The sequence below is a fragment of the Serratia sp. 121840015-1 genome, from assembly GCF_053627655.1.
On sequence record NZ_JBSEYF010000001.1, the window covers coordinates 2,640,340 to 2,695,553 of the forward strand.

Annotated in this window: 58 protein-coding genes and 1 pseudogene (2 of these 59 only partly in view); 34 read left to right on the forward strand and 25 right to left on the reverse strand. The window is 61.2% G+C overall.

Going from position 1 to position 55,214, the window contains the following annotated elements; genetic code table 11:
• The 4 genes from ACUXAC_RS12820 to ACUXAC_RS12835 form a co-directional block, all read left to right on the forward strand.
• Window positions 1–352, forward strand: partial view of a GNAT family N-acetyltransferase gene (locus tag ACUXAC_RS12820; protein ID WP_089185664.1) — the 3' portion only. Its footprint begins 110 nt before the window's first position; the window shows 352 of its 462 coding nt (coding positions 111–462); its start codon lies beyond the left edge, outside the window; it ends in the stop codon at window positions 350–352.
• Between the two features lie 54 nt (window positions 353–406).
• Complete coding sequence (gene yajD / locus ACUXAC_RS12825; RefSeq protein ID WP_016928619.1) at window positions 407–748, forward strand: HNH nuclease YajD; 342 nt, start codon at window positions 407–409, stop codon at window positions 746–748.
• Between the two features lie 271 nt (window positions 749–1,019).
• Window positions 1,020–1,655, forward strand: coding sequence for an AAA family ATPase (locus tag ACUXAC_RS12830; protein WP_038879975.1), 636 nt, complete (start codon window positions 1,020–1,022; stop codon window positions 1,653–1,655).
• Window positions 1,652–1,954: a hypothetical protein gene (locus ACUXAC_RS12835; protein ID WP_049201052.1), complete on the forward strand. Its 303-nt coding sequence runs from the start codon at window positions 1,652–1,654 to the stop codon at window positions 1,952–1,954. The genes ACUXAC_RS12830 and ACUXAC_RS12835 overlap by 4 nt, the downstream gene beginning before the upstream one ends.
• Before the next feature lie 50 nt (window positions 1,955–2,004).
• On the opposite strand, the gene ACUXAC_RS12840 is transcribed toward ACUXAC_RS12835, so the two are convergent.
• Window positions 2,005–2,760 carry a CDP-diacylglycerol diphosphatase gene (locus tag ACUXAC_RS12840; protein WP_454266686.1) on the reverse strand — a complete coding sequence of 252 codons (756 nt, stop codon included), beginning with the start codon at window positions 2,758–2,760 and terminating at the stop codon, window positions 2,005–2,007.
• 236 nt (window positions 2,761–2,996) lie between these two features.
• Between ACUXAC_RS12840 and ACUXAC_RS12845 the strand changes: the two genes are divergently transcribed.
• Window positions 2,997–3,797, forward strand: coding sequence for an alpha/beta fold hydrolase (locus ACUXAC_RS12845; RefSeq protein WP_308343072.1), 801 nt, complete (start codon window positions 2,997–2,999; stop codon window positions 3,795–3,797).
• Between the two features lie 28 nt (window positions 3,798–3,825).
• Here the strand turns inward: ACUXAC_RS12845 and ACUXAC_RS12850 are convergent, their stop codons facing one another.
• From ACUXAC_RS12850 to ACUXAC_RS12870, 5 genes are all read right to left on the reverse strand, one after another.
• On the reverse strand, window positions 3,826–4,551 hold the full coding sequence (locus ACUXAC_RS12850) for a substrate-binding domain-containing protein (protein WP_454266713.1): 726 nt from the start codon (window positions 4,549–4,551) through the stop codon (window positions 3,826–3,828).
• Window positions 4,544–5,323: an ABC transporter ATP-binding protein gene (locus ACUXAC_RS12855; RefSeq protein ID WP_454266687.1), complete on the reverse strand. Its 780-nt coding sequence runs from the start codon at window positions 5,321–5,323 to the stop codon at window positions 4,544–4,546. The genes ACUXAC_RS12850 and ACUXAC_RS12855 overlap by 8 nt, the downstream gene beginning before the upstream one ends.
• A complete protein-coding gene (locus ACUXAC_RS12860) occupies window positions 5,316–6,317 on the reverse strand; it encodes a FecCD family ABC transporter permease (RefSeq protein ID WP_454266688.1) in 1,002 nt (333 codons plus the stop codon). Before ACUXAC_RS12860 ends, ACUXAC_RS12855 begins: the two co-directional genes overlap by 8 nt.
• Entirely contained in the window at window positions 6,314–7,363 is a 1,050-nt protein-coding gene (locus ACUXAC_RS12865; RefSeq protein ID WP_197783516.1) for an ABC transporter substrate-binding protein, read from the reverse strand. Before ACUXAC_RS12865 ends, ACUXAC_RS12860 begins: the two co-directional genes overlap by 4 nt.
• 186 nt (window positions 7,364–7,549) lie before the next feature.
• Window positions 7,550–7,942 (reverse strand): hypothetical protein, encoded by a 393-nt coding sequence (locus tag ACUXAC_RS12870; RefSeq protein ID WP_060421050.1) that lies wholly within the window; start codon window positions 7,940–7,942, stop codon window positions 7,550–7,552.
• 354 nt (window positions 7,943–8,296) lie between these two features.
• Here ACUXAC_RS12870 and ACUXAC_RS12875 point away from each other — a divergent pair, with 354 nt between their 5' ends.
• Window positions 8,297–9,325, forward strand: coding sequence for a methyltransferase (locus ACUXAC_RS12875; protein WP_060421047.1), 1,029 nt, complete (start codon window positions 8,297–8,299; stop codon window positions 9,323–9,325).
• Here ACUXAC_RS12875 and ACUXAC_RS12880 read toward each other — a convergent pair.
• From ACUXAC_RS12880 to ACUXAC_RS12890, 3 genes are all read right to left on the reverse strand, one after another.
• Window positions 9,322–10,245, reverse strand: coding sequence for a DUF7916 family protein (locus ACUXAC_RS12880; RefSeq protein WP_440489358.1), 924 nt, complete (start codon window positions 10,243–10,245; stop codon window positions 9,322–9,324). The genes ACUXAC_RS12875 and ACUXAC_RS12880 overlap by 4 nt on opposite strands.
• A gap of 71 nt (window positions 10,246–10,316) precedes the next feature.
• Window positions 10,317–12,614 (reverse strand): beta-glucosidase BglX, encoded by a 2,298-nt coding sequence (bglX, locus tag ACUXAC_RS12885; RefSeq protein ID WP_454266689.1) that lies wholly within the window; start codon window positions 12,612–12,614, stop codon window positions 10,317–10,319.
• Between the two features lie 112 nt (window positions 12,615–12,726).
• Window positions 12,727–13,647 (reverse strand): LysR substrate-binding domain-containing protein, encoded by a 921-nt coding sequence (locus ACUXAC_RS12890; protein WP_454266690.1) that lies wholly within the window; start codon window positions 13,645–13,647, stop codon window positions 12,727–12,729.
• 118 nt (window positions 13,648–13,765) lie between these two features.
• Here ACUXAC_RS12890 and ACUXAC_RS12895 point away from each other — a divergent pair, with 118 nt between their 5' ends.
• The gene (locus tag ACUXAC_RS12895; protein ID WP_060421041.1) at window positions 13,766–14,920 is read left to right on the forward strand and encodes a pyridoxal phosphate-dependent aminotransferase; all 1,155 of its coding nucleotides are present in this window, start codon (window positions 13,766–13,768) and stop codon (window positions 14,918–14,920) included.
• Window positions 14,921–14,954: 34 nt separating this feature from the next.
• The gene (locus ACUXAC_RS12900; protein WP_060421038.1) at window positions 14,955–15,734 is read left to right on the forward strand and encodes an ABC transporter substrate-binding protein; all 780 of its coding nucleotides are present in this window, start codon (window positions 14,955–14,957) and stop codon (window positions 15,732–15,734) included.
• A 34-nt stretch (window positions 15,735–15,768) separates the two neighbouring features.
• Here ACUXAC_RS12900 and ddlA read toward each other — a convergent pair whose 3' ends face one another.
• Window positions 15,769–16,872, reverse strand: coding sequence for a D-alanine--D-alanine ligase (gene ddlA / locus ACUXAC_RS12905; RefSeq protein WP_060387420.1), 1,104 nt, complete (start codon window positions 16,870–16,872; stop codon window positions 15,769–15,771).
• Window positions 16,873–17,040: 168 nt separating this feature from the next.
• On the opposite strand from ddlA, the gene ACUXAC_RS12910 reads away from it, so the two are divergent.
• The 5 genes from ACUXAC_RS12910 (at window position 17,041) to ACUXAC_RS12930 (ending at window position 22,053) form a co-directional block, all read left to right on the forward strand.
• Window positions 17,041–17,244 carry a ParD-like family protein gene (locus ACUXAC_RS12910; protein WP_006324220.1) on the forward strand — a complete coding sequence of 68 codons (204 nt, stop codon included), beginning with the start codon at window positions 17,041–17,043 and terminating at the stop codon, window positions 17,242–17,244.
• Window positions 17,241–18,035, forward strand: coding sequence for a type I methionyl aminopeptidase (map, locus tag ACUXAC_RS12915; RefSeq protein ID WP_084826624.1), 795 nt, complete (start codon window positions 17,241–17,243; stop codon window positions 18,033–18,035). Before ACUXAC_RS12910 ends, map begins: the two co-directional genes overlap by 4 nt.
• A 125-nt stretch (window positions 18,036–18,160) precedes the next feature.
• Window positions 18,161–19,867 (forward strand): D-lactate dehydrogenase, encoded by a 1,707-nt coding sequence (dld, locus tag ACUXAC_RS12920; RefSeq protein ID WP_060421028.1) that lies wholly within the window; start codon window positions 18,161–18,163, stop codon window positions 19,865–19,867.
• A gap of 231 nt (window positions 19,868–20,098) precedes the next feature.
• Entirely contained in the window at window positions 20,099–20,524 is a 426-nt protein-coding gene (locus tag ACUXAC_RS12925; protein ID WP_060421025.1) for a PAS domain-containing protein, read from the forward strand.
• Between the two features lie 5 nt (window positions 20,525–20,529).
• Window positions 20,530–22,053: a flavodoxin domain-containing protein gene (locus ACUXAC_RS12930; RefSeq protein WP_089185653.1), complete on the forward strand. Its 1,524-nt coding sequence runs from the start codon at window positions 20,530–20,532 to the stop codon at window positions 22,051–22,053.
• Between the two features lie 13 nt (window positions 22,054–22,066).
• Here the strand turns inward: ACUXAC_RS12930 and ACUXAC_RS12935 are convergent, their stop codons facing one another.
• The 3 genes from ACUXAC_RS12935 to ACUXAC_RS12945 are packed head-to-tail and all read right to left on the reverse strand — an operon-like array spanning window position 22,067 to window position 24,760.
• On the reverse strand, window positions 22,067–23,074 hold the full coding sequence (locus ACUXAC_RS12935) for a FecCD family ABC transporter permease (protein WP_089185652.1): 1,008 nt from the start codon (window positions 23,072–23,074) through the stop codon (window positions 22,067–22,069).
• Entirely contained in the window at window positions 23,071–24,027 is a 957-nt protein-coding gene (locus ACUXAC_RS12940; RefSeq protein ID WP_060440463.1) for an ABC transporter substrate-binding protein, read from the reverse strand. Before ACUXAC_RS12940 ends, ACUXAC_RS12935 begins: the two co-directional genes overlap by 4 nt.
• A 16-nt stretch (window positions 24,028–24,043) precedes the next feature.
• Window positions 24,044–24,760, reverse strand: a complete 717-nt coding sequence (locus ACUXAC_RS12945) for an ABC transporter ATP-binding protein (RefSeq protein WP_060421015.1) — start codon at window positions 24,758–24,760, stop codon at window positions 24,044–24,046.
• Between the two features lie 565 nt (window positions 24,761–25,325).
• On the opposite strand from ACUXAC_RS12945, the gene ACUXAC_RS12950 reads away from it, so the two are divergent.
• Entirely contained in the window at window positions 25,326–26,177 is an 852-nt protein-coding gene (locus tag ACUXAC_RS12950) for a DMT family transporter (RefSeq protein ID WP_060421010.1), read from the forward strand.
• A gap of 57 nt (window positions 26,178–26,234) precedes the next feature.
• Here ACUXAC_RS12950 and ACUXAC_RS12955 read toward each other — a convergent pair whose 3' ends face one another.
• Window positions 26,235–26,825 (reverse strand): Yip1 family protein, encoded by a 591-nt coding sequence (locus tag ACUXAC_RS12955; protein ID WP_004939641.1) that lies wholly within the window; start codon window positions 26,823–26,825, stop codon window positions 26,235–26,237.
• Between the two features lie 205 nt (window positions 26,826–27,030).
• Between ACUXAC_RS12955 and ACUXAC_RS12960 the strand changes: the two genes are divergently transcribed.
• The 8 genes and pseudogenes from ACUXAC_RS12960 (at window position 27,031) to ACUXAC_RS12995 (ending at window position 31,775) form a co-directional block, all read left to right on the forward strand.
• Window positions 27,031–27,498, forward strand: a complete 468-nt coding sequence (locus ACUXAC_RS12960) for an acyltransferase (protein ID WP_033637546.1) — start codon at window positions 27,031–27,033, stop codon at window positions 27,496–27,498.
• Window positions 27,498–28,040: a GNAT family N-acetyltransferase gene (locus ACUXAC_RS12965; RefSeq protein WP_087762125.1), complete on the forward strand. Its 543-nt coding sequence runs from the start codon at window positions 27,498–27,500 to the stop codon at window positions 28,038–28,040. The genes ACUXAC_RS12960 and ACUXAC_RS12965 overlap by 1 nt, the downstream gene beginning before the upstream one ends.
• Window positions 28,041–28,144: 104 nt before the next feature.
• Entirely contained in the window at window positions 28,145–28,996 is an 852-nt protein-coding gene (locus ACUXAC_RS12970; RefSeq protein WP_049201093.1) for a DUF1460 domain-containing protein, read from the forward strand.
• 130 nt (window positions 28,997–29,126) lie between these two features.
• A complete protein-coding gene (locus tag ACUXAC_RS12975) occupies window positions 29,127–29,939 on the forward strand; it encodes a MetQ/NlpA family lipoprotein (protein ID WP_454266691.1) in 813 nt (270 codons plus the stop codon).
• Between the two features lie 152 nt (window positions 29,940–30,091).
• Window positions 30,092–30,541 (forward strand): type II toxin-antitoxin system PemK/MazF family toxin, encoded by a 450-nt coding sequence (locus ACUXAC_RS12980; RefSeq protein ID WP_060420998.1) that lies wholly within the window; start codon window positions 30,092–30,094, stop codon window positions 30,539–30,541.
• Window positions 30,542–30,801: 260 nt separating this feature from the next.
• Window positions 30,802–30,927, forward strand: a pseudogene (locus ACUXAC_RS12985) (MerR family transcriptional regulator); the annotation flags it as partial.
• Window positions 30,928–31,048: 121 nt separating this feature from the next.
• On the forward strand, window positions 31,049–31,588 hold the full coding sequence (locus tag ACUXAC_RS12990; RefSeq protein WP_087762124.1) for a GNAT family N-acetyltransferase: 540 nt from the start codon (window positions 31,049–31,051) through the stop codon (window positions 31,586–31,588).
• 103 nt (window positions 31,589–31,691) lie between these two features.
• Complete coding sequence (locus ACUXAC_RS12995; protein WP_016928643.1) at window positions 31,692–31,775, forward strand: small membrane protein YohP; 84 nt, start codon at window positions 31,692–31,694, stop codon at window positions 31,773–31,775.
• A gap of 42 nt (window positions 31,776–31,817) precedes the next feature.
• Here ACUXAC_RS12995 and ACUXAC_RS13000 read toward each other — a convergent pair whose 3' ends face one another.
• The 5 genes from ACUXAC_RS13000 to ACUXAC_RS13020 form a co-directional block, all read right to left on the reverse strand.
• Window positions 31,818–32,738, reverse strand: a complete 921-nt coding sequence (locus ACUXAC_RS13000; protein ID WP_033647067.1) for a DUF808 domain-containing protein — start codon at window positions 32,736–32,738, stop codon at window positions 31,818–31,820.
• Between the two features lie 122 nt (window positions 32,739–32,860).
• The gene (locus tag ACUXAC_RS13005; protein ID WP_025301959.1) at window positions 32,861–33,778 is read right to left on the reverse strand and encodes an AEC family transporter; all 918 of its coding nucleotides are present in this window, start codon (window positions 33,776–33,778) and stop codon (window positions 32,861–32,863) included.
• 11 nt (window positions 33,779–33,789) lie between these two features.
• Entirely contained in the window at window positions 33,790–34,794 is a 1,005-nt protein-coding gene (locus ACUXAC_RS13010) for a TauD/TfdA family dioxygenase (RefSeq protein ID WP_070914071.1), read from the reverse strand.
• 169 nt (window positions 34,795–34,963) lie between these two features.
• Entirely contained in the window at window positions 34,964–35,920 is a 957-nt protein-coding gene (locus ACUXAC_RS13015; RefSeq protein WP_454266692.1) for an alpha/beta fold hydrolase, read from the reverse strand.
• A gap of 78 nt (window positions 35,921–35,998) precedes the next feature.
• The gene (locus tag ACUXAC_RS13020) at window positions 35,999–36,403 is read right to left on the reverse strand and encodes a VOC family protein (RefSeq protein WP_047728359.1); all 405 of its coding nucleotides are present in this window, start codon (window positions 36,401–36,403) and stop codon (window positions 35,999–36,001) included.
• A gap of 76 nt (window positions 36,404–36,479) precedes the next feature.
• Between ACUXAC_RS13020 and ACUXAC_RS13025 the strand changes: the two genes are divergently transcribed.
• A complete protein-coding gene (locus tag ACUXAC_RS13025; protein ID WP_033637538.1) occupies window positions 36,480–36,935 on the forward strand; it encodes a GNAT family N-acetyltransferase in 456 nt (151 codons plus the stop codon).
• A gap of 34 nt (window positions 36,936–36,969) precedes the next feature.
• Here the strand turns inward: ACUXAC_RS13025 and pbpG are convergent, their stop codons facing one another.
• The 3 genes from pbpG to ACUXAC_RS13040 form a co-directional block, all read right to left on the reverse strand.
• A complete protein-coding gene (gene pbpG, locus ACUXAC_RS13030; RefSeq protein ID WP_159317767.1) occupies window positions 36,970–37,899 on the reverse strand; it encodes a D-alanyl-D-alanine endopeptidase in 930 nt (309 codons plus the stop codon).
• Between the two features lie 151 nt (window positions 37,900–38,050).
• A complete protein-coding gene (locus ACUXAC_RS13035) occupies window positions 38,051–39,154 on the reverse strand; it encodes an adenosylhomocysteinase (protein WP_079656304.1) in 1,104 nt (367 codons plus the stop codon).
• Window positions 39,155–39,199: 45 nt separating this feature from the next.
• A complete protein-coding gene (locus ACUXAC_RS13040; protein WP_225529577.1) occupies window positions 39,200–40,144 on the reverse strand; it encodes a GlxA family transcriptional regulator in 945 nt (314 codons plus the stop codon).
• A 91-nt stretch (window positions 40,145–40,235) separates the two neighbouring features.
• Here ACUXAC_RS13040 and ACUXAC_RS13045 point away from each other — a divergent pair, with 91 nt between their 5' ends.
• Both ACUXAC_RS13045 and ACUXAC_RS13050 read left to right on the forward strand, forming a co-directional pair.
• Complete coding sequence (locus tag ACUXAC_RS13045; RefSeq protein WP_060420976.1) at window positions 40,236–40,913, forward strand: DJ-1/PfpI family protein; 678 nt, start codon at window positions 40,236–40,238, stop codon at window positions 40,911–40,913.
• Between the two features lie 50 nt (window positions 40,914–40,963).
• Window positions 40,964–41,527, forward strand: coding sequence for a DedA family protein (locus ACUXAC_RS13050; protein WP_060420973.1), 564 nt, complete (start codon window positions 40,964–40,966; stop codon window positions 41,525–41,527).
• A 16-nt stretch (window positions 41,528–41,543) separates the two neighbouring features.
• Here ACUXAC_RS13050 and ACUXAC_RS13055 read toward each other — a convergent pair whose 3' ends face one another.
• Window positions 41,544–42,437, reverse strand: coding sequence for a LysR family transcriptional regulator (locus ACUXAC_RS13055; protein WP_060440473.1), 894 nt, complete (start codon window positions 42,435–42,437; stop codon window positions 41,544–41,546).
• Window positions 42,438–42,549: 112 nt separating this feature from the next.
• Between ACUXAC_RS13055 and ACUXAC_RS13060 the strand changes: the two genes are divergently transcribed.
• Window positions 42,550–42,987, forward strand: a complete 438-nt coding sequence (locus ACUXAC_RS13060; protein ID WP_225529575.1) for a PACE efflux transporter — start codon at window positions 42,550–42,552, stop codon at window positions 42,985–42,987.
• A 436-nt stretch (window positions 42,988–43,423) separates the two neighbouring features.
• Window positions 43,424–44,890 (forward strand): L-asparagine permease, encoded by a 1,467-nt coding sequence (gene ansP / locus ACUXAC_RS13065; protein ID WP_049201110.1) that lies wholly within the window; start codon window positions 43,424–43,426, stop codon window positions 44,888–44,890.
• Window positions 44,891–44,928: 38 nt separating this feature from the next.
• On the opposite strand, the gene ACUXAC_RS13070 is transcribed toward ansP, so the two are convergent.
• The gene (locus ACUXAC_RS13070) at window positions 44,929–45,708 is read right to left on the reverse strand and encodes a HalD/BesD family halogenase (RefSeq protein ID WP_225529574.1); all 780 of its coding nucleotides are present in this window, start codon (window positions 45,706–45,708) and stop codon (window positions 44,929–44,931) included.
• Window positions 45,709–45,824: 116 nt separating this feature from the next.
• Between ACUXAC_RS13070 and ACUXAC_RS13075 the strand changes: the two genes are divergently transcribed.
• Window positions 45,825–46,721, forward strand: a complete 897-nt coding sequence (locus ACUXAC_RS13075) for a LysR substrate-binding domain-containing protein (protein WP_102984111.1) — start codon at window positions 45,825–45,827, stop codon at window positions 46,719–46,721.
• Here ACUXAC_RS13075 and ACUXAC_RS13080 read toward each other — a convergent pair.
• Window positions 46,706–47,458 carry an SDR family NAD(P)-dependent oxidoreductase gene (locus ACUXAC_RS13080; RefSeq protein ID WP_070914076.1) on the reverse strand — a complete coding sequence of 251 codons (753 nt, stop codon included), beginning with the start codon at window positions 47,456–47,458 and terminating at the stop codon, window positions 46,706–46,708. The genes ACUXAC_RS13075 and ACUXAC_RS13080 overlap by 16 nt on opposite strands.
• Before the next feature lie 151 nt (window positions 47,459–47,609).
• Here ACUXAC_RS13080 and ACUXAC_RS13085 point away from each other — a divergent pair, with 151 nt between their 5' ends.
• The 6 genes from ACUXAC_RS13085 to ACUXAC_RS13110 all read left to right on the forward strand — a co-directional run.
• Complete coding sequence (locus ACUXAC_RS13085) at window positions 47,610–48,374, forward strand: arylamine N-acetyltransferase family protein (RefSeq protein WP_060440478.1); 765 nt, start codon at window positions 47,610–47,612, stop codon at window positions 48,372–48,374.
• 123 nt (window positions 48,375–48,497) lie between these two features.
• Complete coding sequence (locus tag ACUXAC_RS13090) at window positions 48,498–49,127, forward strand: response regulator (RefSeq protein WP_454266693.1); 630 nt, start codon at window positions 48,498–48,500, stop codon at window positions 49,125–49,127.
• Window positions 49,127–50,668 (forward strand): MASE1 domain-containing sensor histidine kinase, encoded by a 1,542-nt coding sequence (locus ACUXAC_RS13095; RefSeq protein ID WP_454266694.1) that lies wholly within the window; start codon window positions 49,127–49,129, stop codon window positions 50,666–50,668. Before ACUXAC_RS13090 ends, ACUXAC_RS13095 begins: the two co-directional genes overlap by 1 nt.
• Window positions 50,669–50,728: 60 nt before the next feature.
• On the forward strand, window positions 50,729–52,057 hold the full coding sequence (gene uhpC / locus ACUXAC_RS13100) for an MFS transporter family glucose-6-phosphate receptor UhpC (protein ID WP_308343074.1): 1,329 nt from the start codon (window positions 50,729–50,731) through the stop codon (window positions 52,055–52,057).
• Window positions 52,054–53,085: an ABC transporter substrate-binding protein gene (locus ACUXAC_RS13105; RefSeq protein ID WP_060420945.1), complete on the forward strand. Its 1,032-nt coding sequence runs from the start codon at window positions 52,054–52,056 to the stop codon at window positions 53,083–53,085. The genes uhpC and ACUXAC_RS13105 overlap by 4 nt, the downstream gene beginning before the upstream one ends.
• 67 nt (window positions 53,086–53,152) lie before the next feature.
• Window positions 53,153–55,214, forward strand: the 5' portion of a protein-coding gene (locus ACUXAC_RS13110) for an ABC transporter permease (protein ID WP_049270365.1). Its footprint extends 17 nt past the window's final position; 2,062 of the gene's 2,079 nt are visible here — the first part of the coding sequence; its start codon is at window positions 53,153–53,155; its stop codon lies off the right edge, out of view.

The following is a 55,214-nucleotide window of genomic DNA, read 5'->3' on the forward strand; positions in this document are numbered from 1 at the left end:
CCAGCGTCTGGCCGAACGCTGCGCGCCCGGGCAGCGGGGCGTCGTGCTGTTGGCGCTGTCGCCGCAGCAACAGATTCTCGGTACCGCCAGCCTGACGTTGTATGAACTGGCGGATAAACCGGAGCGCCAATACTGGCTGAGCGAAGTCTTCACTCACCCGCAGCACCGCGGCCAAGGCATTGCCCGTCGCCTGATTGCACGCTGCGTCGAACGTGGCCAGGCCCAGGGCATAGACGAACTCTATTTGTACACGCCCGACCAGCAGGCGCTGTATCAGAAACTCGGCTGGCGCTCGCTGGAGCAACGCCAGATCGCCGGCGAAGCCGTCACGGTGATGAGCCGCACGTTGTAACCGCACGCAGTGTGGTATTATTTGCCGCATAGTGATTCACGACGGACGACCACCATGGCCTATATCCCCAAAAACTATGCGAAGCTGGAAACCGGCTACCGCGAAAAAGCGCTGAAACTGTTCCCCTGGGTATGCGGGCGCTGCTCGCGCGAGTTCGTTTATTCCAACCTGCGCGAACTGACGGTGCACCACATCGATCACGATCACAGCAACAACCCCGAAGACGGCAGCAACTGGGAAATGCTGTGCCTGTATTGCCACGACCACGAGCACTCGAAATACACCGAGGCCGATCAATACGGTTCGACGGTGGTGGCCGGTGAAGACGCGCAGAAAGATGTCGGCGTCGCCACCCACAACCCGTTCGCCAACCTGAAGGCGATGATGAAGAAATAATGTCGACAACAGCTTAATGGGTCACTAACTTATTAAGCTGTTAAATTAACAAAACCCGCCTCCGCATCGCCACTTCCCAGAGAATTCCTACTTACCCATCCTGCCGATTCACCGCAAAATAAGCTGCGCAGTTAACAACATACTGGCTTGGCAAGCCGCCGCAGTTGGTGCATATTGTTCGCGAGTTGTTCTTGTTAACCTGTTTGATTATCAACCTAATAAGCGCATTAACTTAATAAGTTATCAGCTTAATAACTTGAGAGATGGCAGCATGATTGTCCTGATTGGCTCGCAAAAAGGCGGCGTCGGCAAATCGACGAAAGCGGTGAATATCGCCGGGTATCTGATTCTTAAGCAAGGCAAGACGGCGATCATCGTCGATGCCGACGACCAGAAATCGATCATGACCTGGTACAACGACCGCCAGAACGTCGAAGGGCTGCCGCACATTCCGGTGGTGGCCGCGTCGGGCAAAATCAAGGAAACGCTACTGGAGCTGGATCGTCATTACGACTACGTGATCGTCGACACCGCCGGCCGCGACAGCGCCGAGCTGCGCTCCGGGCTGCTGGCCGCCGATCTGTTCCTCTCGCCGCTGCGCCCTTCGCAGATGGATCTCGACACCGTCGGCTATCTGTCGGAGATGTTCTCCACCGCGCAGGAATACAACGAGAAGGTCAAAGGCTACATCGTGCTGAACATGTGCCCGACCAACATCTTCATCAATGAAGCCAACGAAGCGGCGCAGGTGCTGAGCGAATACCCGGAGTTCACCCTGGTGAGCCACCGCCTGTGCGATCGCAAGATTTACCGCGACGCCTGGGGCGAGGCCATCACCGTGCATGAGGCGAACAACGAAAAGGCGCAGAGCGAAATTGAATGCCTGGTGAAAGAGGTGATCCTGTGAAGAAACGCACCCCGACCCACCGCATGTCGGAAGACGAATTCATCAACAGCGCCACCTCGCACACGCTGCCGGTCGCGGCGCCCGCGCCGGAAGCTAAACCGGCCGGCCGCAAGCGCACCTACAAGGCGATCTCCGTCAGCCTGACGGACAACCACATTGAAGCCATCGATGAGGTGATCGTACAGGCGGCGCGCAGCGGCATCGTGCGTATTACCCGCTCCGACATCATCAAGCTGGCCATCGACGGGCTGGCGGAGAAAAGCGAAGCGCAGCTGCTGGAACTGCTGAAGAAGCTTTGAACGCACTACAGCCGCCGGCTAACGCAGCAGCCGGCGGGTTGTCATCACCTTCAGTTCCCCGCCACCGCGCATTGGTAGTCCTGAATTTCGCCGGCTGAGCCCAGGTTCAGGTCGGTCAACTTCAAACGGTTCGCCAACAGCAGCATCTCGCCCAGTGGGCTGACCGCCAGCGCCAGGCCATAATTGCCGATGCTGTCGCCCTGCTCGAGCACATAGTTCTGCAGTAACCGGAAAGGATCTTCCTGGGTTAAATCGGTGCTCGTCAATTTTCTGGCCAGATATTGGTGGCCGACCAATTTCACCGCCAGCGGGCGCCACTGTTGATCTAATTGTTCCGCCTGCTGCCCCAGCGCGTTATAGACATCCTGTCTCAGGCAGGCAACGTGAATATGCAGCTGATTCTGAGAGCGGCCATATTTCGAATTGACCGCCAGAGAAAGCCACGCATCTTTTAACGGTTTACCCAGCTCGCCGGATATATGTTCCCGGTTATTCCAGGCCTGGGCGAAATAAGGCGGCGCGTGCTCCGTCTGCAATGCCGGGCTCTCGATGCCGCTGATCTTTTCGGTTGGCATCACCAGATCGTGATAAGGGCCTTTGCTGTCCTTAAACAGCACATAACCCTCGGTTAAATCAACCTTTAAGCAGGGTGCCGGATCGTTGTTCTGCTGCTGATTGGGCACGCACTGTTGGCTGACGATTTGCCACAGCGCATTCGGATTACCACGCCCGAAGAACCACCACAGCACCGCCGCCAGCAGCAAAATGACAAGCAAAATAATTAATAGTCTGAAAAGTCTTTTCATCGTGACTCCCTGTTTACCTATTCCATCTTGAAAGGAGCGCCAGCATAAACCAAGGCTCTTATCGTCACCAGAATATTATCCTTAGCGTCACCTTTCATTGACGTCTTGTTATCAAGAGAAATTAAAAATAAGGGTTTACCTAAGTAATTTAAGGTAAATTAATACCGCAGGTTGAATATGAGTGTGATATAAGCAGCCGGACTCTCTTTATATAAGGAACCGATAAGATGCCAACGATGGGCAAATCCCTGCATTATCTCGACGTGGGCTCAGGCTTTCCGTTGCTGCTGGGCCACAGCTATCTGTTCGATCTGAACATGTGGGCACCGCAGTTCGAAGCGCTGGCGAAACGCTACCGCCTGATCGTGCCGGATCTCTGGGGCCACGGCGACTCACCGGCGCTGCCGGCCGGGCGAAACAGCCTGTCGGATATCGCCGCCGATCATTTGGCGCTGATGGATCATTTGGATATTGAAGAGTTCGGCATCGTCGGCCTGTCCGTCGGCGGCATGTGGGGCGCCGAACTGGCGGCGCTGGCGCCGGAGCGGGTCAAGGTGCTGGCGCTGATGGACAGCTATCTGGGCGACGAAACGCCGGAGGCGCGGCAGCGCTATATGGGCATGCTGGACGCCGTTGAACAGGCCGGCGCCATCACTTCGCCGCTGCTGGAATACATCGCCGCGCAGTTTTATTCCGACGAAGTACCCGATGCGTTGTCGCAGCCATTGCTGGCCCATCTGCAGAGCCTGCCCGCCGATCGCCTGCGCGAGAGCATCGTCCCGCTGGGCCGGATGATCTTCGGTCGCCCCGACAAGCTGCCGCTGCTGAAAAACATCACCGCCGCCAGCATCGTCATCACCGGCGCGCAGGATAAACCGCGCCCGCCGGCGGAAGGCCAGCGCATGGCCGATCTTCTCGGCTGTCAACATGTGCTGATCCCCAACGCCGGGCATATCAGCAACAAGGAAAATCCGGCGGCGGTCAACGAAACCCTGCTGGCGTTTCTGGCTGAAAACACCACCCCGCTATTCTGGTAAGATTCCCCGGGCCGCCTGGCCCGGCGAGTCATTCCGCGCGCCGCATAAACCCGTGTCGGCTCAGGATTTCCTGCCCTTGTTCGCTCAAGATAAATGCGGCCAACCGCTGTGCGCCGTCATCCAACAGGCATAAACCGTAATCCGCCTCAATGTCCAGCGGCGGCGCCAACGGCCGCACCGCCAACGTCGGGTAGGCGGCTAAAGCCGGAGCATAGCTGGCGTAGCCGAGAAAAATATCCGCCAATCCGCCAGCTATCAGATATTCCGCCGCCAGCCGGCCCGCCGGCACCGGTGCAGAATCTATCCCGCCGACTAACGGTAACGCCCGGCGGCGCAACGCTTCCCCTTGCCCCGGCCAGTATTGCTCACAGCGTTCGAAAAGCCGCTGCGCATAATCGCCGGAAGGATCTGCCCCCGGTGTCGAGGTGGCAAGGCGCCAGTGCGGATCGAACAGCACCTCCGGCAGCGGACATTCGGTTAATGCCGGCACGTTGCGAACCGTCACGCAGAGCCGATTGCGCGCAAAAATCTGCACCGCCCCCGCGATACCGAGATCCGCCAGCCTTTGCGGGTGCGCCAGGTTGGCCGAAGCGAACAGCTGTGGCCGCTCACCATTCTCTATCCGTTGGCGCAACAAACCCGCCGGGCCGAATTCCGCCGTGACTTTTTGCCCGGCGTGCCGCTGAAAAGCCGACAGCAGCGGCGCAAACGCCAGCCGCAGGCTGCCGGCGGCAAACAGCAGGATATCACTCATCATGTCGCTCCAGTTGGCTGCGATACAGCGGCACCAGCGTCGCGTAGCGGCGGCCCGCCACCGTCAGCGGCACCCGTTCGATCGCCAGCTCGAACAGGGGTGACAAGGATTGCGCCGTTAACACCTCGCGGCAGGCCCCGAGCCGGCTGCGCCCTTCTCTGCCCAGCAGCAAAGCCCGATCGGCCACCGCGTGAGCATGGTTGGGCTGATGCGTGGAGAACACCACCGCCAACCGCTGCTCCCGCGCCAGGCGGGCCATCAGGCTCAACACCCGATCCTGGTAATGCAGATCCAGCGCCGAAGTCGGTTCATCCAGAATCAACACCTCGCAGCGCATCGCCAACGCGCGGGCGATCATCACTAATTGACGTTGGCCGCCGGATAGGCTGCCAAACTCACGCTCTGCCAGGTGCTGCAAATCCAACGACTGCAACGCTTCTCTCGCCAGCCGATGGTCCTCGGCTGACGGTGAACGGAACAGGCCGACATGACGCGCCCGCCCCATCAATACGATATCCAGCACCCGATAGGCGAACGGCGGCGCAAAGTGCTGCGGGACAAAGCCCATCTCACCGTGGCGCTCAATCTCGCCGGATTGCGGCGTCAGGCTGCCTAACAACAGCTGCAGCAGCGTGCTCTTGCCACGCCCATTCGGGCCCAATACCGCCAGCACTTCGCCGCGCCGCAGCTGAACGTCCAGATGCTGGAACAGCGGTGCCCCGCCCGGCCAGGCGAAACTCACGCCGCTGGCGGCCAATAAGGTGTCAGTCATGCCAGCCTCTCACTTGCGCGCGGCGCAGCAGCAGCGCAAACAGCGGCGCGCCAATCAGCGCGGTCAGAATGCCCAGCGGGATTTCGCTGCTGCTCAGCGTGCGCGCCAAATCGTCAATCAACAGCATGTACAGGGCCCCCAGGCAAAGCGAAGCCGGCAGCAGGCGCCGGTGATCCGGTCCCACCAGCCGCCTCGCCACGTGCGGGATCACCAAGCCGACCCAGCCGATGCTCCCGCTGACCGCCACCTGGGCGGCCACGATGGCGGCGCACAGCGTCAAAATCAGCCAGCGGGTGCGTTCAACGTTGATGCCTAATGCACCGGCATCCTCATCGCCCAACGACAGCAGATTGATGCGCCAGCGCAGCGCCAACAGCAAGCCGCCGGCCAACAGCAAAGGCACAAACAGCATCAGCAGCTTTTGCCGATCGGCGGTGGCAAAGCTGCCGAGCAGCCAAAACACGATGCTCGGCAGTTTCTCTTCGGTATCCGCCAGATATTGCATCAGGCTGACGCAGGCGGAGAAAAAGCCGCTGAGGATCACCCCCGCCAGTACCAAAGAGAGAATATTGCGCCGCGCAATGGCGCTGGTGAGAGTGAAAATCAGCAGCAGCGCCGCCATACCGAAAACAAAAGCCGACAGCAGCAGCACCGCCAACGGCAGGCTGAGCAGGATAGCCAGCGTGCCGCCAAACGCCGCGCCGGAAGACACGCCGATAATATGCGGATCGACCAGCGGGTTGCGAAAGACGCCTTGCAAAGCCGCGCCACACAGGGCCAGCGCCGCGCCGGCGCCCATCGCCAACAGCACTCGCGGCACGCGCACACCCAGGATCACCTGGCGTTGGATAGCATCGATGCCTGCATAATGTTGCCCGGTGAACGGCTCCAGCAAAATCATCAGGCTGTGCGTCATCGGCACCTGAAAGCGACCAACGCCGAGCGAAAACAGCGCGCAGCACAGCGTCAACAACGCCAGCCAGCCCAGCCTCATTGCCCGCTCTGGCAGCAGGTGGCGCGGTAATAACGTTGATAGTAAGCGTCGACCCGCTGCTGCAGATTGATATCGGCAAAGCGCTGCGGGTAAAGTTTTTTCGCCATCCACAACTCACCCAGCGCCATCGCCTCCGGCATCGGATATCCCCAGGCCTTGGCGTACTCCGGCATCAGGTAGACCCGCTTATTCTTCACCGCGTCGATCGGCTGCCACTGCGGTGACGTCAGGATCTGTTTCACCACGTCCGGGTAGCGCTCCTGCACGAAAATCACCGCCGGATCCCACTTCAGGACATCCTCGATAGAAACCTGTTTAAACCCCTGAATTTCCTTCGCCGCCACGTTGAGCGCCCCGGCGTGCCGCATCATCAACCCGGTATACTTGCCGGCGCCGTAGGTGGTGAGATCGGGATTGGCCATATACACCCGCACCCGCCGATCTTCCGGCAGATCGCGCAGCCGTTCGGCGACCAGCGCGCGCTGCTGAATGACGTCCTTAATCAGGGCTTCGGCCTGAGGCTGACGCGACATCACTTCGCCGATCAGGCGAATGCCGTCCTGCAGCCCCAGCGTATAGGCCCGATCTTCATCGCTCAGCTGGGGGTTCATTTTGCCCGCCTGATCGGCTGCCTCGCGGCGCAGCGAGACCGCCACCACCGGAATGCCCGCCCGTTCGATCTGCGCAATCATCTCCGGCGGCGCGTAGTTGGCCACGAATACCACCTGCGGATGCAGGCCGAGCAGGCTCTCGATGTTCACCGAAGTCAGATCGCCCGGCATTGGCAGGGTTGCCAACGTCGGCGCCAGCCGCAGGTAGTTTGGCCCCAGCTGCTTTTTCCAACTGCTGAGCACGCCGACCACCTGCGGCATCGCATCAAGCTGCACCAACAGGTTCAGCGTCTGGTGTTGCAGCACCACCGCGCGGGTGATGCGATCGGGCAACGTCACCTGGCGGTTGAGTTGATCGGTGACCTGGCGATCCGCCTGGGCGGCGGTGGAAAACAAAACAAGCGCCAACAGCAGGCGCGGGAGAAAGTTAAACATGGCAGTGACCGGTTGATTATCGTTGTATAGCAAATAATATAGCGATGAGCATGGCGAAACAATCAGCGGGATCAAACCGGATGCGGGTACTCGGGAGGTAAAACGAGGCGTGAATGCGATCCTGGAAGCGGATCCGCCGGTGCGGTGACGGATCCCATCGGCCCTATAAGGGCGCGTGAAGAAGACTTATTGACCGATAGACGTCAGACCCTGGCGGATCCCTTCGTCAGCCTGCTGGCACCATGTCTGCAGCCCCTGCGGCGCTTCTTTTTCCAACGCAACCACTTTGCCGTCGTCGTTCAGCACATTGCCTTCACGGCCCATCGCTTCGCGCTTGTCGCCGTCGCGGGTGTCGACGCCGCCGGGAATAGCCGCCACGTAGGCCACCATTTTCTTGGCGTTGTCGATGCTGTCGGCTTTCAGGAAGCCTTTATCGACGCAGTAAGACATCAGCCCGGCGGTATTGCGCGTGATGTCATAAACGTTTTTCAATGCGGCAGGATCCATCCCTTCAGCGTTAGCGGTGTTGAACAGGCCCAGAGTCGCGGCAATCATGCCGGTCAGAATGCTTTTTTTCATTGTTAACTCGTTTTAATAATGAAATAGTTAAGTTTTAATTATTCACAAAAAGAATGCGAACACCGCTACGGTATAACGGCGGCCTAGATTAGCACAACCCTAACGCGTTAATAACTGTGATTAAGTTAACCCCCAATAAAATAAAAACGCACGATAGGGTAATGACCCCCGCCCGGTATCATTTTTTCATGCTCGATATTGGCCGCGCTCAATTCATATTAAAAATAATCTCACCCAGGAATTATTTGCAACGGAAGTGTTGGCCTGCGGTCAATCGTGCTCCCGCCCTTTGCTAAAATCACAGGCGTGACATAGCCTGTTAAGACGCGCCATGCCTAGTGGGAGGGGATTCACATGAACTATTCCGTCCGGCCGCCGCAATGCGACGACAAAACCATTCTCGATATCACGATGAATTTATATCTCTATCCGGCGGTACTTATCGCGCATCGCCTGGGCATCTTTGAATTTATTGCTTTGCACCCCCGCAACCTGACCGATATATGCGCTCAGGCCAATGTGGAAAGACGCCCGGCGGAAACGTTGGTCATGGCGTTATTGGCATTGAAATTGATAGACAGAGACGGTGAAACATTCTCTCTCACGCCGGAAGCGGAAACCTTTTTGTTAAAAAACAACCCGCATTATTTCGGCTACTTCTGGGATTTGATGGTTGAAAATAGCGAAATTTTCTCGCTGAAAAACCTGGAAAGCGCCATCAGAAAAAATACCTCGCAGGTGTACGGCGAGCAGGAGCTGTTTGAAACCCATACGCTCGACGCCGACAGAATGCGGCGGTTTACCCACGCCATGCACAGCCTGAGCATGGGCTCAGCCAGCGTTTGGCCGGCGCTGTTGCCCCTCGGTGCCTGCCGCGCGGCGCTGGATATCGGCGGCGCCTCCGGCGCCCATGCCATCAGCCTGGCGGCCCACTGGCCGACGTTGACCTGCACCGTGTTCGATCTGCCGGAGGTGTGCCCGCTCGCCGCCGACTACGCGCGCCATTACGGTCTCAGCCAGCGCATCGGCACCCACAGCGGCGATATGTGGCGCGATCCCTACCCGGCGGCGGATCTGCACCTGTACTCCAATATTTTCCACGACTGGCCGATGGACAAGAACCGCTTCCTGGCGCAAAAGAGCTATGCGGCCCTCCCGCCCGGGGGGAGGATCGTGATCCACGAAGTGCTGTACAACGATGACGGCGACGGGCCGCCTGCCGCCGCGGGGTACAGCCTGATGATGATGGGATGGACGCAGGGCCGCCAATACTCCGGCAGGGAAATCGGCGACCTGCTGCACGACGTCGGCTTCGGGCCTGCTCAGGTGCTGCCGTCGCTCGGCTATTTCAGCATCGTGACGGCGCAAAAGCCCCAGGCTTAGCGGTTCACCGAGCGCGCCATGCGGCTGTAGGTGTGGCGCACGCCGCGAATCGCCACGCTGTAAGCGAAGATGTTTTCCGGCAGCGCCAGCCCCAGATAGCCGGTATCGCCGATATGGTGCAGGTCCGCCCCGGCCATTTTGCTCATCAGCGCAATCTGCCGCACGGTCTGCACGTCGGCGCCCTCTTGCGAGGTGCCGATCGCCGTCATCGCCAGCGCGCCCTGCCGCTGAGCAAAGGCGATCAGCGCCGCCACTTTCTCCTGCGACATGCCGGGAATGGTGCCCGGCGCCGGCAACAGCACGATGTCCGCACCGTTCTCCACGAACAGCGCGATATCCTGCTCACCGATCAGCTGGCTGCCGCTTTCGCGCACGATACCGGCCCCGTGCATCTTGCCGGTCACCAGCACCATCTCGTCGCCCACTTCATCGCGAATCGCTTTCAGCGCGGCGGCGATCGCCTGATTGCTGACGCCGTTGTTCGGGTTGCCGGTCAGCACCAGCATGCGCGCGCCGAGCTGATACAGCTTGCGGGCATTCTCGGCGGTGGCGGCACGCCCCGCCGTCATCTGCCAGAAATCGTTATGTTCGCTGGCGAAGGCCGGATCGACGGCCTCCAGGTTCACGCCGATAACCCGCCCGGTCAGGCGCTGCAGCGTGCGCAACGCCTCCTGCGGCGGCACGTCGGCAGGCAGGCCCGCGATGTGCGGCTGGTCGACGTCGAACAGGTTCAGCAGCAGCAGGTCGGCGCCCTGGCTGGCCGCCAGCTCGGCATTGGTGACGTTATTGAGCAGCGGCTGAGTGACCGCGATGGTTTCGCTGACCAAAATGCGCCCTTCGCTGGCGCGGATGGCGTAGAGCAGGTCGGCTTTGCCGATATCGGCCAGATCGCTGGCGCTGCAGTCCAGATAGCGTTTCATGAGGCAAGCTCCGATGACGTTAGCGGGAATGGATGCTCCCTCGCTCAGCGCGGCGAACGAGGGGGACAGGGTTACTTCAGCGTAAAACTTTGCGCCTGCACGTTGTCGGAGTCCAGGCCGACGAACACGTTGAATTTGCCCGGCTCCGCCCCCCATTTCAAGCTGGCGTTGTAGAACTTCAGATCGTCTTCGCTAATCGGCAGCTCAATCTGCTGCGACTGGCCGGCCTTCAGCGTCACTTTCTTGAAGTTGCGCAGCTCTTTTACCGGCCGGCTGACCGAGGCGGTCACGTCCTGCAGATACAGCTGCACCACCGTGGCGCCGTCGTACTTGCCGGTATTTTTCAGCGTGACGCTGGCGGTTAGCTTGCCGTTGCGCGCCATCGTCGGGCTGGACAGTTTCAGATCCGACAGGCTGAAGGTGGTGTAGCTCAGGCCGTAACCGAACGGATACAGCGGGCCGTTCGGCGAATCGAAGTAGCGCGAGGTGTACTTGCCCGGATTCTCCTTGCCGAACGGGCGGCCGGTGTTCAGGTGGTTGTAGTACATCGGGATCTGGCCGACCGAGCGCGGGAAGGTCATCGGCAGCTTGCCCGACGGGTTGTAGTCGCCGAACAGCACGTCCGCCACCGCGTTGCCGCCCTCGGTGCCGCTGTACCAGGTTTCCAGCATCGCGTCCGCCTGCTCGCTCTCCCAGCTCAGCGCCAGCGGCCGGCCGTTCATCAGCACCAGCACCAGCGGCTTGCCGGTGGCTTTCAGCGCGGCGATCAGATCGCGCTGGCTCTGCGGGATCGTGATATCGGCGCGGCTGGAGGCCTCATGCGCCATACCCTGCGATTCCCCCACCACCGCCACGACCACGTCGGCCTTGTTCGCCGCCTGTACCGCTTCGTCGATCATCTGCTGCGGCGAACGGGTATCGAACGCCACCGCCGGCTCATACTCGTTCAGGTAGTCGATGATGCCCTTATCCTGCGTGACGTTGGCGCCCTTGGCGTAAAGAATGCGCGCCTTGTCGCCCACCGCCCGCTCCAACCCTTCGCGCAGGGTCACCGACTGCTTGACCACTCCGGCGGCCGACCAGCTGCCCATCACGTCGCGCTGGCTGTCGGCCATCGGCCCGACCAGCGCGATGGTCGTCTGCTTGCTCAGCGGCAGCGTCTGCTTATCGTTCTTCAGCAACACCATCGTTTTGCGTGCCACCACCCGCGCCTCGGCGCGGTGCAGACGGCTTTCGGCGTTGGTGTCCTGCGGGTCGGAACCCGCTGGGCCCAGATGCACATACGGATCGGTGAACAGCCCCATGTCGTACTTGGTGTTCAGCACGTCGCGGCAGGCGCGATCGATATCGCTTTCAGGCACCAGCCCGTCTTTCACCAGACCCGGCAGGTATTTGTCGTAAAACTCGTCGCTCATGCTCATGTCGACGCCGGAGGTGATCGCCAGCCGCACCGCGTCGCGCGCGTCGGCGGCCACGCCGTGTTTTATCAGTTCTTTAATTGCGCCGTGGTCGCTGATGGTGATGCCTTTAAAGCCCCACTGGTCGCGCAGCAGGTCTTTCAGCAGCCACGGGTTGGCGGTGGCCGGCACGCCGTTCACCGAGTTGAGCGATACCATCACCCCGCCGCTGCCGGCATCCACCGCCGCTTTGTAAGGCGGCAGATAGTCCTGATACATGCGCAGCGGGCTCATGTCGACGGTGTTGTAATCGCGGCCGCCTTCGACGGCGCCGTACAACGCAAAGTGCTTAACGCTGGCCATCACCGAACCGGGCTTGGCCGGGTCGCCGTTTTGATAACCGTCGACCATCACTTTGGCGATTTTCGACACCAGCCAGGTGTCTTCGCCGAAGCCTTCGGAGACCCGGCCCCAGCGCGGATCGCGGGTGATATCGACCATCGGCGCGAAGGTCATGTTCAGACCGTCATCGCTGGCCTCCTGCGCCGCCACCCGGGCGCTGAGCGCAATGGCTTCCAGATCGAAGCTGGCCGCCAGCCCCAGGCTGATCGGGAACACGGTGCGCTGGCCGTGCACCACGTCATAGGCAAAGAACAACGGAATTTTGAGGCGGCTGAGCTGCATCGCCTGATCCTGCATCACCCGAATGTCCGGCCGGGTGACGGTATTAAAGATGGCGCCGATCTGCCCTTTGCGGATGCCCTCGCGGATCGCTTCTTTCGGGTTATCCGGCCCGACGCTGATCAGCCGCAGCTGGCCGATCTTCTCTTCCAGCGTCATCTGCTTCATCAAATGGGACACGAAGGCGTCGCGCTGCTGGGCGTGAATGCCCTGCGTTATCGGCGTTTCCTGCGCAAAAGCCGGGCTGAGGGCCAGACCGGACAACATACTCACCACACAAAGCCATTTCATCTTGTTTTATCTCAGGCGTGTTTCCGCAGCCAAAGCCGCGAGGTTTAATCGGAGTGAAGAAACAGTTTGCCACACTCTGTTTCATCGCCAAGGGAATTCGCATCGGTAATGTTTACAAAGCATTACAGGTTATCGGCAGGTAATTCTGCAGCCGGGCGCGGCTGTCGGCGGCCTCCGCCGTCAGAAAATCGATCAGCGGCGCCAACGCCGGCGGCGGCGCCCCGCGTTCAGGATAGACCAGATAATAGGCCGCGCCGCTGCTGACGCAGAGCGGGAAAGGCGTGACGACGCGCCGCGCCTGAATATCCTCCTCCAGCAGGCACAGATCGCCGATGGCGATGCCGAACCCCTGCAGCGCGGCGCTCATCGCCAGATCGAGAGTATCGAAATGCTGAGCCTTGCCGGACGGCAGCGCATCGGCCCCCGCCGCCTTCAGCCAGCGCAGCCAGTCGCGCCGATCGCGCGTCGGGTGCAGCAGGGTTTTGTCCGTCAAATCCGCCAGCCGGGGCGCCGGCGGCAGAAACGTCGGCGTGCAGACCGGCGTGAGGATTTCGTCGAACAGCAGGTGCGCGGTCAGTTTTTTACCCGGCGGCCGGCCGAATACCACCGCGGCGTCAAACTGCTCGGTGCTGAAATCCAGGCCGTGCGACACCGAGGCGGTCAGCTCGATATGCATGTCCGGCCGTTCATTCTGCAGGCGAATCACGCGCGGCAGCACCCAGCGCATCGCGCAGGTCGGGCATTTGATGCGCAGCGCCCCGGGCGGGGCGGCGGCCCGCGTCAGCGCCTCGTCCAGCTGCCCCAGCGCCTGCTGCACCGGCGCCAGCAGTTGCACGCCCTGCGGCGTCAGCGCCAAACCGCGCGCCTGGCGGCTGAACAGCGGATAACCCAGGCGCTGCTCCAGCCCGAGAATTTGCCGGCTGACCGCCCCCTGCGTCAGGTGCAGCTCCCGGGCGGCATGGGTAAAGTTGAGGCGTTGCGCCACCACCACGAAGGTTTTCAACACGTCGAGCGACGGCAGGGATATCGGCATAGCGGGCCTCGAGTAGGTATGATCGTAGTGCATGGCAAGTATGACAAACTTTCCCTTGTCCGCCTACGCCGGCTGATGCTTAATCGCTCAACACTTCCCTGTTTGCCTGGAGCCCATCATGCAGAGCGCCTGTTCATCCCGCTCGAAGCTGCCGGACGTCGGCACCACCATTTTCACCGTCATTGGCCAACTCAGCGCAGAACATCAGGCCCTCAATCTGTCGCAGGGCGCGCCCAACTTCGCCGGCGACCCGCAGCTGATCGAGGCTACGGCGCAAGCCATGCGCACAGGTCATAACCAATACGCGCCGATGAGCGGCGTGGCGGCGTTACGTGCTGCTCTGGCGGAAAAAGCTGAACGATTGTATGGCGCACGCTATGACGCCGACGAAGAAATCACGGTGATCGCCAGCGCCAGCGAAGGGCTGTACTCGGCGATCAGCGCGCTGGTGCATCCCGGCGACGAGGTGATCTATTTCGAACCGGCGTTCGACAGCTATGCGCCAATCGTGCGCCTACAGGGCGCCACGCCGGTGGCGATCAAACTGTCGCTGCAGGATTTTCGCGTCGACTGGGACGAAGTGGCCGCCGCCATCAACGGCAAAACGCGCATGATCATCATCAACACGCCGCACAACCCGACCGGAGCGGTGTTTGACGAGCACGACATCGAACGCCTGACCGCCCTGACCCGCGACACCGACATCGTGATCCTGTCCGACGAGGTCTACGAACACGTGGTGTTCGACGGCGAAATTCACCACAGCATGGCGCGCTATCCGCAGCTGGCGGAACGCAGCGTGATCGTGTCGTCGTTCGGTAAAACCTACCACGTCACCGGCTGGCGCGTCGGCTACTGCCTGGCGCCGGCGGCGCTGATGGACGAGATCCGCAAGGTGCACCAGTTTATGGTGTTCTCCGCCGATACGCCGATGCAGCACGCCTTCGCCGCCGCGCTCGCCAACCCGCAGAGCTACCTGGGGCTGGCGGCGTTTTACCAACAAAAGCGCGATCTGCTGGCCAGCGCCTTGCAGGATTCGCGCTTTGAGCTGCTGCCCAGCCACGGCAGCTTCTTCATGCTGGCCCGTTTTAGCGGCTTCAGTCACGAAAGCGACAATGATTTCGCCGTACGCTTGATCCGCGAAGCGAAGGTGGCGACGATCCCGCTGTCGGCGTTCTACAGCGACGGCACCAATACCGGCCTAATCCGGCTGAGTTTTTCCAAAGATAACGAGACCCTGCTGGAAGGCGCGCGCCGCCTGAGCCAGGCGTAATTTTTTGTCCGACCATGGGAAAGGGGCACTGCCTATGAAAGCACTGAAAACGCTGTTCGCCGCCGGATGCCTGCTGGCCGCCGGCACTTCGCTGGCGGCGGAAAACAGCCTGCGCTTCGGCCTGGAAGCGCTGTATCCGCCGTTCGAATCCAAATCCGCCAGCGGCAAACTGGAAGGGTTCGACATCGAACTGGGCGACGCGGTATGCGCCGCCGCGCAGTTGAAATGCAGCTGGGTGGAAACCTCGTTCGACAGCCTGATCCCGGCATTGCAGGCGCGCAAGTTCGACGCCATCAACTCGGCGATGAACGTGACCGAACAGCGGCGTCAGGCGATCGCCTTTACCGACGCCATCTATCAGGTGCCGAACCGCCTGATCGCCAAGGCCGACAGCGGCCTGCTGCCGGACGCCAAATCGCTGGCGGGCAAACACGTGGGCGTGCTGCAAGGATCGATTCAGGAGATTTACGCCAAAACCCATTGGGCGCCGGCGGGCGTGGACGTGGTGTCTTATCAGGATCAGAATCAGGTTTACCTCGATCTGGCGGCCGGTCGGCTCGACGCCACGCTGGTGATGGCGCCGTCGGGGCAAAGCGGCTTCCTGTCGCAGCCGGACGGCAAAGGCTTCGCCTTCGTCGGCGAGGCGGTGCGCGACGACAAAATCCTCGGTGAAGGTATCGCCTTCGGCCTGCGTAAAGGGGATGAGGCGCTGAAGAAAAAACTGGATGCCGCCATCGCCAAAGTGAAACAGCAAGGCACGGTGGCGGCGCTGTCGAAGAAGTATTTCGGCGACATCGACGTGACGGTGAAATGATAGACGGGGGCGGCACCGCCGCCCCCTGCCACGTTTAGCGATCGAATACCGAACTGTTCAGCGCACGATCCTGCTGGTGGCGTTCCAGCGCCAATTCGATCAGGCGCGTGATCAGCGCCTGATAGCTGACGCCGCTGGCGGCCCACAGCTTGGGATACATGCTGATGTTGGTGAAGCCCGGCAGCGTGTTGATTTCGTTGATTACCACCTGGTTGTCCGGCGTCAGGAACACATCCACCCGCGCCAGTCCGAAGCACTCCAGCGTGCGGAACGCCTTCAGCGCCACCTCGCGGATGTGGTCGCTCACTTCCGGCGCGATTGCCGCCGGCACCACCACCTGAGCGCCCTGCTCATTGATGTATTTGGTGTCGTAAGAATAGAAGGCGTCGCTCAGCACGATCTCGCCGCACACGCTGGCCTGCGGATCGTCGTTGCCCAGCACCGCGCACTCGATCTCGCGGCCGACGATCGCCGACTCCACCAGCACCTTATGATCGAAGCTGAAGGCCAGCGATACCGCCGCGTCGAACTCGGCGCGGTTTTCCACCTTGCTGACCCCGACCGAGGAGCCCTGGTTGGCCGGCTTGACGAACAGCGGCAGGCCGAGGCGCTCGCTCAGTTGCTCAAACGTGAATCCGGCGCGGTTGGCGCGCGTCAGGGTGACGAACGGCGCCACCGCCAGCCCGGCGTCGCGCAACAGGCGCTTGGTCACGTCTTTGTCCATGCTGACCGCCGAGCCGAGCACGCCGGCGCCGACGAACGGCATATTGGCCATGCGCAGCAGCCCCTGCAGCGAGCCGTCCTCCCCCAGCGTGCCGTGCACGATCGGGAAGATGACGTCCAGTTGGCCCAGCGCGCCGGCGCTGCCCGCTTCGATCAGCTGTTGTTTTTCCTGGCCCGGGATCAGCGCCACGTTCTTGTTCGAGCGGTTCAGCGCGATCAGCGCCGGGTTCTCGGCGTTGAGCAGGTAGTTGGAGGCGTCGTTGATGTGCCACTGCCCCTGTTTGTCGATCCCCAGCAGCGTGACATCAAACTTCTCTTTGTCGATTGCATCCACAATGTTTTTGGCCGACTGCAGCGACACCTCATGCTCCGCCGATTTACCGCCAAAAATCACCCCAACACGTAGTTTAGTCACGCCTTAAATCCTTCTGAAAAATCATGGCAAAAAAGTCGTTCATCACAATAAACGCATTGTCTGGCGGCGGCAATCGTTGTTGCCAGAATCTTCTTACGCCACAGAATGCCACATCGCCACCATCCTAAACGTATACACTTCGTATATCGTTCACTTAGGGAGACGCCGATGGGCATCGTAAAAATTTCAGACGCGCTGCATGACGATCTGCGCCTCGCCAGCCTGACCATGACGCGTTCGATCAACGCGCAGGCTGAATACTGGATCAAAATCGGCATGCTGGCGGAATTCCATCCGGAACTGACCTACCCGCAGCTGGTAAAAAAGATGATGAAAGATAACGCGCTGACGCTGAAGGAGATTGTCGGGTGAAACAGATTGTGATTAAAACGCCGGAAGAGATTGCCAAAATGCGCCATTCCGGCGCCCTGCTGGCGAAAGTGTTTGCTATGCTCGATGAGGTTATCGTCGAAGGCATCTCCACCATGGAGATCAACGACCGCGCCGAGGCGTTTATCGTCGACGAGCTGAAGTCGCGCCCGGCCAGCAAAGGGCAGTATGATTTCCCCTATGTGCTCAACACCTCAATCGACGATGTGGTGTGCCACGGGGTGCCGTCGGCCAGCAAAATCCTGCGTTCCGGCATGATTATCAACGTAGACATCACGCTGGAAAACGGCGGCTATATCGCCGACTCCAGCAAGATGTACTGCGTCGGCCAGGTGACGCCGCTGGCCAAACGGCTGGTGAACAACGTCTATGAATCGATGTGGCAGGGCATTCGCGCGGTAAAACCGGGCGCTACCCTGGGCGATATCGGCCATGCCGTCCAGCGGCACGCCGAGCAGGCCGGCTACAGCATCGTGCGGGAGTATTGCGGCCACGGCATCGGCCGCGATATGCATGAAGAGCCGGCGGTGTTGCACTACGGTCAACCCGGCAGCGGTATGGTGCTACAGGAAGGCATGGTGTTCACCATCGAGCCGATGATCAATCAGGGCGACCGCCGCATCAAGCAGAAGAAAGACGGCTGGACGGTGGTGACGCGCGACAAAAAACTGTCGGCGCAGTGGGAGCACACCGTGGCGGTCACCGCCGACGGCGTGGAGATCCTGACGCTACGCGACGAAGAGCGCCGGGCCGGCTACGCCGAGCGCTACTAAACCCGCAAGCCATTAGCCTGGCAAGCTGATAGCTTAATAAGTTATTTAATTTATAACCTCTTAGCTTATATGCGGCACTCCGGCGCCGCGGTTAAAGCGACGGGGATGACAGGGAGACAGGCAGCATGCAGTCAGGCAATCAGGCATTTATCAACCAGCTTAAAGACATCGTCGGCGGCCCGCAGCTGTTGACCGGCGATCGCAACACCGAGCGCTATCGCAAGGGGTTCCGCTCCGGCGAAGGCCAGGCGCTGGCGGTGGTGTTTCCCACCAGCCTGCTGCAGCTGTGGCGCATTCTGCAGGCCTGCGTGGCCGCCGACAAAATCGTCATCATGCAGGCCGCCAATACCGGCCTGACCGAAGGATCGACCCCCAGCGGCAACGACTATGACCGCGATATCGTCATCGTCAGCACCCTGCGCCTCGACCATATTCAGGTGCTGGATAACGGCAAGCAGGTGGTCGGCTTCCCCGGCAGCACCCTGCACCACCTCGAGAAATTGCTCAAGCCCTACGGCCGTGAACCGCATTCGGTGATCGGCTCCTCCTGCATCGGCGCCTCGGTGATCGGCGGCGTGTGCAACAACTCCGGCGGCTCGCTGGTGAAACGCGGCCCGGCCTATACCGAAATGGCGCTGTACGCCCAGCTAGGGGAAGACGGCCAGCTGCGCCTGGTGAACCATCTGGGCATCCGCCTCGGCGACACGCCGGAAGAGATCCTCACCCGGCTGGAAAAAGGCGACTATCGCCCGACAGACGTCGAGTACGGCGAGCTGCGCGCCTCGGATAACGAGTACGCCAGCCGGGTGCGTGACGTCGATGCCGACACCCCTTCCCGCTTCAACGCCGACAAACGCCGCCTGTACGAGGCCTCCGGCTGCGCCGGCAAGCTGGCGGTGTTCGCGGTGCGACTCGACACCTTCGAGAAAGAAGGCAAAGAGCAGGTGTTTTATATCGGCACCAACGACACCGCGGTGCTGACCGAACTGCGCCGCCACATGCTGAGCCAGTTCGAAAACCTGCCGGTGGCCGGTGAGTACATGCACCGCGATATCTTCGACATCGCCGAGGTGTACGGCAAAGACACCTTCATGATGATCGACAAGCTCGGCACCGATCAGATGCCGCGCTTCTTCACCCTGAAAGGCCGTATGGACGCCAGCCTCAACAAGCTGCCGCTGCTGCCGCACAACCTGACCGATCGGCTGATGCAGGGCCTGAGCCATCTGGCGCCGAGCCACCTGCCGAAGCGCATGAAGGAATACCGCGAACGTTTCGAACATCACCTGCTGCTGAAGATGGCCGGCCCCGGCGTAGACGAAGCGCAGCGCTACCTGACCGAGTACTTCGCCCAGGCCGAAGGCGCTTTCTTCACCTGCACGCCTGACGAAGGCAAAAAGGCCTTCCTGCACCGCTTCGCCGCCGCCGGCGCCGCCGTGCGCTACCATGCGGTGCACGCCGACAAGGTGGAGGATATTCTGGCGCTGGATATCGCCCTGCGCCGCAACGACACCGACTGGTTCGAAACCCTGCCGCCGGAGATCGACAGCCAGCTGGTGCATAAGCTGTATTACGGCCACTTTATGTGCCACGTCTTCCATCAGGACTACGTGGTGAAAAAGGGCGTCGACAGCCACGCGCTGAAGGAAAAAATGCTCGAGATCCTCAACCGGCGCGGCGCCGAGTACCCAGCGGAACATAACGTCGGCCACCTGTACCACGCCAAGGCAGATCTGCAGGCGTTCTACCGCACCGCCGATCCGACCAACAGCTTCAACCCCGGCATCGGCAAAACCAGCAAACGTAAAGGCTGGGCCGAAAACCCCCGCTAAGACCGCCCGATTAGCCCGCCGCCGCACCCGGCGCGGGCTTCCTCTCCCCCTGCCTGCCTCGTCGTGACCTTTCTGCGCCCTTAAAGATGTATTTTTATTGCAACTTATAAATTTCCCGATTACCATTCACCGCACAATCGCAAATGAGAATCAATTACAAAGCTGTCATGACGGATACATGGCATCCGCCGTGGCAATCACCGCGAAGTTGTTAATGAGAAGGAACCTACCATGAGTCAAACCCTCGATTCCGCCCAGCTGTTGTCCGCACTCGATAAAGTGATGGTGATCTCCACCACCGATCTGCAGGGCACCATCACCTACGTCAACGATCTGTTTTGCCAGCTGACCGGCTTTTCCCGGGAAGAGCTGGTGGGCCAGCCCCACAGCATCGTGCGCCACCCTTCCGTGCCGAAAGCGGTTTACAAAGCGATGTGGGACACCATCAAGGCAGGCGGCATCTGGACCGGCATCATTCCGAACGTCGGCAAAGGCGGCGTGCTGTACGTGGTCGACACCACGGTGCAGCCGCTGTATGACGCCCAGGGCAATATCGCGGCCTATATCAGCATCCGCCGCGTGATCAACGATCTGATGACCGACTTCGAATCGGTGGAATTCGCCAAAGAACAGTTCGACAACCACTACGACAAGTAACCGCCATGGCCGACCTTATCGAACGCATCCTGATTGGTTACGGTTCGGAGTCGGGCAACGCCCGGGCGCTGGCGATGCGCCTGGGCGAGCAAAGCAGCCTGCAACCCTACCGCCCCGTCGTGAAAGAACTCAACGCCATCCAGCCCGCCGATGTGGGCGAACGTGACGCCCTGCTGATCGTCTCCAGCTCATTTGGCGACGGCGAACCGCCCGCCAACGCCGAGCGTTTTTCCGACGCGCTGGCGCAATGGCCGGATCGCCACCGGTTGCGCTACGCCATCTTCGGTCTCGGCGACACCGCGTACCCGCATTTCTGCGGCTTCACGCAGGCGCTGGATGCACGTCTGACGCAATACGGCGCCCGCGCCATCATCAATCGCGTCGACGCCGACGTTAACTTCGAACCGTTCTTCGCAACCTGGCTGACGACGCTGGAGAAGGTGCTGGCCGGCGATGCCCAGGCCGGCCGCGATTTGCATCTGCGCGTGACCGCCTACGGCGAAGACCATGCGTTCAGCGCCGCCCTCCTTGAACGGCGGCCGCTCAGCGCACGCACGCCGCAGGCCTGGCACCTGCGGTTGAATATCGCCGGCAGCGGCATCGTTTACCGGGCTGGGGATACCGTCTATCTGTTGCCGGAGAACGACGAAGGATTATTGACCCGGCTGGCTGACTGGCTCGGCAGGCCGGAGGCCGCTGACGCGCTGCGCCGCCGGGAACTGCGCCAGCTCAGCAAAACGACGCTGCGCGAACTGGCGCAGTTGGCCGACAGCGAAGAGCTCAAAGGCTTGCTCAAGATCCGCCAGCGCAAAGCCCTAGAGAGCTATCTGTACGGCGCCGATCTGCTGGACGTACTGCACGATTTTTGCCCGCCGCAGACGGTCACGCTGGAGAACCTGTTGGCGCTGCTGCCCGTTTGCCTGCCGCGCGCCTACTCCATCGCTTCGGCAACGCGGGTAGAGAGCCTCGACCTGTGCGTGCGCGACGTACGATATGAACGCGACGGCCGCACCCGGCGCGGCACGGCGACCGGCTGGCTGCTCAGCCAACCCGGCCCTTTCCGCCTCTTCTGCCGCGCCAACCCCGGCTTTTACCTGCCGCGCGATACCACCGTACCGGTGCTGCTTATCGGTACCGGTACCGGCATCGCGCCCTTGATAGGCTTGCTGCGCGAAATGGCCGCCCAGGGTGAACGGCGCGAAACCGTGCTGATCTTCGGCGAAAAACGGCGCGATGAAGACTTCCTGTATCGCGAGGAATTGGCTGCACTGAACGCCGCGGGCGTACTCACGCGCCTCATCACCGCCTTCTCGCGCGACGCCGCCGCCAAATATTATGTGCAGCATGCGATCGGCGAGCATGCCGATGCCATCAGCGGCCTGCTGCGGCGGGGAGCGCATGTCTACCTGTGCGGCAATCGCCAGTATCTGGAACATGCCGTGGCGACGGCGCTAGAGCAAGCCTGCGGGGCGGAAAACCTGTGGCAGACGCTGATTGAACAGCAGCGCCTGCATCTGGAGCTCTATTGAAACAGGGTGGCGTTCATCGTTCCGCACGCAGCAGCAAGGACACGATGAACGCGCCCCCCAGCCCGGCCGTAATGATGCCGATAGGCAGCTCCTGATGGGGGATCAGACTGCGGCTGAGCATGTCGCCGCCGGTCAGCAGCGTCGCCCCCAGCAGGCCGCACATCGGCACGGCCAAACGGTGGCGCACGCCCACCAGGCGCCGAGCCAGGTAGGGCACCATCAGCCCGACAAAGCCGATCACGCCCGTCAGCGAAACGAGAAACGCCGTGGACAGTGCGCAGCACAGAAAGGTCTCGGTGCGCAGGCGCGCCACGTTGACCCCCATCGAATGGGCGGTTTGCTCGCCCGCCAGCAGCGCGTCCAGCGCCCGCCAACGCAGCGCCGTAAACCCGGCCAGCAGCACGAAACTCGCCAGCGGAATGAACAGATTATCCCAACGCGCCAGCCCCAGCCCGCCGAGCGACCAGAACAACACCGAACCGGCCGCCCGCTGATCGCCGGAAAACACCAGGTAGCTGGTGAGCGCGCTGAACAAAAACGAGACCGCCAGGCCGCAGACGATCAGCTGCTCGGCGCGCCTGACCCGGCCGACGCGAAACAGGATCATCACCGCCAAGGCGGACAAAACGCCGCCGGCGAAGGCGGACAGCGGCAACGTCAGCGCGCCCAGCGCATCGCCGAAGCGCGTGATGACCAGCACCGCGCCGGCGGAGGCGCCGGAGGAGAGCCCAAACAAAAAAGGATCGGCCAGCTCATTGCGGGTGGTGGTCTGCAGCAGCGCGCCGGTCATCGCCAGCCCGGCGCCGGTCAAGGCCGCCAGCAAGGCTCTGGGCACCCGCAGTTGCACGACGATAGTGTCCAGCATGCCGGAGAGGGGCGCCGATGAAAGCCCCAATGCCGCCATCGTCTGCCGCCATGACAGCGCGACGCTGCCCAGCTGCAGGCTCCAGATCATTAACCCGCACAATACCGACAGCGCCAACGGCGCGAGCAGCATAAACCGCCGGGTCGGCGAGTTCATTCAGCCTCCGGCGCGTACAGCGCCCGCGCCAGCTTTTCCACTGCGCCGATGTTGGCCGGCCCCGGCGTCAGCTCCGCATACTGCAGTTTCAGATAGCGATGGTGCCGTACGGCAGGCGTTAATTTCATCAACGGGTGGGACTCGAGGAAGCGCCGCAGCGCATCGGCGCCCGATCCGGTCTGGTAATCCAGCAGAATAATGAAGTCGGGCTCGGCCGCCGCTACCGCCTCCCAGGACGCCGTCGTCCAGCTCGCCGGCAAGCCGTCCATCACGTTGCGGCCGCCGGCCGCTTCGATGATCGCCGTCGGCATCGCGTATTTGCCGCTGGTGAAAGGCTTCTCCTCCCCCGAGTCATAGACGAATACCTTGAGCGGCGCCTGGCCCGCCGGCCTGGCGGGCAGCGCAGCCAACCGGCGCTGCCAGCCCTCAACCAGCGCGGTGGCCTCTTGCCGCTTGCCGAAAATCTTGCCGAGCTTCAGCTCATCGTCATACAGCAGATTCATATCGGCCTTCTGCGGCCGCCCGCCGGCCTGTACGCAGCTCTCGCTCAGCACCAGCGTTTTGATGCCGAACGGGGCAAGCTTCTCCGGCGTGACGTCGCCGCCGATCTTCATGCCGTAATTCCAGCCGGCGAAAAAGAAATCCGGCTGTGCCGCCAGCAGCGTTTCCAAAGCGGGATATTTCGGCGCCAGTTCGGGAATGGCGCCCATCGCGGCCTTGAAGTCGGGCGTCAGTTTGTACCAGCCGGTGATGCCGGTCAGCCCGACAATGCGATCCTGCAGATGCAGTGCAAAGGCCATCTCGGCCATGTTGATGTCGTTGATGACGGCGCGCTGCGGCGCCTGGTTGAAGGTGACCGGCACACCGCAGCTTTCTACGGTGACGGGAAAATGTTCGGCCGCCGCCGACCTGGCGGCCAGCAGCAGAAGCAGGATGAATACGCGTGCGTTCATGTTTCTCTCTGGTTGATCAAGCACAATGGGGAACGTCAAAAATGCGCAGCGTTTTCCCGCTGACGGGATGCGCCACCTTGAAACTGTTCATGCCGAACACCGGCAAAATCACCGGAGTTTGCAACACCGCCTCGGGCGTACCACAGGCTACCTGGCGGCTTTCGTTCAGCACCAGGATCCGATCGGCAAACGCCTCTGCCACGGGCAAATCGTGCAGCACCGCAATCACGGCAATCTCTTTATTTTTCACTAACGACAGCAGCGCCGAGCGCCCGGGCGGATCGAGGTGATTGGTCGGTTCATCCAGCAACAACAGATCGGGAGACTGTGCCAACGCCCGGGCCAGCGCGGCGCGCTGACGCTGGCCGCCCGAGAGCCGCCCCAGCGGATGGTGCCTGAGCGGCGCCAGCCCGGTTTCCCCGATGGCTTCGTCAACGATGCGTTTTCCCGCCGCAGAGCGTTCGCCATGCGGTAAACGGCCCAACGCCACGTAGTCCTCAACCGACAGCCGCAAATCCGGCGAATCGTTTTGCGCCAGAAAGGCGATGCTTTTGGCGCGTTCCGCCGCCGGCCACTCGGACAAGGCCCGCCCTCGCCAGTGAATGCCGCCGCTGTCCGGCCGCGTTTCGCCGATCAGGGCACGCAGCAGGCTGGACTTGCCGCTGCCGTTAGGGCCGATCACCGCCAGCTTCTCACCGGCGCGCAGCGCGAAATGGATGTTGTCGAGTATCAATGCCCCGCCGTGGCCGGTCAGGCTAACTCCATCAACGTGGAGGATGTCGTGAACTGGATTCATCATGCATTAATTGTTATATTATAACATATCGATATTTTTATCACGATTGCCCGCCTTCTGCAAAAGCGAATCGCAACGTCTTTTGCCGTGCCCCCTGCGTCAACACTGCGCGGCCAAAGCAACATAGCACAGCCTTTTATTAATGATAATGATTTTCATTATCAATTAAGTAATGATGATTTCCGATTGCGCATCCCGGCGAACTTGGTTATGTTTGAAGCGATTAGTTTCATTGCCGATTTTCAGGAACTCACATGACCTACCTGGCGCACAGCACAGATCCGACAGACGCGACCGTTCCGGCCGTCGTTTTGCTGTGTGCTTCCTCCGCTCCACCCGCCGTTTCCTCTGTCGTTTCAGCGGTTGCCGCTTACCCGCCGCGCATTGTGGTTGTGCGCTAAGCCAAACCGACTTTTTACCTCCGGCTTATTGATCTGTTGCGTTCAGGCGTAGACCGCCGCGCGCGCCGGAGCCTGTAATTTTCACGACAGGTGAAATTGACATGCGATTACCTTCTCTCTGGGCCAATGCCGGCCTGGCTACGCTGTTCGTCCTGCTTTGGAGCAGCGGCGCGATCTTCTCCCGTTGGGGGTTGGAGCACGCCTCCGCCTTCGCTTTCCTGTTCTTCCGCTGCGCCATCGCGCTGGCGGTGCTGTTGGCCATCGGCCTGTGGCAGCGCCAGTGCCTGCCCGCTCCCGGCACCCGCCGGCGCGTCGCGCTGATTGGCGTGTTGATGATCGGCAGCTATCAAATCTGCTATCTGCTGGCGCTGGAACAGGGTATTACGCCCGGCGTGCTGGCGACGTTGCTCGGCGTACAGCCGATCCTCACCCAGTTCATCACCGAACGGCGCTGCACCGGGCTGCGGGCGCTCGGCCTGGCGCTGGCAATGGTCGGGCTGACGCTGGTGGTGTACCAAAGCCTGATGGTGGCCCACTTCTCGCTGAGCGGCATGCTGTTCGCCTTTATCGCGCTGGGCTGCATGACCGCCGGCACCCTGCTGCAAAAAGGCATGACGCAGCCGCCGCTGGCGGTCTTGCCGCTGCAGTATGCCGTCGGGTTGCTGATGTGTACGCTGGCGCTGCCGTTTGAGCCGCTGCGGGTCGAATGGCGGCCGGCGTTCGTACTGCCGCTGCTGTGGATGGCGGTGGTAATCTCGGTGCTGGCGACCTTCTTGCTGTATCGCCTGATCCAGCGCGGCAACCTGGTGCAGGTCACCAGCCTGTTCTATCTGATCCCGGCGGTGACCGCCCTGCTGGACTACCTGTTGCTCGGCCACGCGCTGGCGGCGCTGAGCCTGCTGGGCATGGCGGGCATCGTGCTCGGTGTGATGCTGGTTTTCCGCCGCGTATAAAAGCAAAAGCCCCCGCGCCGTTCCACCGGCGCGGGGGCGATAACAACAGCCGTTAACTCAGAACAACCAGGAACCGTACCCCCACAGCAGCACCGTCACCCCAAGCAACAGCTCGAGCAACAGGATACCGATAGCGAAGGTCGAGCTGGAGAAGATGAACCCTTCCTTACTGTCGATATTCAGGAAGTGCGGGATCCCCAGATTCAGCAGATAGCCCGAATAGCACAGGCCGATAATGCCGACAAACAGACACAGCCAGACGACCGGATAGAGCGCCACAATCCCGCTGAGGAACATCGGGGTCGCCACGTAGCCGGCGAACACCATGCAGCGGTGCAGGCTGGGGCGCGATTCATAGCGCCGCGCCATCCAGTGAATGACTTTCCCCATGGCCGCTACGCCCGCCAGCATCAGCAGGTAAAACGCCACGGCGGTATAAAGCGCGGTAAACATGTCGAGCCTGATGGCATGTCCCTCGCCGGAGAGCCAGCCCAACTGGGTGGTGCCGATAAAGGCGCAGACCACCGGGATGGCTGCCAAGAGCAACACGTGATGGGTGTATAGGTGCGAGACGCTTTCATTCTCGCTTTTGATCTGTTCGAACTCGGCGCTGGGATGCGCCAGAAGTCCCCAAACATGACTGACCATGAGACACCTCCTATCTCGCCGTAGGCCGCGATCGGCGAACGAATTTCACACCTCCGACGGACAGCTACCCGTGCGAGGATTGCGGCCACGGGGCTCTCTCCCCTGTACTAATTATAGTCTTTCGGTGAAAAAACGTGCGGAAAGCGCAACGCCGCAACGCTTTGTCTTATACTCCCACCATAAAAACCAGGCTGCGAGGAAGGTCATGTCATCCGTTATCACCACCCGCCAGGCGGGGATCGTCGACGTCGACGCCGGGCGCAACGTCACCGTTGTCGAGCCCTGCAATCTGTACGGCTGCCGGCTCGGCGACGATGTCTTCGTCGGCCCGTTCGTGGAGATCCAGCGCCACGTCAGCATCGGCGCGCGCAGTAAAATTCAGTCGCACAGCTTTATCTGCGAATACGTCACCCTCGGCGAAGCGTGCTTTGTCGGCCACGGCGTCACCTTCGCCAACGATCTGTTCAAAGACGGCGCGCCCAATGCCGATCCGGCCAGTTGGGGGCGCACGCGCGTCGGCGATCGGGTGTCCATCGGCTCCGGTGCCACGATCCTGGCGGTGGAGATCTGCAGCGACGCGGTGATCGGCGCCGGGGCGGTCGTGACCCGCGACATTACCCGCAAGGGAATTTATGCCGGCAACCCGGCGCGCCTGCTGCGGGAGCTGCCATAATGACCCCGGCCATCCGCATCGCGGCCATTGAGGCGCTGCCCGATGATTACCTGACGCGCGGCGATTTCAGCTTTACCATCCGCTGTTACGCCCTGCCGCAGTTCGACAGCCCGGTCGACAGCTGGCCAACCCGGCCGGTGGCGCCGTTTCGTAAACAGTATCCCCTGGCGCCGTTCGCCAACGAAGACAGCGTGACCTTCCTGGCGTATCGCCAGGACGAAGCCGTTGGCCACATCACGCTGAGCAAAAACTGGAACGGTTACACCTTGATCGACGAGATCGCGGTCAGCGCTCACGCGCGCCGTCAGGGCATCGCCGGGGCACTGCTGGACTGCGCCAAACAGTGGGCGCGGCAGCAGGAAACCTCGGGTATGATGCTCGAAACGCAGAACAACAATCTGGCCGCCTGTCGCTGCTACCAGCATTACGGGTTTATTCTCGGCGGCATCGACCGTTTGCTGTACCGCGCCGAGCCGGAGATCGCCGATCACGAAATCGCGCTGTTCTGGTATTTGCCGTTCAATAGCGAAATCGGTTACTGATTTATCGGCCGCCATTGAGGCTATGTTTACTTTTTAACCCCTACCATCGGATGAGAACTGTTATCACTTACTCTGATAAACCAGCGACACCCAGGGAGGGCCGTATGAACCAGAACAAGGTTGTTTTACTGATGTTAGCTATCGCCATGAGCGGATGCGCCGATCGCCCCGCCGCCGTCACCCCCGCAACGCCGCCGACCGACGTCACCGTTTCGCCGCCGGGCGTGCAGCCGGAGATGGACGCCAGCACCCGCAGCAAGCTGCGTGAGATCCTCACGCTGCGCGCCGGTTGGCCCGCCGCACAGCCGCATGGCCGCACCGTAGATTTGATTTCGCGCGAGTTTCTCGGCACGCCCTATCTCGCCAACCGCCTGATCGGCTCGCAGAGCACGCCCGAGCAGTTGGTGATCGACTTCCGCGGGCTGGATTGCTTCACCTACATCGATTATGTGGAAGCGCTCAGCACCGCCCGCAGCGAAGGCGAGTTCGTACAGCGTCTGGTAGACATTCGCTACGTCGACGGCAAAATCGCCTTCCCGCAGCGCAAACACTTCTTCACCGACTGGGCGCAGCGGCCGCACCAGGTGGCCGAAGACATCACCGCGCAGCTCAGCCCGCACGCCGTCACCCTCGTGAAAACCCTCAACCGCAAGGCGGACGGCAGCAGCTACCTGCCCGGTTTGCCCAACGTACAACGCAGCGTGACCTATATCCCCAGCGACAACGTCGACGACAAGGTGCTGGCCCAGCTGCGCACCGGCGATTACATCGGTATTTACACCAACCTGGACGGGCTGGACGTGACCCACACCGGCATCTTCGTGATGACCGACAGCGGCCCGGTGCTGCGCAACGCCTCTTCGCGCAAGGCCAACATGCGGGTGGTCGATTCGCCCTTTATGGATTACGTGATGGCTACGCCGGGCATCGTGGTGCTGCGTTCGCTCAGCCGATAATCCCTCGCCGCATAACGGCTATAAGCTATAGCCGTTTATGCTGAACGAGCGTTTGACTTCATCGGCGGTTCAGGCTTAGCTGTAAGGACAAAAAACAACTGATTTTATTGTTCTTTTCAGGGAGACTTCGATGACCTTACGCTGGCGTATCACCCCTCTGGCGGCGGCCTTCGCCGCCGTATTGGCGCTTCAGGGCTGCGATCAAAAAACCGATCAGAATCATATCAAGGTCGGCGTCATCAACGGCGCGGAACAGGACGTGGCGGAAGTCGCCAGACAGGTGGCGAAAGAGAAATACGGGCTGGACGTCGAGCTGGTCGGCTTTAGCGGTTCACTGCTGCCGAACGACGCTACCGACAAGGGCGAACTGGACGCCAACGTGTTCCAGCACCGCCCGTTCCTCGAACAGCAAAACAAAGATCACGGCTATAAGCTGGTGGCGGTCGGCAATACCTTTGTCTTCCCGATGGCCGGCTACTCCAAAAAGATAAAATCGCTCAAAGAGCTGCCGGACGGCGCGGTGATCGCCATCCCACTCGATCCGACCAACCTGGGGCGCGCCCTGCTGCTGCTGGAAAAAACCGGGTTGATTACGCTGAAACAAGGCAAGGGGTTGTTGCCCACCGCCCTGGACATCAGCGCCAACCCGCACCATTACCAAATCATGGAGCTGGAAGGCGCGCAGCTGCCGCACGTGCTGGACGATCCAAAGGTCACCGTCGCCGTCATCAGCACCACCTACATCAACCAGACCGGTCTGACGCCGACCAAAGACGGCATCTTCATCGAGGATAAGGACTCGCCGTACACCAACATCATCGTCACCCGCGAAGACAACAAGGACGCGCCGAACGTGCAGAACTTCATCAAGGCCTACGAGTCAGACGAAGTGGCCAAGGCCGCCGAGAAAATCTTCAACGGCGGCGCGATGAAAGGCTGGTAAATTCGACCCTCATCAAGGCGGATTCTGCGTACGAATCCGCAATATTTCACTTTCATTCCCCGTTTCCTTACGCCACACCTTTCTCTAAAAGCAAAACGCCCGCATGCTCACTCCTCCATAACACGGATTGTTCACAACAAAGGAGTGTCTCGATGCCGATCAAATTTGCCCCCAAGGTCGGGGAAATTCTTGAGTGCAACTATGGCAACTATCCCCTCTCAGTCTGCCAACCGCATGAAGCCGGCTTTTATGATGGCCACATTCCACCAGAAATGGTGAAGAACCGTTTAGTTGTTGTGTTAAACGGCAAAATTAACGGCAACGCCTGCATTATCGTACCGCTGTCGACCACCAGAGATTCGAACAAGATCGAACGGGGATTGCACATCGAAATTACGCGTGAACTCATCGAAGATATGAGATTCTTTCATCCGCAAACGCGCTGGGCAAAGGGCGATCTGGTGCAGCAAGTCAGCCGCCAACGGCTGAACAGAGCCCGTAAAGAGAGAGGCTTTCTTACCCAATGTCTGTCGCGCGAGCTTGTTGCTGACATACAACTCGCCGTCATTAAGTCGATCAATGCCAAAAATATGCTGTTCTGACCAGTACGCTGTTGTTGACAAAACAGACAAATCAGGTGAAATTGTCGCCGTAGCCGATAAAGGCCCTTATGCTATACCCTCCCTTTCAGGGACCTGCGAAGCCCAGCCATCCAGCTGGGCTTTTGCCTCTCTGGAGACCACCGATTTTTAAAACGTCATCTTTTCTTCCCGCTCTTGTCCCTTACGTGGCGTCAGGCTTTAGTATCCCGACACGCACAAGGGAGGAGCTGCATATGTTATTGAAAGTCGGGGAACTGGCGCGCCGGATGGGCGTTTCACTGGCGGAAGTCGGGGCAATTCTGGCGCGTTCAGGGCCGGTGCTTCCGGCGGTGATTGAGCAGCAGATCGCCATGTTGGACCCGCAGTTGGCACAGAGCGCTGCATTGTGCGGCTGACAACCCCATAGGGTTTTCTTATCTCACCATAAGAAAACCCGATTTACCCCGGCGGTGAGCGGCGCGCATAATGGCGTTTATCCGCTGATTTCCAAGGTAAACAGGCATTACCATGACGCTCTCCGCTCCCGTACTCAGCCTCCTCGATGCCACGCCGGACGATATGGCCGCCGTGCTGCGCATTTACACCCACCACGTGCTGTACGGTGCCGCCTCGTTTGAAGAACAGCCGCCGACCCTGGCGGAAATGCAGCTGCGGCTGAGCAAGGTGCAAGAAGCCGGGCTGCCCTGGCTGGTGGCGAAAAGCGAAGGCCGTATTGTGGGCTACTGCTATGCCACGCCGTATCGCCCCCGGCCGGCCTATCGCTTTACCGTGGAAGACTCGGTGTATATCGCCGAGGGGCAACAGGGCAAAGGCGTCGGCAAGGCGCTGCTGAGCGCGCTGATCGCCCGCTGTGAGCAAGGCCCCTGGCGCCAGATGCTGGCGATCGTCGGCGATTCCGCCGCCAACCGCGGTTCGCTGGCGCTGCACCAGTCGCTCGGTTTTACCAGCGTCGGGACGTTAAAGGCCGTGGGGTTCAAACTGGGGGAATGGCGCGACACCCACATCATGCAACGCGCGCTGGGCGCGGGCGACAATCGGCACCCCTGAATGCATGGCAACGCACGACAGGAAGTTAGCGTCTATAGTGAAGAGTGATTTCATTGAGTTAGCGCCAGTTGCGCGCCACATTTAACGGGTAAGGGAGAATCAAATGAAAATTATTCTGTGGATTGTCGCCATCATCTTTATCGTGGGTTTGTTGACGATTACCGGCGTTCTCAAACTGATATTTTAAAGCGTCTGCACCGTCCCGCCCCTCTCGGGGCGAGACTTTTCATCATGCCTTGAAACGCGCGCGCACCGCGCCCAGCGCCGACACCACCGCCAGCACCACGCCGCCGGCCACCAGCCCGAACGCCACGTTCAGCAGAGCCGGAACCACCCCCTGCAAGATATGGCCAAACGTCGGCACCACCGTGGTGTACGAGGCCCAGTCTTCGAAAAGGTGATGCACCGGCGGCAGACCGTGGGTCAGGATGCCACCGCCGACCATAAACATGGCGACCGTGCCGACAATCGACAGCGTTTTCATCAAATAAGGCGCGGCACGCACGATGCCGCCGCCGAGGGAGCGCGCTAACGCGCTGCTTTTGCGGCTCAGATACAGCCCCAGATCGTCCAGCCTGACGATGCCGGCGACGATGCCATACACGCCGAGCGTCATCACGACGGCGATGCCGCACAAAACGATTACCTGCTGGCTGAAGGTGGCGCCGGCAACGGTGCCCAGCGTGATGGCGATAATCTCGGCAGAGAGCACGAAATCGGTGCGTATTGCGCCTTTCACCTTGCGCTTCTCATAGGCCGCAGCGTCCTCATTGGCGCCGGGCCCGTCCGATTTTTCCTCCTGCGCCGCCTTGCCGTGGCTCAGGCTGTGAAACACCTTTTCGAACCCTTCGTAGCACAGGTAGGCGCCGCCCACCATCAGCAGCGGCGTAATCGCCCAGGGTGCAAAAGCGCTGATCAGCAGCGCCAGCGGCACCAGGATCGCCTTGTTGATCAACGAACCTTTGGCGACGCTCCACACCACCGGCAGTTCGCGATCGGCTTTAACGCCGGTGACCTGCTGCGCGTTGAGCGCCAGATCGTCCCCCAACACCCCGGCGGTTTTTTTTGCCGCCATTTTGCTCATTAACGAGACGTCGTCCAACAACGAGGCGATGTCGTCGATGAGGGTAAGTAAGCTACTTCCTGCCAAAATGATTCATCCTTTTCATATTCACGGGCCATTCTATTTTTAGCATAGCGGTAAAGCGTCATGAAAGGATATGAGAGGATTGCGGAAAACGCCGGGCGGGCGAATGCCGCCCGGCGCCGGCGTTAGAGCGCTACGCTGCCCAGGATGAACGTCACGGTGATAACCGACAGCAGCGTCGTCCAGGTGATGATGGAGGCCATCGCTTCATGATCGCCCCCCATTTGCCGCGCCAGAATATAGGCGTTGCCGGCGCAAGGCACGGCGGAGTAGAGAATGGCGATGCTGGCCGGCACGCCGGTAGCACCGAAATAGTGCACCAGCGCAATGGTAATCAGCGGCATGGCCACCAGTTTCAGCACGGTCGCATAAGAGATGGAAACCAGCTTGCGGATATGCATGCTGACGATCAACCCTGCGCCGACCGACATCAGGCTCAGCGGCGTGGCGGCGTTGGAGAGATAAACGAACAGCTGTTTAAGCGCGCCGGTAATGTGCAGGTTGCACAGGTTCATCAGCACCCCGAACAACGCGCCGATGATCAGCGGGTTTTTCGTCAGCGCCAGCAGCGCGCCGCTCAGGCTTTTCTTGCTGCCGGTGCCGTAGTGGTTCATCACCAACACGCTCATGATGTTGGTCAGAATGATCATGTATGCCACGAAGAAACCGGACAGTGCCACCCCTTCGCTACCGAACAGCGATTGCGACAGCGCGATGAATACATAAGAGTTGTATCTGACTCCGCCCTGAAAAATGGAGGTAAACAGATCGGCCGACGTATTGAAGAACAGTTTGCCAACGAAAATAATCAACGCGATGGCCAGCGTGGAAACAATGGTCGCCACAACGGGATAAAAGCTGTCCGCGCCGCTAAAATCCGCCTCACTGATATCCAATATCAACAGCGCCGGAAAAAACAGGTAATAAACGAATTTGTCTGAGAAGCCCCAAAATACGGCGACGTCTTTAACATAGAGTTTTGACAAATAGCCCAGCACGATTAACAAAAAAATCGGCAATATAGAAAGAAAAACGTTCAGCATGAATAATAACCTTAAATCGAGAAAATGCGCTCTTCAACCTGATTGAGGTTGCGGTGATTCCACAAGCTTGCCGAAATGAAGACGCGTTGCACCCAGCGCAACGGCGTATCTCTTTCATCGAAAGAAGGCGTGAATTTATCGCGCGAATGCAGCGCAAAGCGGTTATCGATATACACCAAATCGCCTGGGCAAATATCGATGCCGATGGCGTTTTCTTTCACCAGCCCGTAGAAACGCTCCAGCGCGGCTTCCGCTCGCGGCGTGCTGGCCGCAATCATGCCGGGATAGAAGACGGCGCTCACATCCGGCAATACGTGATTTTGCGAAATCAGCGGCACAAGCGCGGTTTCTTCCCGCCCGGCCTGCGTGGATTGGCGCCAGCGGTAAGGCAGTTTGATGCTGTACAGCGGGCTGGCCAGCATTTCGACGTCCTCGCGGCTCAGTTGAGCGATCGCCAAACGCGAATCGGAGATGCGCGTCATCGGGCTGTGCGGATCGCGGCGCACACCGGCCAGCAGCAGGCCCATCGGCGAGACGTTGAACTGTTCCAGGTGTTTCAGCGCCGCATTTTCAATATGGAAGTCCAGTTCAACATCGAACCCCAGACCGGTATACTCTTTTTTGGCTTCGCGTTTGGGGATCAGATTATTAATCAGCTCCTTCCCCTCGAAATACATCGAATAGGGCTCACCGATTAGCGAAGAAATACCCACCAACAGGTTTTCGCTGATATTCCCGGATTTGGCCGAAGGCGTGTATTGGTTCGGACAAGGGGAAAAGAAAACTTCTTTATCCACCGGCACATTTTTTAAAATAAGGTAAGGCCGTGGTTTGATTGACGCCTTTTGCTGGCTTAATGCGGCGCTTAATCTGTGGGGCAAATGGGTAATCATCGCCGTTCGTATAGCGTGAATATACGCATCACCGCCGGCGGGATCGTAAGCAATTTTATCTAATGCCGAAAATAACTCGTTTCGTTCCTGATCCGTCAATTGAAAGACGTTTTGGTAATCCATCCTGAGCATTCCTTGACAATAAGAATATCATTAGCAAGCCTAATGAAATCGGCAGGATGTTAACACTTTGCAATCAAATTCATAAAGATTTATTAACTAATTTCGTGATCTTAATCACCACTCCTCCGTCCAGTTAATGGCGGAGAAGAAGTGATTAAGAAACAAACAGCTACGCGGATACGTCTCCATCAGACGCGCCAGCGAATACGCGCGAGAGGTAGCGCAGGACATGATCGTGGGCCTCAAAGACGCACGATAAATGCGTACTGCCCTCAAGCAAGCCAAAGGCAACATGCACGCTGCCGTGCTGTTCGACGAAACGCTGCAAGGATTGCGCGCTGAACAACTCATCCTGCACCGCCGCCAGCAGCAAGGTCGGCAATCGCAGCGCCGCCAGTTGCTTTGCCGGGGTGCGTGGTGTCAAGGCGTTAGCCATATTAACGCTGTATTGGCAGACAAAATCGGGGGCAGCGGCCAGCACGGCCGGGGGAAAATTCAGGCTGACCGCCCGAGATTGCCCAAACCACCGTCCACCGCTGAGCGCATTGGCCACAAAGGGCCATTGGCGCACCTGGGCAAAACGGGCCGCCGCCGGCAGATCGCGGGCCATCCCGGAAAATGGCCCCAGCTCGGGCGCCAGCAGGGTCAGGCTGTCCGCCTGCTGTTCGCAAGGATAGCGGGTCAGGTAGTTGAGCAACATCCCGGCACCGCTGGAATGGCCAAGCAGGTGCCTGCGTGCCAACGGAAAACGCAGGCGCATTTCCGCCAGGATAACATCGACATCGCGCCAAATACGCTCAGGCCGCTCAACCGCCCCCCGCTCTCCCGTGGAATCGCCATGCCCGCGAATATCGACCAGACACACCGCGAGCGTTGGCTCGGCGGCCAGCTGGCGCGCAAGAATGTCATACCCGGCGGCGCTGTTAACCCCGCCGCCGTGATAAACCACGATCACGTCTTCGCTCTCGGCAGTTTGCCGATACAGGCGGTAGCTCAATCCCTCAACGCTGCCGGACGACGTGCCCACCTGTGCCCCCGGCCACTCGCCGTAAGACTTCGCTTGCTCAACATAGCGGTCAAAATCAATCAATTCGCACCTTTCCATGATGTTGTCGGTATTCCCCACGGCAGAGTTCCTGCCCCGGCGATAAGCATATGAAACAACAGCAGGAACTGCCATGCCTTTTGCACGCTCCCCTTAGCCTCAGGGCAGATCCCCCGCCGGGACATTGAGCTGCCAGGAGAGCCCAAAGCGATCGTTGAGCCAGCCGAAGCGGGCGCTGAAGCCGTAGTCGTCGAGCGGCATCAGCACCTTGCCGCCCTCCGCCAGGCGGTGGAAAGCCTGCTCCAGCGCCTCTTCGTTAGGCAGGTTGATGAACAGCGACACCGCCGGGGTAAAGCTGAAATCATGGCTGATCGGGCTGTCGATAAACACCAGATTCTGCCGGTCGAAATCGATGGCGGCATGCTTGATCAATCGCCGACCGTCCGGCGTCGGGTCGTAATGCTGTACCTGCATGAGCCGAAAGCGCGCAAACACCTGGCTGTAGAGGTCGATCGCCTGCTGCGCCTCCCCCTGGAACATGACAAAAGTCGAAACCTGACTCATAACATCCTCTCCGGCAATCGTTGTGGTATTAATGGAGAATAGCGGATTACCGTTGAAGCGGCGGAAAGGAGCAACCATGAGCATCATTCATCGCCTGGCGCAGCCGGACGATCTCAACGGCCTGTTGGCTCTGTATCGCGAGCTGCGCCCACAGGATGCGCCGCTGCGCACCGACGACGCGCGCCGCACCCTGCAACGCCTGCTGGACGATCCGGCGATCCGTCTGGTGGTGGCGGCGGACGAGGAACAGCCGATCGCCACCTGCATGCTGGCACTGATCCCGGGGCTGGCGCACCAGGCGCAGCCGTTCGGCGTCATCGAACACGTGGTGACGGCAGAGCCCTATCGCGGCCACGGCGTGGCGCTCGCGATGATCGAATACGCGCTGCAGCTGGCCTGGCGCAAGGGCTGTTACAAGGTGATGCTGCTGTCGGGGCAGCAACGCACCGGCGCGCACCAGCTTTATCTCAAAGCGGGTTTCGACGGCGATCGCGAGCGGGGATTTGTCATCAGGCGGCCCGAGGGCCGATAGCGGCCTGCTGCAAACGAGCAGGCCGCCAGGCGGGTCATTCGGTGACGTTTTTCGCCAGGCTGGCGTCTTTTTGCCGACGATAGTCGCGGGCGGCGGCCGGGATCGGCGTCACCTTGCCGGTTTCAATCCAGCTGCGCAGCCGGTTGGCGTCGGCGAAGTGGGTATATTTGCCGAAGGCGTCCAGCACCACCAGCGACACCGAGCGGTTACCGATTACCGTACGCATCGCCAGGCAGTGGCCCGCCTGGTTGGTGAAACCGGTCTTGGTCAGCTGAATGTTCCATTTCGGGTTATACACCAGATGGTTGGTGTTGCGGAACGGCAGCGTATAGTTCGGATCTTTGAAGCTGGCCATGCGCTCGGTGGTGGTGCTGAGCTGGCCAATCAACGGGTATTGCTTGGTGGCGATCAGCAACTTGGTCAGATCGCGCGCCGTCGACACGTTATGGATAGAGAGCCCGGTCGGTTCCACATAATGGGTATTGGTCATGCCCAGCGCCTTGGCCTTGGCGTTCATCGCTTTGATGAAGGCGTTGTAGCCCCCCGGATAGTGGTGCGCCAGGCTGGCGGCGGCGCGGTTTTCCGACGACATCAGCGCCAGCAGCAGCATATCCTTACGGCTGATTTCGCTGTTCAGCCGCACCCGCGAATACACCCCTTTCATCTCCGGCGTCTGGTGGATATCCACCGCCAGCATCTCGTCGAGCGGCAGGTGCGCGTCCAGCGTGACCATGGCGGTCATCAGCTTGGTGATCGAGGCGATCGGCACCACCTCATCCGGGTTACGCGCGTACATCACCTTATGGGTTTGCATATCGACGACCATCGCACTGCCGGAGGCCAGCTCCGGCTGGGTGGCGTGCAGAGCGGCGGCGTTGTCGCTGGCCAGCGCGCGCGGCGCAAAGCCTGCGCCCGCCTGCAAAGCGAGCAGGGTCAGAACCAAAACACGTATTTTCACAGGCATTACTCTGAAATGGGGGCTTGAACTCAGCGAATTATATGTGAGGGTTCAGCGCTTGGCACTGGGATTATAGGGCGGATTTGTGACAAATTCTGTCGGCCGAAAAACGACGCAGCCCGCGGGCGCTCTAGGATGAACGCCCGCGTAGAAAAAGTTACAGCGCCGGCTGCCAGGCCGACTGCGGCAGCAAGTACAACCCCGGCGTTTGCCGCGCCCCCGCGCCGACGATATGGCCAATGCCGGCCGCCATCACTGCCAGCGTCACGTCGAAGGCGTTGAGGCTGTCGCCGTAGCCGGCGGTCAGGTTGAACATCGAACCGTTGGCCAGCAAATAGACCGTCTTCTCATTGAGTTGGTAAGCGTTCACATAAGGCATCGGCTCGTGGTGCGGCAGGCCCTTGAGGAAGCCGATGTCGATCTCTTCCGCCACGTGGCCGACGTTAAGGATAAACACGCCGTCCTGCGCCTGTTGCAGATGCTGCGCCGAGAGCACGTTTTTCGCGCCGGTCGCGGTGGCGATCACGTCCGCCTGCGCGACGGCGCTCGCCAAATCCACCACCTGCCAGCCGTCATAACGCGCCTGCAGCGCACGCGCCGGATCGATTTCCGCCACCATCACCTGGCCGCCGTAAGCCCTGGCCGCCGCCGCCGTCCCCTGCCCGACCAGGCCGTAGCCGATCACCAGCACGCGCTTTTCGTGTAGGGTCAAATGGGTGGTCTGGAAGAAGGTGTGCCAGGCGGTCAGCCCAACCATATGCCGATTGTGCAGCCCCTCTTTCACCGGCAGATCGTCCCAGTTGAAGATCGGATAGCGCGGCGCCACGCCGTTCAAACGATTGATGCCCGATCCGGTGGCTTCCAGCCCGGCGACGATCTGCGGGCCGTTCGGCGATTGGTGCAAACGGGTGGTCAAATCCGCCCCCATTTCGCACAGGTGAGTCGGCTGCCAGGCCAACGCGCGGTCGAAAGATTCCGACCACTCGCCGGCGCTCATGTCACGCCAGGCATAGGCCTGCGCGCCCCGTCGTTCGAGCCAGGCCACCACGTCGTTCTGCACCGTGGTGGGATTGCAGGTGGTCAGAAAGATCGCCGCGCCCTTGTCCAGCAGGCCGGCCACCAGCGGCGCCATTTTCAGATCCAGGTGCATATTGCACGCCAGCCGCACCCCGTGCAGGTCCGGCAACGCCGCCACCGCCGCCCGGGTGCGCGGCATATGGCGCATCGCCCAGTTCAATTCGCTCTCGAAATCCTGATACATCCGTTGCTCCTCTGGTGTGCCCCGCCGCCAGGCGTGGCAAAAAAGTTATCCCGCGCGGCCGAGCCGGCGGATCGCCTGCGGCGACAGGCCAAATACCCGGATAAACGCCCGCCTCATGCGCTCCGGATCGCTGAATCCCACCGAACGGGCGATCGCCTCCAGCGGCTCGGCGCTCTCTTCGATGCGCACCCTGGCCGCCTCCACCCGCAGCTGTTCGATCACCTTGGCCGGCGTCTGCCCGGTTTCGGCGCGGAACAGCCGACCGAACTGGCGCTCGCTCAGGCAGGCGGCGTCGGCCAGATCCGCCACCAACAGCGGCAGGTGCAAGTGCTCGCGCGCGAACGACAGCGCGGCGCGCATGCGATCCGACGACGGGTTCAACGCCAGCAGCAGCGAGTACTGCGACTGCCCGCCGGGGCGCCGGTGATAGACCACCAACTGCCGCGCTACGCCCGCCGCCATCGTGGCGCCAAGGTCGTCTTCTATCAACGCCAGCGCCAGATCGATGCCGGCGCTGATGCCGGCCGAGGTCCAGATATCGCCGTCGCGAATGAAGATACGGTTGCTGTCGACGCGGATGCGCGGATAACTCTGCTGCAGCCGCGCCGCATGATACCAGTGGGTGGTGGCACGTTTACCGTCCAGCAAACCGCAGGCCGCCAGAATAAACGCGCCGGTGCACACGCTGGCGATGCGCCGCGCTCGCCAGCTGTGGGTCGTCAGAAACGCCACCAGCGCCGGCGACTGCGCCGCCATCACGTTGCCGCTGCCGCCGGCCACCACCAGCGTATCGAAACGCTCGTCGCCGCATGGCTGCGTGGCGATCTCCACCCCGGCCGAGCTGGCGACCATCCCGCCCTGCGGCGAGATCGCCACGCAGCGGTAGGCCGGCGGATCGGTAAACTGGCTGACGTTATCGAACGCCGCCAGCGGGCCGGCAAAGTCCAGCAGGTTGAAACCGGGAAAAACCACAAAACCGATCGTTTTCATGATGGCGCTTTTTGAGGGTTATCTGTCATAACAGCCAAAAACAGGGCGGCTATTATGGCCCAGGTCCAACGATAAAAATGAGGCGAATGTCATGTCTGAACCACTCGTGATTGTATTTCCCATCTATCAAGGCGTCACCCAGCTCGATTTCACCGGCCCACTGCAGTTTCTGCGCCACATGCCGGGCGCGGAAATCGTCGTCGCTTCGGTAGACGGCGCGGATGTCGAATCGGAAGGCTTGCACTTCACCCAACTGCGCCCGCTGCCGGAGATCGCGCGCTGCGACGTGCTGTGCGTGCCGGGCGGCAGCGGCTGCACCCAGGCGCTGCAGGATGAAGCGTTCATGCGACAAATCCGGCGGCTGGGCGCCGATGCCCGCTACCTGACCTCAGTGTGCACCGGTTCGCTGATCCTGGCCGCCGCCGGCTTGCTGCCGGGCAAACGCGCCGCCTGCCACTGGTCGATGCGCGACAGCCTGGCGCTGTTCGGCGCCATACCCAGCGCTGCACGCGTTGAGCGCGACGGCAACGTGATCAGCGGCGGCGGCGTCACCGCCGGCATCGACTTTGCGCTGGCGCTGATCGCCGAACTGCACGGCGAAGACACTGCCCAAACGATCCAACTCTATCTGGAATACGCCCCGGCCCCGCCGTTCACGGGCGGCACGCCGGAACTGGCCCCGCCGCACATTTACGCCAAGGTACAGGCACAAATGGCGGAAAGCCTGGCGCAGCGCAGAGCGTTGGTGGCCCAGATCGCCCAAGGCTAGCGATCGGGCGTATACTTGCCCTTATGCGTCAGTCACATAAGGAGTAAGGAATGACCGATTTGGCCCACTACATTACGGACTACGGCTACTGGGCGTTGTTTATCGGCTGCCTGGCTGAGGGAGAAACCATCACGCTGCTGGGCGGCATCGCCGCCCACGAAGGGCTGCTGCACTGGCCGTGGGTGATAGCGGTGGTGGCGCTCGGCGGCACGTTGGGGGATCAGCTGCTGTACTTCACCGGCCGCCGGTTCGAAGGCCGGGTCATCTCGCGGCTCAAAGGGCAGGAAAAGCGCATCGCGCGCGCCAGAAGGCTGATCGCTCGCCACCCGATGCTGTTCGTTATCGGAGTGCGCTTTATGTACGGCTTCCGCATCATCGGCCCGGTGCTGATCGGCGCCAGCCGCCTGCCGCCGTCGCGCTTTGTGCCGCTCAACATCCTCGGCGCCATTCTGTGGGCGACGATCTTCGTCATGCTCGGCTATTTTGGCGGCCAGGCGATCGAAAGCTTCTTTACCGGCTTCAATAAAAAACTCTCCAGCCTGCTGTTTGTCGCGCTGGCGATTGCCGCCATCCTGCTGGTGCGCTTCTGGTGGCGCAAACGCCACGCGGAATAAGCCAGCGCGCCTGGCGTCAGCTCTCCTGCGGCGCCGCGCGCATCAGCTCGACCAGCTCGCGCGCCGCCTTGTCCAGCGGGCGGCTCTTCAGCCAGATCAGATGCATCGGCAAGCGCAGCTCGTTCTTGGTATTTTTGAATTTCAGCCGCACCAGCCGCCCCTGCGCCAGCAGCGGCTCGGCCAGCGACAGCGGGAAATTGCCCCACCCCAGGCCCGCTTCCACCATGTTCAGCGCCATCGGCAGGCTGTCGGTGCGCCAGTAGGCCTCCGCCACCTGCGGGCGCAGATCGCCGATCGGCAGATCGCGGCTGGCCACCATGATCTGCCGCACGTTGATCAGATCCTCGAGAAACAGCTCGCCCGCCGCGCCCTCCAGCGCCGGATGCTGCGGCGATACCATCGCCACCAGCGACTCCGCGCCGACGGAGTGGAACTGCTCCGCGCTGTTGATGTTCAGCCCGCCGAACGCCAGGCAGACGCCAATGCGCCCCTGATGCAGCATATGCAGCACGTCGTCCTGCGGCGCGCTGAGCACTTCGATGTTCAGCAGAGGATAACGCTGCGACAGCGTTTTCACCGCCGCCAGCAGGCCGGCGCCGTTGATGTCCGACGCCACGCCGATCGAAAGCGTGCTTTCCAGCCCCTGGGAAAGTTCGATGGCGTGCACCTGCAGCTGCTTGAGCTGCCCGGCGATCAGGCGGGCGTGCGGCGCCAGGGCCAACGCCAGCGCAGTCGGCGTCGGTTCGCGGTGCGAGCGATCGAACAGTGCGAAACCGAGTTCCGCCTCCATGTTGGCGATGCCCATGCTGACGGCGGAGGGTACGCGCCGTAGCGCGCGGGCGGCGGCGGAAAACGAACCGCGATCGAGCACCGCCAGAAACAGTTCGATATTGTCGCTGGAAAAGTTCATCGTTTAACCTATCAGTAAAACTGACAGCTCCTGACTTTTTCTATCAATGTGATTGACGCTATCTTAGCCGCCGTCGCCACAGAGGCAACTAAAAACAGATCGGGAGAAAACAATGCAAGGCGTCAAACGCAAACTGGTGTATGTCACCGCTTATGAACTTATCGGCATGACGATCTCGGCGCTGGGGCTGGCGCTGCTGTCAGGCCACGCGCCGAGCAGCACCGGGCCGCTGGCGGTGGTGATCACCACCATTGCGGTCAGCTGGAACTTCATTTACAACTACCTGTTCGAGTGGTGGGAAAGCCGCCAGGCGTCGCGCACCCGCACCCTAAAGCGCCGCATTTTGCACGCAGTGGGCTTTCAGCTGACGCTGGTGGCGTATCTGATCCCGCTGATCGCCTGGTGGATGGGCATCACGCTGTGGCAGGCGCTGCTGCTGGACATGGCGCTGATCGTCATTATTCCTTGCTACACCTTCCTGTTTAACTGGGCGTTCGACAAGCTGTTCGGCCTGCCGGCTTCGGCTCTGCCGGCCGGTGAATCCGCCTAAAAAACCCCCTCGCCCCATTCGCCTGCGCACGCCCATCGCCGCGCAGGCGCCACCGCTTTATTTTCCGCCCGCCTTTGCCCCCACGCGAAATAACCTTCAAATCCCTTTAGTTTGCACGGTAATTATTATTCTGTGATTTCAATCACTTTTATCGTTCGATATTTCCGTGTTGATAATGAGACTCATCTTACTGAATAATATGCGCTTTTGTTTTCAGTTTAAAAAACACACACAATTGCTCACGCTTTGCGCACAGGTTTTTTTGCCACATTTATCGGGAAACGGTAGCATGCCACGCCGTTATTTAACGGCAGCTGTATACACAATAAACAGCGGAATGATGCTACGACCTCATTCTCATTACGATTGCTGATGGCAATCGTTTGCCCTGCAGCTCAGGGCGGAGTTCATCATAGACAGGTAAACAGGACGGATAATGCACTCACAAAAAAAGTCGGCGGACGATAAACACGCCGCCAGACGACGCTGGCTAGACTCCCATGAATCCGGTTATCACAAAAGCATGGGTAACCGGCAGATCCAAATGATCGCCATTGGCGGTTCGATCGGCACCGGCTTGTTCCTCGGTACCGGCGGCCGTCTCGAACTGGCCGGGCCGGCGCTGGCGCTGGTCTATCTGGTGTGCGGGATCTTCTCTTTCTTCATCCTGCGCGCGCTGGGCGAACTGGTGCTGCATCGCCCTTCCAGCGGCAGCTTCGTTTCTTACGCCCGCGAATTTCTCGGTGAGAAAGCCTCTTACGTCGCCGGCTGGATGTATTTCCTCAACTGGGCGATGACCGGCATCGTCGACATCACCGCGGTAGCGCTGTACATGCACTACTGGGGCACCTTCGCCGACGTGCCGCAATGGCTGTTCGCCCTCGGCGCGCTCGGCATCGTCGCAACCATGAACATGATCGGCGTGAAATGGTTCGCCGAAATGGAATTCTGGTTCGCGCTGATCAAGGTCGCCGCCATCGCGCTGTTCCTGATTGTCGGCGTGGTGTTCCTCGGCACCGGCACCCCGGTCGCCGGCCACACCACCGGCATGCACCTGATCACCGAAAACGGCGGCATGTTCCCGCACGGCCTGCTGCCGGCACTGGTGCTGGTGCAAGGGGTGATCTTCGCCTTCGCCGGCATTGAGCTTATCGGCACCGCCGCCGGCGAGTGTAAAGATCCGGCCAAAATGATGCCCAAAGCGATCAACAGCGTGATCTGGCGTATCGGTCTGTTCTACGTCGGCTCCGTGGTGCTGTTGGTGCTGCTGCTGCCGTGGAACGCCTATCAGGCCGGCCAAAGCCCGTTCGTCACCTTCTTCAGCAAGCTGGGTGTGCCTTATATCGGCACCATCATGAACATCGTGGTGTTGACCGCCGCGCTGTCCAGCCTCAACTCCGGCCTCTACTCTACCGGCCGCATCCTGCGCTCGCTGGCGATGGGCGGCTCCGCGCCGAAGCTGATGGCCAAAATGAGCAGCCAGCAGGTGCCTTACGCCGGCATCCTGGTCACCTGCGGCATCTACGTGATCGGCGTGGTGCTCAACTATCTGGTGCCGTCGCAGGTGTTCGAGATCGTGTTGAACATCGCTTCGCTGGGCATCATCGCCTCCTGGGCATTTATCATCGTTTGCCAGATGCGTCTGCGCAAAGCCGTGCGCGAAGGCCGCGCGCAGCCGGTCTCGTTCAGAATGCCGGGCGCGCCGTTCACCTCCTGGCTGACGCTGGCGTTCCTGCTGATCGTGGTGGTGATGATGGCGTTCGACTACCCGAACGGCACCTGGACCATCGCCACCATTCCGGTGCTAGCGGTGCTGCTGACGCTGGGCTGGTTCGGCCTGCGCAAGCGCGCGCAGGAAGTGAAGCTGGAACAGCAGGCTCACGAAGAACAAAACCCGCACTGATTCGACAAACCGCCCTCCGGGGCGGTTTTTTTTATCCGCTATAATCGGCCGTAGAACGTCATTCTGGCGCTTTCCGACAGCATCACGTCCGGCTGCGCATTGTAGGCTAGCACCACCAGCATGCGCGTGATGTCGCCTTCGGTCGGCGTCACCCGGTGCATGGCGTTGCGCCCGCGAAACAGCACCAAATCCCCCTCCTCCATCGCCAACCGTTTGGCCGCCCGCTCCCCGTCCAGCACCTGCGTGACCCCGGCATAGTTCATCTCGCCGCGATCGGCGTCGCGCAGGTTCTCGACGTACTCGAAGCGCCCGCCCGCCGCCGGTTTCTGGATCAGCAGCGTGATGGCGAACGACGAATTGTCGAAGTGCCAGCCCAGCTCCTGGCCGGTGTGGGCGTAATGCAGGTTGATCGACGACAGCCGATCGGCGTAGGGATACAGCTGCGCCTCATCCAGCACCGCGCAGAGGAACGCACGAAACGCCGGAGCGTCGTACAGCGCACGCAGCGGCGACTGCGGCGGAATATCCTCGTCGGTAATGCAGCCTTTGGACGACACCACCAGCCGGTTGCGCACATGATCGGCCGGCAGCGCGTCGTCCTGCGGCCGCAGATACACGTTGTGTTTGCTGGTGGCATAAAACGCCGCGTGGTGCTGTTCGGCGCCTTCCAGCCGCACCGTCGCCAGCGCGGCGGCGCGCAGAAATCCCGGCAGTACTAACGCACCGCTGCGCTCCAGCGTTTGCCGGCAACGGGCGCGGAACTCGGCGTCGTCGATGGGATGGGCGGACAGATCGATAATATCGGCAAGTTGCAGCATGACATTCCCCTCGTGTGCGATAGCCGGATGCCTCTCACTGTAGCGAATGGCGCATTGCCGCCATAACAAAAATACGTTATGGATAAGCTAACCAATTCTTAGCGATAGCCCTGCCCATGCACTCACCGTCCCGCGCGCGCTTGCCCAAGCTGAGCGCCATTCTGGCGTTCGAAACCGCCGCCCGCACCGGCAGCCTGGCCCGCGCGGCGGATACGCTGGCGCTGACCGCCGCCGCCGTCAGCCAGCAGATCCGCCAGCTGGAGCAACATCTGGGGATCACGCTGTTCATCCGCGCCAAAAGCGGCGTCACGCTGACCGAACAGGGCGCGGACTACCTGGCCTACGTGCAGGAGGCGTTCGAAACGCTGCGCGTGGCGCAGCAGCACGTCGAGCGCCAGCGCGGCAAACAGGCGCTGACGGTATTCGCCCTGCCGGCGTTGGCCTCCAAGTGGCTGAACCCGGCGCTGGGCGACTGGCTGGCGCAGTGCCCCGACGGCGATCTGCGGCTGCACGCGACCCATGCGGCGGTCGATTTCGCCCATTCGGCGGCGGACTTCGCCCTGTGCTTCGGCGATCAGGACTATCCGCTGCTGGAAAAGGTGCGGCTGTTTCAGGATCGGGTGCAGCCGGTGTGCAGCCCGGCGCTGCGCGATCGCGGCGACTGGACGCAGCTACCGCTGATCCACGTCGACTGGGGCAAGGAGAGCCAGTTTCTGCCGGGCTGGCACGAGTGGTTCACCGCCGCCGATCGAATGCCGCCGGCGCGGCGCGGGCTGACCTATAACCTGACTTCGCTGGCTATCGACGCCGCCGTGCAAGGGCGCGGGGTGCTGCTCGGCCAGCGGCGGCTGATCGCCCGTGAACTGGCGGAAGGCCAGCTGGTCACCCTGGCCGAACCGGCGCTGCCGCTCAGCAAACCCTACTACGTGGTTTACCCACCGCGCACGCTGGAAAAACCCGGCGCAGCGGCGTTTCTCAGTTGGCTGCAGGCGCTGGCTCAGCGCGCGGTATAACCGCCGTCGATGCTGTAAAACGCGCCAGTGGTGAAACTGCTGTCGTCCGAGAGCAGGAAAGCCACCGTTTTCGCCACCTCTTCTCGCGTCGCCATTCTCCCCAGCGGGTGCGAAGCGGCCATCTGCGCCCGCGCTGACGCCGGCAGCGCCCCCATCGCCGGCGTATCCACATAGCCCGGCCCGACGGCGTTGATGCGCACGCCGCGCGTGGCGAACTCCAGCGCCGCCGAACGCGTCAGGCCCAACACGCCATGCTTGGCGGCGGTATAAGGCGCAATCCCGGCAATGCCCACCACGCCGTTGGCAGAAGAGAGGTTCACTACCGCTCCGCCGCCGCCGGCGACGATCGCCGGCAGGCCGTACTTCATGCCGAAAAACGTGCCGCTCAGGCAGGTGGCGATCACTTCATGCCAGTCTTCGACCGCGTATCGATCGATGTCCACCTCGTGCGGGCCGGTGATCCCGGCGTTGTTGACCAGCAGATGCAGCGCGCCGCAGCGCCGCACCGTCTCTTCAATGCCCTGCTGCACCGACGGCGCATCGCGCACGTCCATCCGCAACGTCATCACCCGTCGACCGTCAGGATCGAGCCGCGCGGCGGCTGCGGCGAGAGGCGCGGCGTGGCGGCCGGTCATCACCACCGTGGCGCCACGCCGAAACAGCTCGGCGGCGATCGCTTCGCCGATGCCGGTGGAAGCGCCGGTCACCAGCGCCACCCGATGTTTGAAATCTTGCATAACCGCTCTCCTGCAACGTTGAACTCAGGGGAACAGGCTAGCGCCGACCAGTGACAGTTTGCGGCAGCAGCGACAGCGCAGCACGTAATGCGCTCACAAACGCCGCAAAGCCCGCTATTTTATGCCTACTTTTTCTCATGCGAGACACCCTGTGGATACCCAACGCTACCTGCAGCATATCGGCTTTACCGGCGCCGCCCGCCCTGACCTCCCCACGTTGCAACAGCTGCACCATCGCCACATGCTGAGCGTCCCGTTCGAGAATCTGAGCATTATTTATCATCAGGGCATCCGGCTGGCGCCGGAGGCGCTGTTCAACAAGGTGGTCGAGCGCAACCGCGGCGGTTTCTGTTATGAGCTGAACACGCTGTTCGCTCTGCTGCTGCGCGAGATCGGTTTCAAGGTGAGCTTCATCTCCGGCGAGATCCGCACGCGCGACGGCCATTTCGGCCCGCCCTACGACCATCTGGCGCTGCGGGTGGATCTGGAAGATCAAGCCTGGCTGGTAGACGTCGGTTTCGGCGATTCCTTCCTGACGCCGCTGAAGATCGTCGTCGCCGAGCCGCAACCGCAGGCCAGCGGCACCTTCCACCTGGAACGGGAAGGCGAGTATTACCTGCTGGAGCGCCGCAACGGCGACCAACGTTCGCATGCCAAAACCCTGTATCGCTTTACCGTTCAGCCGCGCGAGCTGCATGAGTTCGACGAGATGTGCCGCTTCCACAGCACCTCGCCGCAGTCGCATTTCACCCAGCGCCTGGTGTGTTCACGGCCGACGGACCACGGCCGGGTGACCCTCAGCGACATGAAGCTGATCGTGACCGAAGATCACCAGCGCCACGAAACGACGTTGCATTCGGAAGAGGAACGGCGCGCCGCGCTGTGGCAGCATTTCGCCATCGATTTGGATCGTTGAGGGCGCCGGCGGCGCCCTTTTATTACGATTCTGTTACACCGATTGCATAACCGCGCTTGGCTGATTGCCAGCACCGCAGCGGCAGGCATCATAGGGCCATGATTCGGCAACAGAGTGCGAAAAATGATCCGTGTGATACTGGTGGATGACCATGTGGTGGTGCGCTCCGGCTTTGCGCAGTTGCTCAACCTCGAGGACGATCTCGACGTGGTGGGGCAATACAGCAGCGCGGCGGCGGCCTGGCCGGCATTGCTGCGCGACGACGTCAGCGTCGCGGTGATGGACATCGCCATGCCGGATGAAAACGGCCTGAGCCTGTTGAAACGCCTGCGGGTGCAGAAGCCGCAGTTCCGCGCGATCATCCTCAGCATCTATGACTCCCCCACCTTCGTGCAGAGCGCGCTGGACGCCGGCGCCAGCGGCTATCTGACCAAACGCTGCGGGCCGGAAGAGCTGGTGCAGGCGGTGCGTTCCGTCGATATGGGCGGCCATTACCTGTGCGCCGACGCGCTGCGGGCGCTGCGCGGCGGCGAGCAGCCGGCCACCGCGCTGGAAGTGCTGACCCCGCGCGAGCGTGAAATCTTCGATCTGCTGGTCAAAGGCGACAGCGTAAAGGAGATCGCTTTCAAGCTCGATCTCAGCCATAAAACGGTGCACGTGCATCGCGCCAACGTCCTGGGCAAGCTGCAGTGCAACACCACCATCGAGCTGGTGCATTTCGCCCTCGACCATCAGCTGCTGGCGGGGCATTGATGTCGCCCCGCTTCCGGCCCTGGGTTATCTCGCTGTTTATCCTGTTGGCCTGGGGCAGCGGCTGGCTGATGCTGTGGACGCTCGGTTTCTATCTGACCCGCAACGGTAACCAGGCGGCGCTGTTTCTGCCGCACGGCGTCTATCTCGCGCTACTGATCCTGCTGGCGCGTCGCTATTGGCCCGCCTTGATCGTGCCGCCGATCCTGCTGCTGTTATGGCTGCACGGCGAACGCCTGCTGAGCGGCTACGGCCTGCTGGCCACGCCGTTTATCACCCTGTTTCCGGCTGCGGTCGCGCAACGACTTTGGCACCGTTTTCCGCTCTACTGGCAGCGGCTGACGCTGCTGCTGGCTGCGGTGACCGCCGCCTCGCTGCTCAACACCGCCCTGCTTTCGCCGTTTGTGCCAAGCCCGGCGATGCTGCTTGGCCTGGCGTCGTTTACCGGCGGCGTCTTGCTGACCCCGTTCGTCTATCTGATCTTTGAATTTCTGCGCCAGCAGCACCGTTACCACCTGCTGGGGCTGGACACCCCCAACCCGCCGCTGCGCGCGTCCTTAATCATCTGGTGCAGCCTGTTCTTCGTTATCGGTATCGGCACGCAGATGGTGCTGTCGCCGGAAATCGAGCGCCTGCTGCTGATCGTGGTGTTTCTGCCGAACGTGGTGATGGCGTGGAAGTTCGGCTGGCAGGGCGGCGTGCTGTCCGGCCTGCTCGGCAGCATGATGATCACCCTCGCCCGGCAGGTCGGCGTGGGGTTCGGCAACCTGGTCGAGCTGGAAATCTTTCTGGCGACGCAGGCGCTGCTCGGCATCGGCCTGGGCATCGCCATCAGCCGCCAGCAGCACCTGGCGCAAAACCTGCACCACTATCAGCGTCGCCTGGAAGAAGAGCTGGCGGCGCGGCGGGCACTGACCGAAAAACTGATCCACACCGAAGAAGACACGCGGAAAAACCTGGCGCGCGAGCTGCACGATGAAATCGGCCAGAACATCACCGCGATTCAAATCCAGTCGCAGCTGGTCAAACGGGCGCACGATCCGGCGCAAACCCAGGCCGCCGCGCACCAGATAGGCGAGCTCGCCCGGCGCATTCATCACTCCACGCGCCAGCTGCTGCGCCAACTTCGGCCGCCCGCGCTGGACGAGCTGGCGTTCAAAGAGGCGCTTCACCACCTGCTGAGCGAATTCGCCTTTGTCGAACGGGGCATCCACTGCCGTTTCGATTACCGGCTGAGCGACACGCCCGCCGGCGAAACGGTGCGCTTCACCCTCTACCGCCTGCTGCAAGAGCTGCTCAACAACGTGTGCAAACACGCCGAGGCCAGCGAAGTCGCCATCGTCTTGTATCAACAGGGGCCGCTTTTGCACCTCGAGGTACGGGACAACGGCATCGGCATCCATGCGGACAAGGTGCCCGGCCTCGGCATTCAGGGGATGCGCGAGCGGGTCAGCGCGCTGGGCGGCGAGCTGACGCTGGAAACGCAGTGCGGCACGCGGGTAATTGTTAACCTGCCCACAAATTTGCAACAAACCGCCGACTAACTAGGAAAAAGTCTTAGCCACTCCGGACTTTATCTCATCCCCTTTCCCTTTCACCTTCTTATAGTCACCACCAGGGAGGCGGCTATGCAGGCACGCTCGGCATCTGAAATCGATCATCGTTACCGCGCGCTGCGCCCGCGACTGCTGCTGTACATGGTCATCGGGTACGCCGCCTTTTACCTGACGCGCAAAAGCGTGAATTACGTGCTGCCAGCGCTGCAAACGGATTTGGGCCTGGATAAAGGGGACATCGGCCTGCTCGGCTCGCTGTTTTACCTGAGCTACGGCCTGTCGAAATTCGCCGCCGGGCTGTGGCACGACGGCCACGGGCAGCGCAGGTTTATGGGGATCGGCCTGTTCGCCACCGGCTTGCTGAACGTGGCGTTTGCCTTCGGCGAATCGCTGACGCTGCTGCTGGCGGTCTGGGCGCTGAACGGCTTCTTTCAGGGCTGGGGCTGGCCGCCCTGCGCGCGGCTGCTGACCCACTGGTATTCGCGCAACGAGCGCGGCTTCTGGTGGGGCTGCTGGAACATGTCGATCAACCTCGGCGGCGCGATCGTGCCGCTGATCAGCGCCTTCGCTGCCCAGCGCTGGGGCTGGCAGGCGGCGATGCTGCTCCCGGGCGCCGTCAGCATGGTGTTGGGCCTCTGGCTCACGCAGCAGCTGACAGGCACGCCGCAGGAAGAAGGCCTGCCGTCGGTCGGCCAGTGGCGCCACGATCCGCTGGAGCTGCGCCAGGAACAGCAAAGCCCGCCGATGGGGCTGTGGCAGATGTTGCGCACCACGATGCTGAAGAACCCGATGATCTGGCTGCTCGGCGTCTCTTACGTGCTGGTCTACCTGATCCGCATCGCGTTGAACGACTGGGGCAATCTCTGGCTGACCGAAAGCCACGGCGTCAACCTGCTCAGCGCCAACGCCACGGTGATGCTGTTCGAGATAGGCGGCCTGCTCGGCGCGCTGTTCGCCGGCTGGGGTTCGGATGTGCTGTTCGGCGGGCAGCGCGCGCCGATGATTTTGCTGTTCACGCTCGGGCTGATGGTTTCCGTCGCCGCGCTGTGGCTGGCGCCGGTGCATCACTACGCGCTGCTGGCGGGCTGTTTCTTTACGGTGGGCTTTTTTGTCTTCGGCCCGCAGATGCTGATTGGCCTCGCCGCCGTGGAATGCGGGCACAAAGGCGCAGCGGGCTCCATCACCGGTTTTCTCGGCCTGTTCGCCTACCTGGGGGCAGCGCTGGCGGGCTGGCCGCTGTCGCAGGTCATCGAAGGCTACGGCTGGTCAGGCATGTTCAGTTTGCTGTCGATCGCCGCCGTTCTTATGGGTTTATTGCTGATGCCGCTGCTGATGGCGAGCGTCGCCACCTCTACCGAGAGAAGGATAAAACAATGAAAAAAATGTGGGTCACGACTCTGATAGCTTCCGGCATCGCGCTGGCCACGCTGAGCGGCGCCGCGCACGCCAAGGGCCGCCTGGTGGTTTACTGCAGCGCCACCAATGAAATGTGCGAAGCGGAGACCAAAGCCTTCGGCGAGAAATATGACGTGAAAACCTCGTTCATCCGCAACGGCTCCGGCAGCACGCTGGCGAAAGTGGACGCCGAGAAGAAAAACCCGCAGGCGGACGTCTGGTACGGCGGCACGCTCGATCCGCAATCCCAGGCCGGTGAAATGGGGCTGCTGCAGCCCTACAAATCGCCGAACCTCGAACAGGTGATGCAACAATTCCGCGACCCGGCGAAGCTGAAAGGCAACTACTCCTCGGCGGTCTACGTCGGCATTCTCGGCTTCGGCGTCAATACCCAGCGCCTGAAAGAGAAAAACCTGCCGGTGCCCAAGTGCTGGAAAGACCTGACCAAACCGGAATACAAAGGCGAGATTCAAATCGCCGATCCGCAGAGCTCCGGCACCGCCTATACCGCGCTGGCGACCTTTGCCCAGCTGTGGGGAGACGATCAGGCCTTCGATTACCTCAAGCAGCTGAACGCCAACGTCTCGCAGTACACCAAGTCCGGCATTGCCCCGGCGCGCAACGCCGCCCGCGGTGAAACGGCGATCGGCATCGGTTTCCTGCATGACTACTCACTCGAAAAAGAACAGGGCGCGCCGCTTGAGCTGATCTCGCCGTGTGAAGGCACCGGCTACGAAATCGGCGGCGTCAGCATCCTCAAAGGCGCACGTAACCTCGACAACGCCAAGCTGTTTGTGGATTGGGTGCTGTCGAAAGAGGCGCAGGAACTGGCATGGCAGAAAGGCAAGTCCTATCAGATCCTGACCAACACCACCGCCGCTACCTCGCCGAACTCGCTGAAGCTCGACGACCTGAAGCTGATCAACTACGACATGGACAAGTACGGCTCGACCGAGGTCCGCAAGGCGCTGATCAATAAATGGGTCAGCGAAGTCAAGATGGGTAAATAAGCCCACATTCTGCGCCTGTTGCCGGGTAAGCCTCACGCCTTACCCGGCCTGAACATCCGGGAAACTTATGTCACATACACATGCACTCCATCTCGTGAAAAAACGAGATGCGATATTCCTTTGGGTCTTGCTTGGCTGGCTGGCGTTCGCCCTGCTGCCGAGCTGGAGCCTGGATTACGGCCTGCTGGAGTCCACCGGCGATGAAATCCTCGCGGCCTACGGCTGGTCACACCGCAATGTCAGCTGGCTATGGTGCCTGTTGCCGAGCCTGCTGCTGCTTCGCCCTTACGCCCCGGCGGGCGGTGAACGGCGGCGGCGCCACGCGTTCGATGCCGGCTGGGCGCTGCTGTGCATGGCCTTTATCGTCGTCAGCGCCACGGTGGCGGGGCGCGGTCTAGGCTACGCCACTCTGGTGCAATTGACCGCGCTGGGCGCCATCATGACGCTGGCGCTGACCCGCCTCGAATGGCTGGGCGGCGACCGTTTCGTTATCGGTGCGCTGGTCACCATCGTGGCGCTGATCGGCGTCTTCATCGTCTGGCCGAGCATCGCGATTTTCATTCCGATGTTCACCGACCAGGCGGGGGCATTCGCGCCGCTGGCGTTTATGAACGTGCTGTCGCAGGCGCATATCGTTCAGGTGATCCTCAACTCCATCGCCCTGTCGATCGCGGTGGGCGCCGGCTGCACCTTCTTCGGCCTGGTGCTGGCGATTTACACCACCCGCATCGCCAAGCGCAGCGCCATTATCGGCCGCATCTTCTCCATCCTGCCCATCGTCACGCCGCCGTTCGTCGTCGGCCTGGGCGTCACGTTGATGATGGGGCGCTCCGGCTACGTCACCGAGTGGATGGTGGCCTGGTTCGGCCTGACCAACACCAACTGGCTGTACGGCTTTACCGGCATCTGGCTGGCGCAGGTGCTGGCGTTCACGCCGATGGCGTTCATGATCCTCGACGGCGCGATCAAGACCATTCATCCTTCGCTGGAAGAAGCCTCCTACACCCTGCGCGCCAGCCGTTGGCAAACCTTTAACGGCGTGTTCGTGCCGCTGCTGAAACCGGCGCTGGCCAACGCGTTTCTGATCGTGGTGGTGCAATCGCTGGCCGACTTCAGCAACCCGCTGGTGCTCGGCGGCAACTTCGACGTGCTGGCGACGCAAATCTATTTCTACATCACCGGCTCGCAGCTCGACTATCAGGCCGCCAGCACCCTCGGCGCCTTCCTGCTGCTGTTCTCGCTGCTGGTGTTCTGCATCCAGTACCTGTGGATCGGCAAGCGTTCCTACGTCACCGTGTCCGGCAAATCCTATCGCGGCGACGTACAGCCGCTGCCGGTCACGCTGGTGTGGGGCGTGATCGCGTTGCTGGCGGTGTGGGTAGCCTTTAACGCCCTGCTCTACGGCAGCATTTTCTACGGCAGCTTCACCGTCAACTGGGGGGTGGATTACACGCTGACGCTGGATAACTTCATCAAGCTGTTCGGCCAGGGCATGAGCGACGGCGCGTGGCCTTCGCTGCTCGACACCCTGCTGTACGCCGGGATCGCCGCGCCGATCACCGCCGCCTTCGGCCTGCTGATCGCCTGGATCGTGGTGCGCCAGCAGTTCAGGGGCAAAAAGACCATCGAGTTCACCACCATGCTGTGCTTTGCGGTGCCGGGCACCGTGGCGGGCGTCTCTTACATTCTCGCCTTCAACAGCGCACCGGTGTACCTCACCGGGACGGCCGCCATCGTGATTATCTCGATGGTGATGCGCAACGTGCCGGTGGGCATTCGCGCCGGGATCGCCGGGCTGGGCCAGATAGACAAATCGCTGGACGAAGCCTCGCTCAGCCTACGCGCCGGCTCGCTGCGCACCATTACGCACATCCTGCTGCCGCTGCTGCGCCCGGCGATCCTGTCGGCGCTGATCTACAGCTTCGTGCGCGCCATCACCACCGTCAGCGCCATCGTTTTCCTGGTGACGCCCGATACCCGCGTGGCCACCGCCTACATCCTCAACCGCGTGGAAGACGGCGAATACGGCGTGGCGATCGCCTACGGTTCAATTCTGATCGTGGTGATGCTGGCGATTATTTTCCTCTTTGACTGGCTGATCGGCGAGGCACGCATCTCCCGTTCAAAAG

What these genes read in the sequence shown, in the direction of transcription:
- yajD (WP_016928619.1), top strand. Translation starts at nt 407, where the DNA reads ATGGCCTATATCCCCAAAAACTATGCGAAGCTGGAAACCGGCTACCGC.
- ACUXAC_RS12830 (WP_038879975.1), top strand. Translation starts at nt 1,020, where the DNA reads ATGATTGTCCTGATTGGCTCGCAAAAAGGCGGCGTCGGCAAATCGACG.
- ACUXAC_RS12840 (WP_454266686.1), bottom strand. Translation starts at nt 2,760, where the DNA reads ATGAAAAGACTTTTCAGACTATTAATTATTTTGCTTGTCATTTTGCTG.
- ACUXAC_RS12845 (WP_308343072.1), top strand. Translation starts at nt 2,997, where the DNA reads ATGGGCAAATCCCTGCATTATCTCGACGTGGGCTCAGGCTTTCCGTTG.
- ACUXAC_RS12850 (WP_454266713.1), bottom strand. Translation starts at nt 4,551, where the DNA reads ATGAGTGATATCCTGCTGTTTGCCGCCGGCAGCCTGCGGCTGGCGTTT.
- ACUXAC_RS12855 (WP_454266687.1), bottom strand. Translation starts at nt 5,323, where the DNA reads ATGACTGACACCTTATTGGCCGCCAGCGGCGTGAGTTTCGCCTGGCCG.
- ACUXAC_RS12860 (WP_454266688.1), bottom strand. Translation starts at nt 6,317, where the DNA reads ATGAGGCTGGGCTGGCTGGCGTTGTTGACGCTGTGCTGCGCGCTGTTT.
- ACUXAC_RS12865 (WP_197783516.1), bottom strand. Translation starts at nt 7,363, where the DNA reads ATGTTTAACTTTCTCCCGCGCCTGCTGTTGGCGCTTGTTTTGTTTTCC.
- ACUXAC_RS12870 (WP_060421050.1), bottom strand. Translation starts at nt 7,942, where the DNA reads ATGAAAAAAAGCATTCTGACCGGCATGATTGCCGCGACTCTGGGCCTG.
- ACUXAC_RS12875 (WP_060421047.1), top strand. Translation starts at nt 8,297, where the DNA reads ATGAACTATTCCGTCCGGCCGCCGCAATGCGACGACAAAACCATTCTC.
- ACUXAC_RS12880 (WP_440489358.1), bottom strand. Translation starts at nt 10,245, where the DNA reads ATGAAACGCTATCTGGACTGCAGCGCCAGCGATCTGGCCGATATCGGC.
- bglX (WP_454266689.1), bottom strand. Translation starts at nt 12,614, where the DNA reads ATGAAATGGCTTTGTGTGGTGAGTATGTTGTCCGGTCTGGCCCTCAGC.
- ACUXAC_RS12890 (WP_454266690.1), bottom strand. Translation starts at nt 13,647, where the DNA reads ATGCCGATATCCCTGCCGTCGCTCGACGTGTTGAAAACCTTCGTGGTG.
- ACUXAC_RS12895 (WP_060421041.1), top strand. Translation starts at nt 13,766, where the DNA reads ATGCAGAGCGCCTGTTCATCCCGCTCGAAGCTGCCGGACGTCGGCACC.
- ACUXAC_RS12900 (WP_060421038.1), top strand. Translation starts at nt 14,955, where the DNA reads ATGAAAGCACTGAAAACGCTGTTCGCCGCCGGATGCCTGCTGGCCGCC.
- ACUXAC_RS12910 (WP_006324220.1), top strand. Translation starts at nt 17,041, where the DNA reads ATGGGCATCGTAAAAATTTCAGACGCGCTGCATGACGATCTGCGCCTC.
- dld (WP_060421028.1), top strand. Translation starts at nt 18,161, where the DNA reads ATGCAGTCAGGCAATCAGGCATTTATCAACCAGCTTAAAGACATCGTC.
- ACUXAC_RS12925 (WP_060421025.1), top strand. Translation starts at nt 20,099, where the DNA reads ATGAGTCAAACCCTCGATTCCGCCCAGCTGTTGTCCGCACTCGATAAA.
- ACUXAC_RS12930 (WP_089185653.1), top strand. Translation starts at nt 20,530, where the DNA reads ATGGCCGACCTTATCGAACGCATCCTGATTGGTTACGGTTCGGAGTCG.
- ACUXAC_RS12935 (WP_089185652.1), bottom strand. Translation starts at nt 23,074, where the DNA reads ATGAACTCGCCGACCCGGCGGTTTATGCTGCTCGCGCCGTTGGCGCTG.
- ACUXAC_RS12940 (WP_060440463.1), bottom strand. Translation starts at nt 24,027, where the DNA reads ATGAACGCACGCGTATTCATCCTGCTTCTGCTGCTGGCCGCCAGGTCG.
- ACUXAC_RS12950 (WP_060421010.1), top strand. Translation starts at nt 25,326, where the DNA reads ATGCGATTACCTTCTCTCTGGGCCAATGCCGGCCTGGCTACGCTGTTC.
- ACUXAC_RS12955 (WP_004939641.1), bottom strand. Translation starts at nt 26,825, where the DNA reads ATGGTCAGTCATGTTTGGGGACTTCTGGCGCATCCCAGCGCCGAGTTC.
- ACUXAC_RS12960 (WP_033637546.1), top strand. Translation starts at nt 27,031, where the DNA reads ATGTCATCCGTTATCACCACCCGCCAGGCGGGGATCGTCGACGTCGAC.
- ACUXAC_RS12965 (WP_087762125.1), top strand. Translation starts at nt 27,498, where the DNA reads ATGACCCCGGCCATCCGCATCGCGGCCATTGAGGCGCTGCCCGATGAT.
- ACUXAC_RS12970 (WP_049201093.1), top strand. Translation starts at nt 28,145, where the DNA reads ATGAACCAGAACAAGGTTGTTTTACTGATGTTAGCTATCGCCATGAGC.
- ACUXAC_RS12975 (WP_454266691.1), top strand. Translation starts at nt 29,127, where the DNA reads ATGACCTTACGCTGGCGTATCACCCCTCTGGCGGCGGCCTTCGCCGCC.
- ACUXAC_RS12980 (WP_060420998.1), top strand. Translation starts at nt 30,092, where the DNA reads ATGCCGATCAAATTTGCCCCCAAGGTCGGGGAAATTCTTGAGTGCAAC.
- ACUXAC_RS12990 (WP_087762124.1), top strand. Translation starts at nt 31,049, where the DNA reads ATGACGCTCTCCGCTCCCGTACTCAGCCTCCTCGATGCCACGCCGGAC.
- ACUXAC_RS12995 (WP_016928643.1), top strand. Translation starts at nt 31,692, where the DNA reads ATGAAAATTATTCTGTGGATTGTCGCCATCATCTTTATCGTGGGTTTG.
- ACUXAC_RS13005 (WP_025301959.1), bottom strand. Translation starts at nt 33,778, where the DNA reads ATGCTGAACGTTTTTCTTTCTATATTGCCGATTTTTTTGTTAATCGTG.
- ACUXAC_RS13010 (WP_070914071.1), bottom strand. Translation starts at nt 34,794, where the DNA reads ATGGATTACCAAAACGTCTTTCAATTGACGGATCAGGAACGAAACGAG.
- ACUXAC_RS13020 (WP_047728359.1), bottom strand. Translation starts at nt 36,403, where the DNA reads ATGAGTCAGGTTTCGACTTTTGTCATGTTCCAGGGGGAGGCGCAGCAG.
- ACUXAC_RS13025 (WP_033637538.1), top strand. Translation starts at nt 36,480, where the DNA reads ATGAGCATCATTCATCGCCTGGCGCAGCCGGACGATCTCAACGGCCTG.
- pbpG (WP_159317767.1), bottom strand. Translation starts at nt 37,899, where the DNA reads ATGCCTGTGAAAATACGTGTTTTGGTTCTGACCCTGCTCGCTTTGCAG.
- ACUXAC_RS13035 (WP_079656304.1), bottom strand. Translation starts at nt 39,154, where the DNA reads ATGTATCAGGATTTCGAGAGCGAATTGAACTGGGCGATGCGCCATATG.
- ACUXAC_RS13040 (WP_225529577.1), bottom strand. Translation starts at nt 40,144, where the DNA reads ATGAAAACGATCGGTTTTGTGGTTTTTCCCGGTTTCAACCTGCTGGAC.
- ACUXAC_RS13045 (WP_060420976.1), top strand. Translation starts at nt 40,236, where the DNA reads ATGTCTGAACCACTCGTGATTGTATTTCCCATCTATCAAGGCGTCACC.
- ACUXAC_RS13050 (WP_060420973.1), top strand. Translation starts at nt 40,964, where the DNA reads ATGACCGATTTGGCCCACTACATTACGGACTACGGCTACTGGGCGTTG.
- ACUXAC_RS13055 (WP_060440473.1), bottom strand. Translation starts at nt 42,437, where the DNA reads ATGAACTTTTCCAGCGACAATATCGAACTGTTTCTGGCGGTGCTCGAT.
- ACUXAC_RS13060 (WP_225529575.1), top strand. Translation starts at nt 42,550, where the DNA reads ATGCAAGGCGTCAAACGCAAACTGGTGTATGTCACCGCTTATGAACTT.
- ansP (WP_049201110.1), top strand. Translation starts at nt 43,424, where the DNA reads ATGCACTCACAAAAAAAGTCGGCGGACGATAAACACGCCGCCAGACGA.
- ACUXAC_RS13070 (WP_225529574.1), bottom strand. Translation starts at nt 45,708, where the DNA reads ATGCTGCAACTTGCCGATATTATCGATCTGTCCGCCCATCCCATCGAC.
- ACUXAC_RS13075 (WP_102984111.1), top strand. Translation starts at nt 45,825, where the DNA reads ATGCACTCACCGTCCCGCGCGCGCTTGCCCAAGCTGAGCGCCATTCTG.
- ACUXAC_RS13080 (WP_070914076.1), bottom strand. Translation starts at nt 47,458, where the DNA reads ATGCAAGATTTCAAACATCGGGTGGCGCTGGTGACCGGCGCTTCCACC.
- ACUXAC_RS13090 (WP_454266693.1), top strand. Translation starts at nt 48,498, where the DNA reads ATGATCCGTGTGATACTGGTGGATGACCATGTGGTGGTGCGCTCCGGC.
- ACUXAC_RS13095 (WP_454266694.1), top strand. Translation starts at nt 49,127, where the DNA reads ATGTCGCCCCGCTTCCGGCCCTGGGTTATCTCGCTGTTTATCCTGTTG.
- ACUXAC_RS13105 (WP_060420945.1), top strand. Translation starts at nt 52,054, where the DNA reads ATGAAAAAAATGTGGGTCACGACTCTGATAGCTTCCGGCATCGCGCTG.